Annotated in this window: 49 protein-coding genes (2 of these 49 cut by a window edge); 21 read left to right on the top strand and 28 right to left on the bottom strand. The window is 38.1% G+C overall.

Features of this window, described 5'->3' with window-relative positions:
- From AAGD37_RS01895 to AAGD37_RS01875, 5 genes are all read left to right on the top strand, one after another.
- Positions 1-2,237, top strand: the 3' portion of a protein-coding gene (locus AAGD37_RS01895; RefSeq protein ID WP_341760580.1) for a penicillin-binding protein 1A. It extends 244 nt beyond the left edge of the window; the window shows 2,237 of its 2,481 coding nt (coding positions 245-2,481); the start codon falls outside the window, past its left edge; it ends in the stop codon at positions 2,235-2,237.
- Between the two features lie 267 nt (positions 2,238-2,504).
- Positions 2,505-3,596, top strand: a complete 1,092-nt coding sequence (locus AAGD37_RS01890) for a polyamine ABC transporter substrate-binding protein (RefSeq protein WP_341760579.1) — start codon at positions 2,505-2,507, stop codon at positions 3,594-3,596.
- An 82-nt stretch (positions 3,597-3,678) separates the two neighbouring features.
- Complete coding sequence (locus AAGD37_RS01885) at positions 3,679-4,788, top strand: ABC transporter ATP-binding protein (protein ID WP_341760578.1); 1,110 nt, start codon at positions 3,679-3,681, stop codon at positions 4,786-4,788.
- Between the two features lie 71 nt (positions 4,789-4,859).
- Positions 4,860-5,792: an ABC transporter permease gene (locus AAGD37_RS01880; RefSeq protein ID WP_341760648.1), complete on the top strand. Its 933-nt coding sequence runs from the start codon at positions 4,860-4,862 to the stop codon at positions 5,790-5,792.
- Positions 5,789-6,589: an ABC transporter permease gene (locus AAGD37_RS01875; RefSeq protein ID WP_341760577.1), complete on the top strand. Its 801-nt coding sequence runs from the start codon at positions 5,789-5,791 to the stop codon at positions 6,587-6,589. The genes AAGD37_RS01880 and AAGD37_RS01875 overlap by 4 nt, the downstream gene beginning before the upstream one ends.
- Before the next feature lie 10 nt (positions 6,590-6,599).
- Here AAGD37_RS01875 and AAGD37_RS01870 read toward each other — a convergent pair whose 3' ends face one another.
- From AAGD37_RS01870 to tmk, 5 genes are read right to left on the bottom strand one after another with little or no spacing between them, the layout of a single operon-like run.
- Entirely contained in the window at positions 6,600-7,421 is an 822-nt protein-coding gene (locus AAGD37_RS01870; RefSeq protein WP_341760576.1) for an MBL fold metallo-hydrolase, read from the bottom strand.
- Between the two features lie 39 nt (positions 7,422-7,460).
- Positions 7,461-8,237 carry a TatD family hydrolase gene (locus tag AAGD37_RS01865; protein ID WP_341760647.1) on the bottom strand — a complete coding sequence of 259 codons (777 nt, stop codon included), beginning with the start codon at positions 8,235-8,237 and terminating at the stop codon, positions 7,461-7,463.
- A gap of 1 nt (position 8,238) precedes the next feature.
- Positions 8,239-9,783, bottom strand: coding sequence for a methionine--tRNA ligase (gene metG / locus AAGD37_RS01860; protein ID WP_341760575.1), 1,545 nt, complete (start codon positions 9,781-9,783; stop codon positions 8,239-8,241).
- 18 nt (positions 9,784-9,801) lie between these two features.
- Positions 9,802-10,824 carry a DNA polymerase III subunit delta' gene (locus tag AAGD37_RS01855; protein WP_341760574.1) on the bottom strand — a complete coding sequence of 341 codons (1,023 nt, stop codon included), beginning with the start codon at positions 10,822-10,824 and terminating at the stop codon, positions 9,802-9,804.
- Between the two features lie 3 nt (positions 10,825-10,827).
- Entirely contained in the window at positions 10,828-11,472 is a 645-nt protein-coding gene (gene tmk, locus AAGD37_RS01850; protein WP_341760573.1) for a dTMP kinase, read from the bottom strand.
- A gap of 198 nt (positions 11,473-11,670) precedes the next feature.
- Here tmk and AAGD37_RS01845 point away from each other — a divergent pair, with 198 nt between their 5' ends.
- The gene (locus AAGD37_RS01845; protein WP_341760572.1) at positions 11,671-12,447 is read left to right on the top strand and encodes an NAD kinase; all 777 of its coding nucleotides are present in this window, start codon (positions 11,671-11,673) and stop codon (positions 12,445-12,447) included.
- 66 nt (positions 12,448-12,513) lie between these two features.
- Here AAGD37_RS01845 and AAGD37_RS01840 read toward each other — a convergent pair whose 3' ends face one another.
- The 8 genes from AAGD37_RS01840 to argS form a co-directional block, all read right to left on the bottom strand.
- On the bottom strand, positions 12,514-13,155 hold the full coding sequence (locus AAGD37_RS01840) for an rRNA adenine N-6-methyltransferase family protein (RefSeq protein ID WP_341760571.1): 642 nt from the start codon (positions 13,153-13,155) through the stop codon (positions 12,514-12,516).
- 64 nt (positions 13,156-13,219) lie between these two features.
- Positions 13,220-14,509: a serine--tRNA ligase gene (gene serS / locus AAGD37_RS01835; RefSeq protein ID WP_341760646.1), complete on the bottom strand. Its 1,290-nt coding sequence runs from the start codon at positions 14,507-14,509 to the stop codon at positions 13,220-13,222.
- A gap of 17 nt (positions 14,510-14,526) precedes the next feature.
- Positions 14,527-15,315, bottom strand: a complete 789-nt coding sequence (tatC, locus tag AAGD37_RS01830) for a twin-arginine translocase subunit TatC (RefSeq protein ID WP_341760570.1) — start codon at positions 15,313-15,315, stop codon at positions 14,527-14,529.
- Between the two features lie 99 nt (positions 15,316-15,414).
- Positions 15,415-15,672 carry a Sec-independent protein translocase protein TatB gene (gene tatB, locus AAGD37_RS01825; RefSeq protein WP_341760569.1) on the bottom strand — a complete coding sequence of 86 codons (258 nt, stop codon included), beginning with the start codon at positions 15,670-15,672 and terminating at the stop codon, positions 15,415-15,417.
- A gap of 42 nt (positions 15,673-15,714) precedes the next feature.
- The gene (tatA, locus tag AAGD37_RS01820; RefSeq protein ID WP_341760568.1) at positions 15,715-15,894 is read right to left on the bottom strand and encodes a twin-arginine translocase TatA/TatE family subunit; all 180 of its coding nucleotides are present in this window, start codon (positions 15,892-15,894) and stop codon (positions 15,715-15,717) included.
- 222 nt (positions 15,895-16,116) lie between these two features.
- Positions 16,117-17,235, bottom strand: a complete 1,119-nt coding sequence (locus AAGD37_RS01815) for an ABC transporter ATP-binding protein (RefSeq protein WP_341760567.1) — start codon at positions 17,233-17,235, stop codon at positions 16,117-16,119.
- Positions 17,236-17,590: 355 nt separating this feature from the next.
- A complete protein-coding gene (locus AAGD37_RS01810; protein ID WP_341760566.1) occupies positions 17,591-18,238 on the bottom strand; it encodes a hypothetical protein in 648 nt (215 codons plus the stop codon).
- 266 nt (positions 18,239-18,504) lie between these two features.
- Positions 18,505-20,271, bottom strand: a complete 1,767-nt coding sequence (argS, locus tag AAGD37_RS01805) for an arginine--tRNA ligase (RefSeq protein WP_341760565.1) — start codon at positions 20,269-20,271, stop codon at positions 18,505-18,507.
- Positions 20,272-20,622: 351 nt separating this feature from the next.
- Here argS and erpA point away from each other — a divergent pair, with 351 nt between their 5' ends.
- Entirely contained in the window at positions 20,623-20,961 is a 339-nt protein-coding gene (gene erpA / locus AAGD37_RS01800; protein WP_341760564.1) for an iron-sulfur cluster insertion protein ErpA, read from the top strand.
- A gap of 58 nt (positions 20,962-21,019) precedes the next feature.
- Here the strand turns inward: erpA and purN are convergent, their stop codons facing one another.
- From purN to AAGD37_RS01780, 4 genes are all read right to left on the bottom strand, one after another.
- On the bottom strand, positions 21,020-21,622 hold the full coding sequence (purN, locus tag AAGD37_RS01795; protein ID WP_341760563.1) for a phosphoribosylglycinamide formyltransferase: 603 nt from the start codon (positions 21,620-21,622) through the stop codon (positions 21,020-21,022).
- A 3-nt stretch (positions 21,623-21,625) separates the two neighbouring features.
- Entirely contained in the window at positions 21,626-22,699 is a 1,074-nt protein-coding gene (gene purM, locus AAGD37_RS01790; RefSeq protein ID WP_341760562.1) for a phosphoribosylformylglycinamidine cyclo-ligase, read from the bottom strand.
- A gap of 170 nt (positions 22,700-22,869) precedes the next feature.
- Positions 22,870-24,120 (bottom strand): CCA tRNA nucleotidyltransferase, encoded by a 1,251-nt coding sequence (locus AAGD37_RS01785; RefSeq protein WP_341760561.1) that lies wholly within the window; start codon positions 24,118-24,120, stop codon positions 22,870-22,872.
- Positions 24,121-24,224: 104 nt separating this feature from the next.
- Positions 24,225-24,794 carry an N-acetyltransferase gene (locus AAGD37_RS01780; RefSeq protein ID WP_341760560.1) on the bottom strand — a complete coding sequence of 190 codons (570 nt, stop codon included), beginning with the start codon at positions 24,792-24,794 and terminating at the stop codon, positions 24,225-24,227.
- A gap of 249 nt (positions 24,795-25,043) precedes the next feature.
- Between AAGD37_RS01780 and AAGD37_RS01775 the strand changes: the two genes are divergently transcribed.
- Entirely contained in the window at positions 25,044-25,937 is an 894-nt protein-coding gene (locus AAGD37_RS01775) for a metallophosphoesterase (protein ID WP_341760559.1), read from the top strand.
- A 138-nt stretch (positions 25,938-26,075) separates the two neighbouring features.
- Here the strand turns inward: AAGD37_RS01775 and AAGD37_RS01770 are convergent, their stop codons facing one another.
- From AAGD37_RS01770 to AAGD37_RS01755, 4 genes are all read right to left on the bottom strand, one after another.
- On the bottom strand, positions 26,076-27,062 hold the full coding sequence (locus AAGD37_RS01770) for a porin (RefSeq protein ID WP_341760558.1): 987 nt from the start codon (positions 27,060-27,062) through the stop codon (positions 26,076-26,078).
- Positions 27,063-27,698: 636 nt separating this feature from the next.
- Positions 27,699-28,748: a ferrochelatase gene (gene hemH / locus AAGD37_RS01765; RefSeq protein ID WP_341760557.1), complete on the bottom strand. Its 1,050-nt coding sequence runs from the start codon at positions 28,746-28,748 to the stop codon at positions 27,699-27,701.
- Positions 28,749-29,021: 273 nt separating this feature from the next.
- On the bottom strand, positions 29,022-29,990 hold the full coding sequence (locus tag AAGD37_RS01760) for a KpsF/GutQ family sugar-phosphate isomerase (RefSeq protein WP_341760556.1): 969 nt from the start codon (positions 29,988-29,990) through the stop codon (positions 29,022-29,024).
- A gap of 129 nt (positions 29,991-30,119) precedes the next feature.
- Complete coding sequence (locus AAGD37_RS01755; RefSeq protein WP_341760555.1) at positions 30,120-31,352, bottom strand: lytic murein transglycosylase; 1,233 nt, start codon at positions 31,350-31,352, stop codon at positions 30,120-30,122.
- Between the two features lie 161 nt (positions 31,353-31,513).
- On the opposite strand from AAGD37_RS01755, the gene AAGD37_RS01750 reads away from it, so the two are divergent.
- On the top strand, positions 31,514-32,425 hold the full coding sequence (locus tag AAGD37_RS01750; protein WP_341760554.1) for a UTP--glucose-1-phosphate uridylyltransferase: 912 nt from the start codon (positions 31,514-31,516) through the stop codon (positions 32,423-32,425).
- A gap of 25 nt (positions 32,426-32,450) precedes the next feature.
- Here AAGD37_RS01750 and AAGD37_RS01745 read toward each other — a convergent pair whose 3' ends face one another.
- Both AAGD37_RS01745 and gltB read right to left on the bottom strand, forming a co-directional pair.
- Positions 32,451-33,884, bottom strand: a complete 1,434-nt coding sequence (locus AAGD37_RS01745) for a glutamate synthase subunit beta (protein ID WP_341760553.1) — start codon at positions 33,882-33,884, stop codon at positions 32,451-32,453.
- 67 nt (positions 33,885-33,951) lie between these two features.
- The gene (gltB, locus tag AAGD37_RS01740; RefSeq protein ID WP_424945458.1) at positions 33,952-38,625 is read right to left on the bottom strand and encodes a glutamate synthase large subunit; all 4,674 of its coding nucleotides are present in this window, start codon (positions 38,623-38,625) and stop codon (positions 33,952-33,954) included.
- Between the two features lie 932 nt (positions 38,626-39,557).
- Between gltB and AAGD37_RS01735 the strand changes: the two genes are divergently transcribed.
- Positions 39,558-40,289: a Bax inhibitor-1/YccA family protein gene (locus AAGD37_RS01735; RefSeq protein ID WP_341760552.1), complete on the top strand. Its 732-nt coding sequence runs from the start codon at positions 39,558-39,560 to the stop codon at positions 40,287-40,289.
- A gap of 150 nt (positions 40,290-40,439) precedes the next feature.
- Here the strand turns inward: AAGD37_RS01735 and ruvX are convergent, their stop codons facing one another.
- Positions 40,440-40,922, bottom strand: coding sequence for a Holliday junction resolvase RuvX (gene ruvX, locus AAGD37_RS01730; protein ID WP_341760551.1), 483 nt, complete (start codon positions 40,920-40,922; stop codon positions 40,440-40,442).
- A gap of 526 nt (positions 40,923-41,448) precedes the next feature.
- On the opposite strand from ruvX, the gene AAGD37_RS01725 reads away from it, so the two are divergent.
- The gene (locus tag AAGD37_RS01725) at positions 41,449-42,018 is read left to right on the top strand and encodes a CarD family transcriptional regulator (RefSeq protein WP_341760550.1); all 570 of its coding nucleotides are present in this window, start codon (positions 41,449-41,451) and stop codon (positions 42,016-42,018) included.
- A 76-nt stretch (positions 42,019-42,094) separates the two neighbouring features.
- Here the strand turns inward: AAGD37_RS01725 and secA are convergent, their stop codons facing one another.
- The gene (gene secA, locus AAGD37_RS01720) at positions 42,095-44,749 is read right to left on the bottom strand and encodes a preprotein translocase subunit SecA (RefSeq protein WP_341760549.1); all 2,655 of its coding nucleotides are present in this window, start codon (positions 44,747-44,749) and stop codon (positions 42,095-42,097) included.
- A 436-nt stretch (positions 44,750-45,185) separates the two neighbouring features.
- Between secA and AAGD37_RS01715 the strand changes: the two genes are divergently transcribed.
- Entirely contained in the window at positions 45,186-46,001 is an 816-nt protein-coding gene (locus AAGD37_RS01715) for a peptidylprolyl isomerase (protein ID WP_341760548.1), read from the top strand.
- A 29-nt stretch (positions 46,002-46,030) separates the two neighbouring features.
- Positions 46,031-47,272 carry a bifunctional glutamate N-acetyltransferase/amino-acid acetyltransferase ArgJ gene (gene argJ / locus AAGD37_RS01710; protein WP_341760547.1) on the top strand — a complete coding sequence of 414 codons (1,242 nt, stop codon included), beginning with the start codon at positions 46,031-46,033 and terminating at the stop codon, positions 47,270-47,272.
- A gap of 30 nt (positions 47,273-47,302) precedes the next feature.
- On the opposite strand, the gene gor is transcribed toward argJ, so the two are convergent.
- The 3 genes from gor to rpiA all read right to left on the bottom strand — a co-directional run bounded on the left by gor (position 47,303) and on the right by rpiA (position 50,001).
- Entirely contained in the window at positions 47,303-48,712 is a 1,410-nt protein-coding gene (gor, locus tag AAGD37_RS01705; RefSeq protein WP_424945453.1) for a glutathione-disulfide reductase, read from the bottom strand.
- A gap of 2 nt (positions 48,713-48,714) precedes the next feature.
- Positions 48,715-49,227 carry a DUF2059 domain-containing protein gene (locus AAGD37_RS01700; protein ID WP_341760546.1) on the bottom strand — a complete coding sequence of 171 codons (513 nt, stop codon included), beginning with the start codon at positions 49,225-49,227 and terminating at the stop codon, positions 48,715-48,717.
- Between the two features lie 69 nt (positions 49,228-49,296).
- Complete coding sequence (gene rpiA, locus AAGD37_RS01695) at positions 49,297-50,001, bottom strand: ribose-5-phosphate isomerase RpiA (RefSeq protein WP_341760545.1); 705 nt, start codon at positions 49,999-50,001, stop codon at positions 49,297-49,299.
- Between the two features lie 425 nt (positions 50,002-50,426).
- On the opposite strand from rpiA, the gene efp reads away from it, so the two are divergent.
- The 8 genes from efp to AAGD37_RS01655 all read left to right on the top strand — a co-directional run.
- Positions 50,427-50,993: an elongation factor P gene (efp, locus tag AAGD37_RS01690; RefSeq protein ID WP_341760544.1), complete on the top strand. Its 567-nt coding sequence runs from the start codon at positions 50,427-50,429 to the stop codon at positions 50,991-50,993.
- A 15-nt stretch (positions 50,994-51,008) separates the two neighbouring features.
- Complete coding sequence (locus AAGD37_RS01685; protein WP_341760543.1) at positions 51,009-51,779, top strand: inositol monophosphatase family protein; 771 nt, start codon at positions 51,009-51,011, stop codon at positions 51,777-51,779.
- A gap of 310 nt (positions 51,780-52,089) precedes the next feature.
- Positions 52,090-53,001, top strand: a complete 912-nt coding sequence (gene rsmI, locus AAGD37_RS01680) for a 16S rRNA (cytidine(1402)-2'-O)-methyltransferase (protein WP_341760542.1) — start codon at positions 52,090-52,092, stop codon at positions 52,999-53,001.
- A 500-nt stretch (positions 53,002-53,501) separates the two neighbouring features.
- A complete protein-coding gene (locus AAGD37_RS01675) occupies positions 53,502-54,425 on the top strand; it encodes a sulfite exporter TauE/SafE family protein (RefSeq protein WP_341760541.1) in 924 nt (307 codons plus the stop codon).
- Complete coding sequence (locus tag AAGD37_RS01670; RefSeq protein WP_341760540.1) at positions 54,425-55,192, top strand: TIGR02186 family protein; 768 nt, start codon at positions 54,425-54,427, stop codon at positions 55,190-55,192. The genes AAGD37_RS01675 and AAGD37_RS01670 overlap by 1 nt, the downstream gene beginning before the upstream one ends.
- Positions 55,193-55,356: 164 nt before the next feature.
- Entirely contained in the window at positions 55,357-56,052 is a 696-nt protein-coding gene (locus AAGD37_RS01665; protein ID WP_341760539.1) for a cell division ATP-binding protein FtsE, read from the top strand.
- 4 nt (positions 56,053-56,056) lie between these two features.
- Positions 56,057-56,989: an ABC transporter permease gene (locus AAGD37_RS01660; RefSeq protein ID WP_341760538.1), complete on the top strand. Its 933-nt coding sequence runs from the start codon at positions 56,057-56,059 to the stop codon at positions 56,987-56,989.
- A gap of 182 nt (positions 56,990-57,171) precedes the next feature.
- Positions 57,172-57,671, top strand: the 5' portion of a protein-coding gene (locus tag AAGD37_RS01655; protein WP_341760537.1) for a lysophospholipid acyltransferase family protein. The gene runs 277 nt beyond the window's last position; only the first 500 of its 777 coding nucleotides appear in the window; it begins with the start codon at positions 57,172-57,174; its stop codon lies beyond the right edge, outside the window.

Raw genomic sequence — 57,671 nt, 5'->3', positions numbered from 1 at the left:
AGGCTTTTATTTCTGCAGAAGATAAAAATTTCTATAATCATATAGGCATTGATTTTTTAGCATTGGGCAAGGCCACATTTGATTGGCTGAAAGCAAAAATTTCCAGGCGTGTTGCACGAGCACGCGGCGCATCAACGATCACACAACAGGTAGCAAAAAATTTTTTGCTAACCTCTGATCGTACAGTGGATCGTAAGATAAAAGAAGCTATTTTAGCTTTACGTATTGAAAGTACCTACTCAAAAGAAAAGATTCTGGAACTTTATCTAAATGAGATTCCTTTTGGCTTAGGATCCTACGGGGTTGCAGGGGCTGCACTCCGATATTTTAATAAGTCAGTGCATGAATTAGAGTTACACGAGATTGCTTATCTAGCAGGGCTACCGAAAGGTCCTAATAACTACCATCCTTATAAAAAAACCAACGCCGCATTAAAACGACGGAATTGGGTAATTAATAGAATGTTCGTTAACGGTTATATAACGGTTAAAAAAGCTAAAAAAGCAAAGGCGATGGATCTTTCCGTTCATCTCCGTAAAAGGGGGAATTATCTTACTGCATCAGAATATTTTTCTGAAGAAGTTAGAAGAGATATCATTAATCGCTATGGAAAAAAGCAGCTTTATGAAGGGGGATTATCTATCCGTACTACACTCAATCCTAAACTGCAGACATTAGCAAAAACCGCTTTGAAAGCTGGTTTGATCAATTATGATAGAAAACGAGGATATTATGGTGCTTATCAGAAAATAGGACTTGGTAAAGACTGGGGTATCCAACTAGCTAAGATCAATAAATTATCTGATCTCCCTGAATGGTTATTAGCTGTTGTATTGAAATCTGATGACACCTCTGCAAAAATTGGTATCCAACCCAATCGGTTAACCGATGGTAAGATAGCCAAGAAACGTATTATCTCTACTCTACAATTATCTGATATGGCTTGGGCAAAAAAGAATACACAACGCAAAGGAAAAAAGAAGCGAAGAAGTTGGATAGCAAAACATGTTAGTGATTTTTTATTTCCTGGTGATGTTGTTTGGGTTTCACCTAAGGATAACGGTGGATATAAGCTTGAGCAAATCCCTGAAGTCAGTGGTGCAGTAGTTGCAATGGATCCTCATACAGGTCGCGTTTTAGCTATGGTTGGTGGTTTTTCTTTTTCATTGTCGCAATTTAATCGTGCAACTCAGGCTCAGCGTCAACCTGGTTCATCATTTAAACCATTTGTTTATGCAGTTGCGCTAGATAATGGCTATACGCCATCATCTATCATTCTAGATGCTCCTTTTGTAAGAGATCAGGGAGGGGCCCTTGGGAGCTGGGAACCCAAGAATTATGGTGGAAAATACGCAGGACCTTCCACATTACGGTTAGGTATTGAGAAATCCAGAAATTTGATGACAGTTAGGCTTGCAAATGATATGGGGATGCCTTTGATCTCAGAATATTCTAAGCGTTTTGGTATTTATGACAAAGATATTAGAGGCTTAGCAGCCTCTCTAGGATCCAGAGAAACCACAGTGATACGCATGGTCAGTGCTTACTCTGTCCTCGCTAATGGTGGTAAGAAGATTTATCCTTCTATGATTGACCGTATACAAAACCGATACGGAAAAACTATTTATAGGCACGAAAAACGATCTTGTAAAACTTGCAATTTTGATTCATGGAATCATCAAGATGAGCCGGAGTTAATTGATGAAAGAGATCAAATTCTTGATCCTATGACTGCATACCAAATTACCTCAATGATGGAAGGTGTTGTATTGAGAGGAACCGCTCGAAGGGTTCAGTCTTTAGGAGTACCCATTGCCGGTAAAACAGGGACAACAAATGAGGAGCGTGATGCCTGGTTTGTTGGATATTCACCTGATTTGGTTGTGGGGGTCTATGTAGGTTACGATCAGCCTGAGCCAATGGGGCATGGAAATACAGGTGGGAGATTAGCTACACCTATCTTTGTCGACTTTATGACATCCGCATTGAGTAGAAATGTTGTTATTGATTTTCGTGTTCCTGAAGGCATCAAACTCTATCCGATTAATCCTAAAACAGGTTTACTAGCTGAATTAGGGGCTTCTGATGTGATCATGGAAGCCTTCAAACCTGGTACCGCCCCCCCTCATGAAGGTCATTCAATTATTGGATTGAAAAGTGATCTTCTATATCAAGAATGGATGACAATATCTGATGCTGAAAAGGCTGTCCTTTCTGGGACTGGGGGGCTTTATTAAAGTAAGAGTCTTTGAAATTGACTTTTCTCAAGAGAGTCATCAATCCTCTCATAAGATTGGGCGTATCGGTTTCGCTTAAGCGGATTCAACCGTCCACCAGTTTGCGCTGCGGAATTCATGTCTCCTTTTACTTTTAATCTTATAAGTACAGTAAACAGATAATTTTCATTGCAAAAATCATATCCACTGACTTAGAATTAAGTATCTAATGGTAAAGTTTTTATCGTCAGATTCTAGCTAGAAATTTGGGGAAGTGCAATAATATTCATGAGGATCATTTCACAACTAATAGCTTTTGTTGCAGCAGCTTTGGTAGTTGTAAATTTTTCTTTTTCTGAGCAACGGCTAGTCAATGTATATAACTGGTCTGATTATATAGATGAGACGATTCTTTCTGATTTTACTAAAGAAACTGGAATCAAAGTTGTTTACGATGTTTTTGATTCTAACGAAATCCTAGAAACTAAACTGCTTGCTGGTAAGACTGGTTATGATGTAGTTGTTCCTTCAGCAATATTTTTAGCTCGTCAAATTCAAGCTGGTGTTTTTCAACCTTTGGATCGAAGTAAACTCGGGAATACCGAGAATATGTGGTCAGTAGTTCGTGATCGGACTGCTCAATATGATCCAGGCAACAAATATTCGATCAACTATATGTGGGGCACAACAGGTATTGGCTACAATATTAAAGAAGCCGAAGACCGAATTGGGGGTCCGATTCGGTCATGGGATGTAATCTTTGATCCAGAAAAACTAGAGAAATTCAAAGATTGTGGGGTCCATATCTTAGATGCTCCATTGGAGATTATACCTGCAGCCTTAAACTATTTGGGAAAAAATCCAGATAGCAAGAAAAAAGACGATCTTGCTGATGCTGGCAGATTATTGAAAAATATCCGTTCTGGAATTCAAAAGTTCCACTCATCCGAATACATCAATGCTCTGGCAAATGGTGATATTTGTCTGGCTGTTGGTTGGTCTGGTGATATCTTTCAAGTGCGTAATCGTGCAGCAGAGGCTGATGCTGGTGTGAAGATTGGCTATGCCATTCCTAATCAGGGATCCATGATGTGGTTTGATCAGATCGCTATTCCATCGGATGCTAACAACGTATCTGAAGCGCATGAATTCATTAACTATATCATGCGCCCGGAAGTGATCGCTAAAGCATCAAATTACATTTACTATGCCAACGGTAATAAAAAGTCTCAGACCATGCTTGAAAAGAGAATCACTACAGACTCAGGTATTTATCCAGATCAGTCAACCCTTGCCAAACTTTACACAACAACTCCTTATGATTTAACAATTCAGCGTCTGATAACACGTATCTGGACCAAGGTGAAAGCAAATCAGTAAAAGATGAAAAGGCTTCACCGATGAAGAATACAATTGTGAACCCTTTTATATTTTTGGCAATCTTGGTGAAATCATTGCTCTTATGAATCGACAAATAGATCTTCCGAAAGAGCCCTTTGCTCAGTTTGAGATGGTAACAAAGAAATACGGTGCTGTTACAGCGGTGGACCAAGTCTCTCTTGATATTTTTGAAAAAGAATTTTTTGCCCTTCTAGGGCCATCCGGCTGTGGTAAAACTACCTTGATGAGGATGCTTGCAGGCTTTGAAACAGTAACGGAGGGTCGTATTCTTCTTCAAGGCAAGGATTTAAAAAAAATACCGCCATGGAAAAGACCTATCAATATGATGTTTCAGTCCTATGCTCTTTTTCCACACATGAATGTCGAGTCCAACATAGCATTTGGCCTTAAACAAGAAGATATGCTCAAAGGTGAAATTGAAGACAGAGTAGAAAAAATGCTCCAGCTTGTTAAAATGGAGAATTTTGCTCAGCGAAAACCTAACCAGCTTTCTGGTGGTCAACGACAAAGAGTTGCACTAGCACGCTCTCTAGCGAAACAACCTAAACTGTTGTTATTAGATGAACCTCTAGGCGCCTTGGACCGCAAGCTTAGGGAGGAAACACAATTTGAGCTCATGGAATTGCAAGAAAAGCTGGGTATTACATTTATGATTGTAACACATGATCAGGAAGAGGCAATGACTGTAGCTGATCGTATTGCTATTATGGATAATGGCAAGATTGCCCAGATTGGTCCCCCTTCTAAAATGTATGAAAATCCAAATAGTTCCTATGTTGCGGATTTTTTAGGGGATATTAACCTTCTCAGTGCAAAAGTCATGGCAAATGATAATGGCATCGTTTGTCTTGAAATCGAAGGAGGAGATGTCGCTAGGGTTGAGTGTAGTCAATCATATTTGCAAGGGGATACAGTCTGGTTTGCTAACCGACCAGAAAAATTTTCAATTAGCCGGAAACAACCAAGTATAAATTTTAATAGCTTTGCAGGGGAAGTTTGGGACATTGCTTATCTTGGTTGTTTAACAATTTACAAAGTCAAACTAGACAATGGAAATTTTGCAAAAGTATCGGTTCTAAACCACGACATTTCAAATGAAGATCCAATTATCTGGGAAGATAGAGTCTGGCTTTCTTTTTTGCCTGATGCCGCCTTCGTTTTAAACCAGTGAAATAAGGGCTATGATAGATGTATCATACCATTTACAGATGTAATAGAAAATTGGAAAAAAAATTAAGATTGATTCCGTCGGATTGTAGAGAGACAATTATCTTTATACGCTGGGCTCTTTTTCGATTGACAATATGGCTTCCCTATCTCTGGTTATTACTTTTTTTCCTGACTCCTTTTCTTCTTATAGCAAAACTTTCATTATCCAAGTCTGTTATGGCTCAACCTCCTTATATACCGACTTTTGCATGGGATGATACCATTCAGGGATGGTGGAAAAAAATTCAGGAATTATCCTTTAAGAATTTTATATTTATCATTGAAGATCACTTATACTGGAAAAGTTATCTTTCGAGTTTGAAAATTGCAGCACTATCAACTGTTCTTACATTATTTATTGGTTATCCGCTTGCCTACGGGATGTCGCAGGCCCCTCAGACGATACGAACAATGTTATTGATGCTTGTAATCCTTCCATTTTGGACATCCTTTCTCATTCGTGTTTATGCTTGGATTGCTATTCTGAAAAAGGAAGGATTATTAAATCAATTTCTTATTTGGTTTGGTGTCATCTCAGAACCTTTGATAATTTTAAATACTAATATCGCTGTGTATATTGGTATTGTATACTCTTATCTCCCATTCATGGTTTTGCCACTATATGCAAATCTAGCAAGGCAAGATCAGGTTTTTCTTGAAGCTGCGAGTGATCTTGGCTGTACACCCTTTAGAGCTTTTTGGAAGATTACCTGGCCACTATCATTGCCAGGAATTATCGCTGGTAGCTTATTAGTTTTCATTCCCACTGTTGGGGAATTTGTAATTCCTTCATTACTAGGTGGATCTGAGACCTTGATGATTGGTCAGATACTTTATGATGAGTTCTTTCAGAATCGGGACTGGCCAATTTCTTGTGCAGTAGCAGTTATTCTTCTCTTAATATTGATCATTCCTATTAGGTTCCTTCAGCGTATTGAAGCAATAGATCGAAAGAAGAGTTCATGAATCGATCGTGGTCATGGTTCGGACTAACCTCAGTTATTTCTGGTTTTTTTTTCCTATACATTCCTATTATTTTTCTGATTATTTATTCCTTCAATGCTTCACGATTGGTGACTGTTTGGGGAGGATTTTCAACCCAATGGTATACTGCTGCCTTAGCTAATAAGGGCCTCATTGATGCAGCTTGGGTTACTTTCAGGGTTGCTCTTGTTTCAGCATCGGCTTCAACTGTTTTAGGAACTATGGCTGCCCTAGCCTTGAATCGCTATACTCACTTCAGAGGACGTTGTCTCTTTTTTGGAATGATCTATGCTCCGTTAGGCATGCCAGAAGTTATTACAGGTCTATCTTTGTTGTTGTTATTTGTTACAACAGGTTTCAATCGAGGCATCATCACGATTATACTCTCTCATATAACGTTTTCAATGTGTTTTGTCGCTGTTGTAGTACAATCAAGGCTTACTGGTTTTGATCATGCCTTGGAGGAAGCCGCTCAAGATCTTGGAGCAACACCAACTGTTACCTTCTTTTCAATCACATTGCCAATAATATTACCGTCCATAGCTGTTAGTTGGGTATTAGCTTTTACACTATCTTTGGATGATCTTATCATTGCCCAATTTAATTCGGGTCCTGGCGCAACAACTCTACCGATGAAGATATTTAGTCAGGTCAGATTAGGTGTTACTCCTGAGATCAATGCGGTTTGCACCATATTAGTTGTTATCGTTGCAATAGGAGTAACCATAGCAATGGTGACATCGGGATCAAAAAAACAAAAGGAAATCAAAACGAATTAAAAAAGAACCATCAACTCTCCGGGATTTCAATCACCATACCATCATACCCAGGATTAACATGGCTAGGAGTACCGGCTTTGACTGTTTCATAATCCAAAGCAATATGCATATGTGTCAGTATAGCGCATTTGGTTTTACATTCATCAATACATGAAAGGGCTTGCTTTAAACTGAAGTGACTATGGTGCTCTTTGTATTGCAAGGCATCGAGAATTAAAATGTCGAGATTTTTTAGATAATGAAATGCACCTTGATCAAAAGCACTGACATCACTTGAATAAGCCAAACTACCAATACGAAATCCAAGAGAGTAAATATCACCATGAATTTGGTGGTAAGGCATGATGGCAATGGGCCCTCCCTGACCGCTTACTTTGAATTCTTGACCCGCTACAATACGGTTTTCTTCAAGAATAGGGGGATATCTGGAACCTTTTGGAGTTTCAAAACAATAACCAAAAGCTTCGTGAAGCTTTATTGATGTGCGATCATCTGCCCAGATTTGAACACGCTCACGACGATTAATAACAAAACTACGCAGATCATCGATTCCATGAATATGATCAGCATGAGGATGAGTATAAATAACTCCATCTGCAAAGGCTACATTAGCGCTAATCATCTGTTCACGAAAATCAGGTCCTGTATCCACAACAATGATTGTTTTACCATATTCACCATAGCGTTCAATTAAAAGAGATGATCGCCTACGTCGATTCTTTGGATTTCTCGAGTCACAATCACCCCAGTCTAAACCTATACGTGGTACGCCAGGAGATGAACCACACCCTAGTATTGTAAAATGATAGCCACGAAATCCCCTATCTATCATCTCATAAACTCACTTTCTGACCTGCGATAGGTTGATTTATTATCTGGGTACTTTTGAAAAGAGATTGAAAAAATTATCTGTTGTCATCCTCCAGACATCTTCAGACTCTACCTTCCAGATCTTAGCTAAGACTTTTGCAGTGTAAATGGTAAAACTAGGTTCATTCCGTTCACCTCTTTTGGGTACGGGAGTCAGGTAGGGAGAATCCGTTTCCAGAATGACACGGTTCTTAGGAAGATTAGAGGCAATATCACAGATATTTTGGCTATTTTTAAAGGTTAAAATCCCTGAAAAAGAGATATAAAGACCGAGATCAATAACACATTCAGCCAGTCTCAAACTGGAAGAAAAGCAATGCAAAACAGCCGAAAAAGATTGATCTGCGTTTTCATCGTCCAAAATGCGGATCATATCACTGTCGGCGTTCCGTGAATGAATTACAAGAGGCAACCCTGTTTGACGGGCTGCATCAATATGTAACAGAAAACTCCTTCTTTGACTCGCTCTTAATGATTTTTCATAGTGGAAATCAAGACCACTTTCTCCAATTGCAACGACCTTTGGATGATCAGATAAACTCATCAATTGGTGAGAAGTAACATCTGGTTCTTCATCAACGTTGTGAGGATGAGTTCCAACAGAACAAAAGACATCATCATAGCGTTGTGCTAACATCCGTACCTTATTAAATCGGTTCACACGAGTACAGATAGTTACGATACGATTAATACCCGCAGCGCGAGCTCGTCTAACAACATTATCAATATCTTCCGAAAAATCTGGAAAATCTAAATGGCAATGGCTATCAACTAACATATCAGTCATACACTGTTGCTAAAAAACGTGGAAACAATCCTTTTGGCTTTTCGATAATAGTATCACGGGAAAGGCGACTTTTGATTCCTAAGTGTGCAAATGATCGCTCATTTCTAGGTATGTTTAGTTGATCAAGACATCGTGTTGCACTGTCAGGAAGAAACGCCTGAGATAAGATAGCCACCTGACGGACCACCTCAGATGTCACATAAAGGACGGTTCCCATTCGTTCTTTATCTTTTTTTTTAAGGTTCCACGGGGCTTGTTCATTAAAATATCTATTGGTTTCATCTAAGACAGACCAAATGACATCTAGGGCTACGTTGGGTTGATACAGATCTACCTGCTCGCGGCACTTGCTAAGCATAGTATCAGAAAGTTCGAGAAGAATAGTATCTTGGAGATTAGGAAGGCCAGATTCGCTGAATTTACCATCAAGGCTTTTAAAAACCATAGATAAAGACCGTTGTGCAAGATTACCAAAATTATTCGATAGACCGGCATTCGTTTGATTCACTATCTCTTCATGAGTATAGTTACCATCTGATCCAAAGCGAATGTTGCGCAGAAGAAAGTATCTTAATGGATCAACACCATATAAGTCAATCATCTCAATGGGATCAACACCGTTTCTACTTGATTTTGATATTTTCTGACTGTTTTTTAGAAGATGCCCGTGAGCATATATCTTTTTGGGCAGTTCAATACCAGCAGACATCAAAAAGGCTGGCCAATAAACAGCATGAAAGCGGATAATATCTTTACCGATAATGTGAACATCCGCTGGCCAGTACGACCATAATGGACTATCAGAATATGGGTATCCTACACCAGTAATATAATTTGTCAAAGCATCTAGCCATACATACATAATATGAGCTTGATCGCCAGGAACCTTGATGCCCCAATCAAACGTAGTGCGTGAAATAGAAAGATCCTTTAACCCACCTTTAACAAAAGATATAATCTCATTACGCCGAATTTTAGGGGCAATAAAATCTGGATTCTCTTCATAAAACCTGAGTAATTTATCGCCATACGAGGACAAACGAAAAAAATAGCTTTCTTCTTCAATCCATTCTACTGGTGTATCCTGCAACCCAAAACGAATACCGTTATTATCACGGTACGTTTCATGCTCTTCATAATAAGATTCGTCAAGAACAGAATACCAACCTGAATAGACATTTTTGTAGATATCACCATTCTTCATCAATGTATTCCAGATTGATTGCGATGCAGTGTGATGATCGAGATCAGAGGTTCGAATAAACCGATCGTAAGAAATACTAAAAATATCTGCCATCTTTTGAAAAACATCAGAGTTCTGATCACTCAGTTGACGGACTGATATGCCAAGATGTCGTGCAGTTTGCCACATTTTTTGACCATGAACATCGGTACCAATCTGAAAGCGAACATCAAAGCCGTCAAGTCGCTTGAACCGAGCAATAGCATCGGCGCAAACAAACTCATAAGCGTGACCTATATGGGGTGCACCATTGGGATAGGAAATAGCACTTGTAATGTAAAACTTTTTGTTCACGAGGAGAAATAACCAAATCTAGATTTTATTAAGGGCAAACAAACGTTGAAAAAGCGTTAAAATGATCTGTTTTCTATCAAGATTATACTCGTCTAAAACGGTTAAAGATTCGTTCAATTTCTCCCATACCTTGGCAATAGGTGCAAGAGAAGAAGAAGATAAAGGCCAACCATCTAACTGCAAACGCACCTGATTTTCGAGCCAATTTGATACTAGTTCAATAAATAACTGGAAGGCCCCTTCATTCTCACGTGAAGCTAAATTGTTAGCGATTGAAATAGCTGATAGCCATTCCTTTGCAGATCCCATCGCTCGATCTTCCATCAACTTAACAAAGATGCGATACTCTGCTATTATATTCCCTTCTAGTAAGTGCAAAGCTTTACTAACTGAACCATTAGATAACTGGACACAGTATGAAAGATCGTATTCATCAACCTCTAGCTTGAACTGATTCAGTATTGAAAGAATCTCTTCATCTGACAGATGAGAAAGTCGTAAAATTTGGCAACGTGATCGAAACGTTCGTATTATCATGCCTGCAGAATGTACTAATATAAAAAACAATGATTGTTTTGGAGGTTCTTCAACAATCTTTAACAGAGCCCTTGCTGCGTTAGAAGTCATCTCGTCTGCAGAATCAATAATTGCAATACGCCAGCTATTAGATCCAGAAGACATATCAAAAAGTGTCCGAATTTTTCTGATCTCATTAATAGATAATCGTGATTTCATTCTTTTTTTCTCCTCATCCCATCGTGGGGTGAGATGAATCAAACCGGGATGAGACTCTTCAGCAATTTGTCGATGAACCTTATCATCCCAATTCAGAAAAGGAGATCCATCGTGAGGGGCTGTTCTGAGAAGATATTTCGAAAACGCAAAGGCAAGGCTAGCTTTACCGATACCACGCAAACCAGTAATCATCCAAGCATGATGTAGACGACCAGAAGCATGAGATGCTATAAACTGCTGGATAGCAGTTTCATGACCGACCAAACAAGATATTTTCGCTGGACCTGGACATCTTTCAATATGCATTCTTCATTGCCTCTCTCTTCTCATAAGAAATGTATCAATCACTGTATCGATAGTATCACTCACTTTATCAAAACTATCAGAAGCATTGATCACAATGCAGCGATCAGGTTCAGATCGAGCTATTTCTAAAAAACCGTTACGGCGTTTGATTTGCTCTTCTATGTTTTCACTTTCAAAACGATCTCTTCCCTTTTTAGACAAGAGCGGAGCAGAACGCTTTAACCCTTCTTCAGGTGGTAAATCTAGTATCAGCGTCAGATCTGGCTTCACACCTTCCGTAACAACTTTTTCCATTCCTAAAAGAAACTCTTGATCAACTTCTCCTGATACACCCTGATAGACACGGCTAGAATCAAGAAATCTATCGCACAAGACTATCTTACCTTTCAATAGTGCTGGTTTTATAATGTTTTGGACATTATCATCGCGAGCGGCTGCAAATAGAACAGCTTCTATTTCACTACCAAATTTTTTGGCTGCACCAGATAAAACAGCATAACGTATTGCTTTCGCCCGAGGTGTTCCACCAGGATCATTTGTAATAAGAGTTTTATAACTCATGTCATTCAATCGTAAAGCAAGACGTTTGATTTGAGTTGATTTACCGGCTCCTTCCCCTCCTTCAAATGTAATAAATAGTCCGCTCACAAGACAAAACTCTAATCTTAACAAAAGTTGTTAGTTCTAGCTAATATAAGATAATAATTGATGGAACACGTTAAGGATTAACGATATAGAGATCAAGACTTTCACAGTATATAATTTTTTCTAAAGGATCATAGTCCTAGATTGTTAGCTGCATTATGAGTCTGTCCTTATCAGAAAATTTATTAAAATTGAATTATAATGCATACATCATATCCAAAAATCGCTTTTGTTTCTAGTAAAACAGAAATCGCGCAATCCGCTTTATGTGATCTAGTCAAACGCTATGGAAATTACACTCCTGATAATTGTGATCTCCTAGTTGCTCTAGGCGGTGATGGGTTCATGTTGAAAATACAACTGACTTATATGAGTTCTGGTATCCCCGTTTACGGCATGAATAAGGGAACGATCGGATTTTTGATGAACCGATATCGGAAAAAGAATCTCCTCTCCAGATTAGATCAAGCGTCAAGGGCGATTATTCATCCTCTTCGTATGGTAGCTCACGATATCTTTGGAAAAAAACATGAATCCGTTGCTTTCAATGAAGTTTCATTATTTCGTCAGTCTCATCAAGCAGCACGACTGAGGATCCATATCGATAAAAAGGAACGAATGAAGGCATTGATCTGTGATGGAGTGATTGTATCAACACCTCAAGGTTCAACAGCTTATAATCTTTCAGTACATGGCCCAATTTTGCCAATGAAGGCTCCTTTGCTTGCTTTAACTCCAGTCAGTCCATTTCGTCCTCGTAACTGGAATGGGGCCTTGTTGCCGAATACAGTTAATATACGCATTACTATTTTGGAACCTAAAAAAAGATTAGTCAATGCCGTCGCAGATAACACTGAAATTAAATCTGCCTTAACGGTCGATATTCAGGAGGACAGAGAAGCTTATGGTATAATTCTATTTGATCCTGAGCATAGCTGGGAAGAGCGGATTCTCGCCGAACAATTTCGATATAAGTAATTCTCTTCATATCCTCTTATATCAGTTTTTATATATGGAGAGTTGAGAGTTTTGACTATGCTCAGTCTATAATATTTGAGGCATTCCAGTTTCGAATTGGCTAAATCGGACAGGAAAAAGATCCTGTTTCTCAAAATGATTTCCTATTTTTTTTATTTTAACAACCATTTGTTCTTCATTCTTAAGTCCAATTGCTGTAATCATAACACCATTAGACGCTAATAAATTAAAAAGGGAGATAGGAATCTCATCAAATGCCAGATCGGTTATTATACGATCATAAAGCTTATGGTCAGACTCTAAATTAAGTGCATTAGCATGAAAAATTTGAACGGTTTGAATATTAAGACGACAGAATCGACCACGAGCTTCTTCAACAAGTGTACGATACCTCTCCACTGAATATACTTTCTTAGCCAACCGAGATAGTAAGGCGGTTTGAAATCCTGTTCCTGTTCCTACCTCTAATACTGAGTGCGTAGACTGAACTTCCAGCGCATCAAGAAGTCTCATACATATAACAGCTGGAATAATTGTTTGACCACAAGGAATGGGTATCGTAATTTCCTTCCAGGCCAGATTATAAAACTGAGATGGAATAAATTGTTCTTTAGGTGTAGACTCTATAGCCTTTAAAAAAATAGGATCAGATATTCCATATCCACGTAACGTAAGAAAAAGATTTACAATATCTTCGGACTTTGACATTTTATAAGATTAAGAAAATTGTGCTAAACTCTTTTTTCCAAATGATGGAATCGCCTAAAATTCTTTAGAGAACCTTTTCAATTTTTGAAATCCCCCCCATATAGGAACTCAATGCATGAGGAATGGTGATCGAACCATCCTCATTTTGATAGTTTTCTATGATAGCAATCAAAGCACGCCCTACAGCAATACCAGAACCATTCAATGTATGAACAAAGCGAATCTTTTGACTATCGAACTCACGATCACGATAACGGGCATTCATACGCCTAGCCTGAAAATCTCCACAATTCGAACAACTTGAGATTTCACGATATACTCCCTGTCCAGGCAACCAGACCTCAATATCATAGGTTTTACGGGCAGAGAACCCCATATCACCAGAACACAAAACCATAACCCGATAATGTAAATCTAGCCTTTTCAAAACTTCCTCAGCACAGGAAAGAATGTACTCATGCTCATCGTCAGATCTTTCTGCCTCTGTAATTGAAACCAGTTCAACCTTAGAGAATTGGTGTTGTCGTAACATACCTCTTGTATCATATCCAGCAGAACCAGCTTCTGAACGAAAACAGTGCGTTAACGCAGTATAACGAAGTGGCAAACTTTTTTGTGTCAAGATTTGATCCTTAACAAGATTCGTCAAAGGAACTTCAGCTGTAGGTATGAGCCATTTTCCATCTGTTGTCCCAAATAGATCTTCTGAAAATTTTGGTAACTGCCCCGTACAATACAAAGCCTCACCCTTTACAAGAACCGGAGGCTGAATTTCAGTGTATCCGTGTTTTTCAGTGTGTATGTCAAGCATGAATTGCCCTAGTGCACGCTCGAGTCGCGCTAGACCACCATGCAGAATAACAAAACGGCTACCAGATAATCGGGAAGCGACATCAAAATCCATCATACCTAAAGATTCACCAAGATCATAATGTTCACGAGCCTGAAACCCGAATTGGGATTGAGATCCATGCTTATGATACAGTATATTGTTTTCTTTATTTTTACCAACTGGGACATCAGAAGCCGGTAAATTGTCAATAGAAGCTAGCGCTCTATTGAGAGATTCTGTTCTTATTTTTAGTTCCTCCTCAGCAGATTGTAAAAACCGCTTCAGGTTAGCAATTTCTTTGATAGCTACTTCTGCTTCTACTTCATCACCATCTGCTTTTGCAGCACCAATTTTTTTAGAAGCTTTGTTACGCGCTTCTTGTGCTTTCTGTAAGACCAAGATATGAGAACGTCGGTCTTCATCCAGTCCAAGAAGATATTTAGCCATTGGTTTTTTTCTACGCTTAGCAAGTCCTCTATCAAACTCTTCAGGGTTTTCACGGATCCATTTAATATCAAACATGACTGAACCCGTCATGATCACGGATCTGTGTTGATGGACTCACGCTCAACCTTTTTCCTTTCAATAAAACGAGTTGCATATATCGATAATTCGTAGAGAATGAGGATAGGAACAGCAAGGCATATTTGACTGATAGGATCTGGAGGGGTCAAAATCGCAGCTGCAATAAAGGACATAACTATAGCATACTTACGATTGATTGCAAGCGCTTCAGAAGAAACAATACCTGCTCTTGCTAGAAGAGAAATCACAACTGGCATCTGAAAAACCAACCCAAAGGCAAACGTAAGGACCATAATTAACCCTAAATATTCACTCACACGTGGTAATAGTTCAATAGTCGCAAGTGATATCTGACCTTTTTGTTGCATAGAAAGAAAAAAAGACATTGCTAAGGGCATCACAACAAAAAAAACAAGAAACGAACCTAAAATAAACAAGATCGGCGTCGCAAATAAAAACGGAATAAAAGCGCGCCGCTCATTCTTGTAAAGACCAGGTGCCATAAATTTGTAAATCTGAGTCGCTATGAATGGAAATGAAAAAAATAGCGCGGTGAAGAAAGCAATCCTCAATTGAACTAAAAAGAATTCCTGAGGGGCAGTAAAAATTAGCTTCAAGTTTCGATCGTAACCGGCTGCTTTTTCATAAGGAATGACCAGAATATTAAAAATCTTTTTAGAAAAATAAAAAGAAACGAAAAACAGAATAGAAAAAGCAATAAAAATCCGAAAAAGACGCTGGCGTAATTCGGTTAAGTGCTCAATAAACGGAACCGTTTTACTCTCTATATCTTGATCGTTCATGCATTTGGATTCTACTTTTAAAGCATCTTTGACGATTGAGAAAAAGCCTTATAAGTCAATGAAATTAAATTAGTTATCATGAAAGCACTCACTGGAATTTCAATCCTTTGATTTAGATGGTGTTCTGGGAGATTCTATCAAAAAAGAAGAGCTAAAATCTAAATCAGATTTTACTTCATCAAGACAAGTCCCCTTCAAAGATTCATCAAATCGCTTCTGAAAATCCAAAACTAAGAAACGAAGTCTTCGGACTACATGCCCAAAGCAGTTCAAGACACGAGGAAGATCTTTCGGACCGACAACAACAAAGGTAACAGCTGATACTAACAACATTTCTGGCCATCCAATATCAAACAAAGAACGATCCCTCTATAAAACTCTTTTGCCTCATTTAGCTTCCTATTTTTCTGCCTTTTTAATATTCGTTTCATCATCGATGTGCGATTCATGCAATCCCTTTTTGAAAGAATTGATCCCCTTTGCTAAATCTTCCATCAACTCGGAAATTTTACCACGTCCAAAGAGAAGAAGAACAATAACAGAGACGATGACAAGCTGCCAAATGCCAATATTCCCCATAATCTTAAACTCCTAAAATGTTTCTTGCCTCTCTAGCAAGAGTGAATATTACTATTCACATCAGCCACTCTACTCTTAACTAAAAGAAAACCATGAATCGTCAGTCATCTTGAATCTTGATCGAAAAAGTATGCATAAGGGAATAACGATATCGTATCTATTAACAGTGAATTTACATCTATTGCTTAAAGATGCCTTCGTCAAGGCATCTTAATCCATTCTTTATTTCAAAGTCGAAAAAGCAAAGCATCCGTCCAAGCTAAGATTCAGAGAGATTCTTCCAGTTCCATTTAATACAGACTCTGGTAGTGTTCCTTCTTTAACTCGTACTGAAAGTGGTTGTTCATAGCCAGGAATTCCTATGCGAAGATATAAATGATCCCCTGTAAAATCAGCATTGAGTACGCGCCCTTCAATCTCATATTTTTCTCCTGGCTTCAGTGAAGAAAAAGGCTCTATATTAATGCTACTAATGCGGACGACGACCATTGCCATATCGCCATTTTTTAGGCCATGGCCATGAACAGGGACAGGTCCTAGCGGCGTCATAATCTGTCCATATTTAACGATACCTTGAAAATAGTTTAATTCAGAAAAGAATCTTGCAGCAAAAAGGCTCCTAGGATGATAGTAAAGATCATGACCAGAACCGGATTGCTCTAATCGACCTTTTTGCAAGAGAATAATCTTATCACCCATTCTCAAAGCCTCTTCAGAATCATGAGTCACAATGATCGATGTTGCGCGTGTCTCTCGTAGTATAGCAAGAGTTTCTTCACGCATAGTATCTCGTAGTCGGCTATCAAGACTCGAAAATGGTTCGTCCATTAAAAGTACACCAGGGCGAGGGGCCAGTGCACGGGCTAGTGCAATCCGTTGCTGTTCACCGCCTGAGAGCTGGTGAGGATAATCATCTTTTCGGTTCAGAAGACCGACCCTTTCTAGCATTCGCATAGCTTGCAGTTTTCGTTCGGAATGACCAAGGTGCTTCAATCCAAAGATAACATTCTTGAAAACAGATAAGTGAGGGAAAAGGGCATAATTCTGAAAAACAAAACCAATGCCCCGTTTTTCTGGAGGTATACATATCGAGGCACTACTCATCTCACGTCCATCCTGTAAAATTCTGCCTAAAAAGAGTCGTTCCATACCTGCAGCCAATCGTAACAACGTTGTTTTTCCTGACCCGGAGGGTCCAAGTAAACAGGTTACAGTTCCTGAACGTGCTACAAACGAGACGTCAGTGAGAATATTTTTTTTGGCTATACAGTGGCTTACTTGATTAAAAACTAACTCAGCAGGAATGGATACGCCAGACGTATTGCGAACTCCCCAATTCATGTGTATGTCGATCTTTGAGATAATTGTTGATAGTTCTAAACAGTTCTTCTTTAAAGAATTTTCTTTAAAGAATGAAGAATAAAAATAACTTATCCCTTGATAAGGACTTAATATTTCTTGAATTCTAATGATCTGTTAAAGACCTAGTTTGAGGGGGTTAGTATGCTAATATGTAGAATCCCTTAAGCCGTTTTTCTTGGCCTCTATACTCATAGTCTGTACAGCAAAGCAAAGCGATCGAGCAATCTCGTCACGTCAATATGAACAAGTCTCCTAATAACCTTCTAACGATCATAACAGTCAAGAACTAATGTTATGTCTTCAGATATCATCATAGATTCTGTTATCATCTTTGTTAATTGAACAGAACAGTATGATCTTCTAGTTTCGTCTGCCTAGGCGTCTCTGAAGCCGTACCATCGACATCTCTATATACCCTTTGATCTTGATTCAGAATCAATAGGCCACCTACTTCTTTGGGTTTCACTTTTACCGGTGCGGAAGAAGCAATAATAGTCTGCACTTCTAAAGGTTCATTAAGAGAAAAAGAGTTATAGAAAAGAAGAAGAGCAGAAATAGAAAAAAATAAGCTGGAAAAAATATGAAGAATTCGTTTTGTAGACACCCACCTGAATCGCGAAAAATTAAGATAACGCTTTTTATTTTCTGATTCTATTTCCCTTAAAGTAGAAATAGTAAACTCATTATTAGCGAATACATTGTCATCATCATCTTTATTATTCTTGTTTAGGGGATAACTATATCCTAAACTGGTTCGGTTTTGTGGAATACAGTCTTGAAACTCAGCAACATAATCGATCATTAAAGATGAATGCCAGTCCACATCATCTTTTCTGGGAACAGAATGATCTAAAACAGGTAGTTCAAATAGAGGCATCGATATGAGCTCGGGCTCATCATAAGCTGAAGACGATTCAGTAAGAGGATGAACACTTAGTTTCATAATTCTGTGGTCGATGATAGGATCCAGTTCCTCTGTCAAAACAGTCCTCTTCTTTTGATTAAGCAGGAAGTATCGATTCCTTAATCATATATTTAACAAAAAATAGAATGACTTACCTACTCAATTAACTCGGTTTTGAGAAATACTATTTCTAATGAACAATCCCATACAGCAAAGGATATATGAAGAAATGGGATTTTTTTCAATTAATAAAGAAAATTTATCTAATATATAAAAGAAAACTAACTATCATCCATACGTTCGCACCGAGAACAAAAGAGATGTATCCTAATTAAAGAAAAATGCTAATGCATTTCTTGAGGTTGACTTACTCCTATGATTCTCAATCCAGAAGCAATGACATTTCTAATTCCCTGAACCAAGCTCAGTCTTGCAACTGTGAGATCAAGACTTTTTGTGTTAATATATCTGAGCTTTGGTTCTGATATCCCCTTACTCCAATGGCCGTGGAATAATGCTGCCAGCTCATATAAATAAAAAGCAACCCTATGAGGTTCGTGTGTGCGTGATGAAACATCAATGACTTTAGGAAATTCTGCAAGCTTCCGGATCAGCGCTAATTCATCTTTTGCCTTAAGAAGTTCAACTTTAGCAGTCTGCAAAGATTTTGTATCAAGGTTTATGCCTAGCTCCTGAGAAGCTTGGCGAAAGATCGAACAACATCGTGCATAGGCATATTGAACGTAGAATACTGGATTGTCCTTATTTTGTTCGTTCACCCTAGAAAAATCAAAATCCAGCGGTGCATCGTTCTTACGGTAAAGCATCATGAACCTTACAGCATCAGAACCAACTTCATCAACTACCTCACGCAGTGTGATAAAATTACCAGAACGTTTCGACATTTTCACAGGCTCACCATCACGATACAACTTGACCAGTTGGCACAAACAAATACTCAACCTAGCCTTACCACCAGATATAGCCTTACTTAAAGCGTTCATGCGCTTGACATAACCATTATGATCAGCACCAAGGATCAATATCATCTCTTTGAAGCCACGATCAAACTTATCTTTAAAATAGCCTACATCTGCCGCGAAATAAGTATAATCTCCATTTGATTTTATAAGAGCTCTATCTATATCATCCCCCATGTTAGTAGACCGGAATAAGAGTTGTTGACGGTCTTCCCAGTTCTCTGATGACTTCTTCTTCGGAGGAGGTAATGTACCTTCATAAATCAAATCAGCTTCAGATAAAACTTTGATCGCTTCAGCGATCGGTGTTGTTTTAGATGGACTCACTAAGTGAAGACTGCTTTCAGAAAAAAATATATCGTGTCTAACCCCTAAAGCATCAAGGTCAGAACGTATCATTCCCATCATTGCATTGATAGAAAATTCCTTAACAATAGAATACCAGTCTTTTTCCGACATTTTAAGAAGGCTATTTCCATACCTTCTACGGAGATCTTCAGCAACAGGAAGAAGATAACTGCCACTATAATAAAAATCCCCTGAAAGTTCGCTAATTACATCACAACAGGCATCGCGATAACGCATAAAGACTGAACGAGCAAGAACTTCAATTTGACCCCCTGCATCATTAATATAATATTCACGGGTCACATCAAAACCAGAAAACTCTAGCAAATTTGCTAATGCATCACCAACAACTGCCCCTCGGCAATGACCGACGTGCATTGGACCTGTAGGATTTGCAGAAACATACTCGATATTAACTTTTGTTCCATGACCAACACTTCTCGATCCATAGAGAAAAGACGGATCCAAAATGGTAACAAGATGATTTGACCAATAGATATCTGAAAAACAAATGTTGATAAATCCAGGACCGGCGACATCTACTGAAATAATATGATCTTCAGTTAACAAATCAGAGGCAATCTCTTCCGCTATTTCTTTAGTACTTCTTCTTAATTGTTTAGCCAAGACCATAGCCGCATTAGTTGAAAAATGGCCATGCTTAGAATGACGAGGAGTCTCTACATTGATGGCATCCACATCCAAATCATCTACTTCTCTAAAGAGAGAGAATTTCAATTTTTTTTTAAGAGACGACTCTAAATCTTTATAAAGATTGCTCATTGATTCTATCTTAGATCTTTATCCAAAGTTCTTGCTAATTGAAAGGTTCCATTATCGTGGGATTTCTAATTAGAAAGTTCTAAAGAACTTTACCTCTCTTACGTTAAGAATCTAATCACGTTAGGAAAGAGATAACTTTCAGAAGAATAACTCTAACTTAACTGATCATATCTTCTTCGAATTTCAGTCATTTTATTATAGCAATGATTCTAATCATCAGAAAGGAAGGGGTTCAAATTACTAATTTTACTTAAGCAGATTCATGAGTTATATCAAGTAAATGTTTGACGATTCATGGATCTTAAAATAAAAGATCTTTCACTGTTACTTTCCTTTATTGAAGAACGTTCAATGAAAAATTTAAAAAATAGAGTTACTCTTTCCAATTCTGCTGCGAAACGAATTTCTGAGATTTTATCCTCACAAAATGAAAAAACTGCTTTGCGGATTTCTGTTGAAGGGGGGGGGTGTTCCGGTTTTTCTTATAAATTTAACCTAGTAGAAAATCCTGCCGATGATGATTTCATCATCGACCAAAGTGATTCAATTATAGTAATTGATTCCATATCATTGATGTATATGGATGGTTCTGAAATTGATTTCATAGATAATCTAATGGGTCAGAGGTTCCAGATTAACAATCCTAAGGCAACAAAGAATTGTGGATGCGGAACGAGCTTTTCTCTCTAAAAATAGAAAAGGAAAAGGATTTGTTTTTGTGATTTCTAATCGTTCTTTATTTTTCATGTTAACGTCTTGTTTTACTCAGATAAGACAATTTTCTTGTTGCGACAAGCGCAAGTGTTTTCGGATAGAGTATGTGTTCCATCTCAAGTACTCGGTAAGCGAGTGTCCTTATGTCGTCGTCTGGCAACACAGGAACTGTGCTTTGAGTCAGAATGAGACCTCCATCCAATTGACTATTGACAAAATGAACCGTGCACCCATGTACTTGAATACCTGAATCAAGAGCACGTTTATGGGTATTAAGACCAGGAAATAAAGGTAAGAGACTGGGATGAATATTTAGTATTCTACCCAGCCAAGCAGAGACTAAAAACTGTGTCAATACTCTCATGTATCCAGCCAAGCAAATGATATCTATATCATAAGCTATTAAAAGCTCATGGATAGCTTGTTCATGTTCCTCACGAGACTCATAAAATTTATTGTCAACAATATGTGTAGGAATCCCTCTTTTTTGAGCTGATTTTACGCCGTCTGCATTAGGATTATTACTGATAATAAGAGAAATATCTGCTGGATACGAAGTATCTTTTGCTGACTCTACAAGTGAAATCATGTTCGATCCACGCCCTGAAATTAAAACGGCAACTCGAACTTTTTTCATAACTTATTTCCAATCGAGTGAGCCCGAATAAGAAACGTTCTTACCATCTCCACTTTTAAGGATTCCGATCTCTGTAACGTGTTCTCCAGATCTTTGAAGATTTTGACTAATAGAAATTGCGCTAGCAGAATCACATACTATCAACATCCCGATTCCACAATTAAATGTCCGTAACATCTCATCATCATCTATATTTCCCATTTCACGAAGCCATGAAAAAATTTGCGAGGGCTTCCAAGATAACAAGTCAATTGATGCAACAAGACCTTCTGGCAAAACGCGAGACAAATTCTCTGTCAAACCTCCACCAGTAATATGAGCTATAGCATGGATAGAAGTCGTTTTTTTTAAAATGCTAAGAATGGATTTCACATAAATGCGTGTTGGTTCTAAAACGGATTGAGCTATCGTTTTGTTTCGTTCAAAAGGTGAGAAGGAAGACCAGCTTAATCCACTTCTGTCTATAATCTTTCTTATTAATGAATATCCATTAGAATGAGGTCCGCTAGAGCTCAGTCCTAGCAATAGATCACCTTCCTTGATCCTCTTGGGAAGGAGATTTCCCCTTTCGACAGCACCAACAGAGAAACCTGCTAGATCATAGTCACCTTGCTGATACATACCCGGCATTTCAGCTGTCTCACCTCCTATCAAAGCGCAACCTGAAAGTCTGCATCCTTCTGCTATACCGGCTATCACCGACACTGCTACAGCATTATCAAGTTTTCCGGTCGCAAAATAATCAAGAAAAAAAAGTGGCTCTGCACCTTGTACGATTAGATCGTTTACACACATAGCAACTAGATCCTGTCCGACTGTGCCATGTTGTGCGGTTTCTATAGCTATCTTTAATTTGGTCCCGACACCGTCACTTGCAGCCACTAACAATGGATCCTTATACCCGATTTCAGCTATATCAAATAGACCACCAAATCCTCCAATTGAACCGTCAGTGCCAGGACGTTGTGTTACAGAGATAAACGGCTTGATTGCGCTTATGAGCGCCTTTCCCGTATCGATATCTACACCTGCACTAGCATAAGAGAGGGAAGGGATATTCATCATTTTTTCATTCATCAGACAGTTATTTTTATACTAAACTAAAATATTATTATCTTATCTAAGATTTTCAGAAATTATAAAGAATAAACCCTATAGTATTAAACGAATGATAATTTCTATCTCATAATATATAAATTCTATTCAATACAAGGAAGATGTTAATATTCAGAGTTTCTTTGACTCTTTTAAGAAGTAGATTTCAATGATAAAATTCCTAGTAACTCTTTCTTTTTCTGAGAAAAACCGCTATCTACCCATTGCTTTTCCATCTGGGTTAAAACTATTGAGATAGCCGATCCTGGTTCATATCCCAGTGTCAAAAGATCACGACCAGAAACAGGGAATTTTGGTTTTTTCCACGTTTTTCCATGTTTGAGTAACCTGTACAATTGTTGACCTACTATCTGTGCGGATTGATCATTTTTCTTACTCAATTCTCTGGCAGTTGCTAACGATAGTCTATCGATAATTCCTAAAATTTCTCCACAATAGAGAAATTGCTCAAATTCTGTAAAGCTCATATGAGCATCAGGCTCAACAGACCGGGCCCAGGTAATCAGTCTACTAGCTAAAATCTTAGGCAGTTTTAGACTACGATTAAGAGCATTTATTCCCTCTTCATTTGGTGAGATGATAGACATCAAACGCAAAATAGGATCGGAAGGCCATTTTTCTTGTTGTTGAATTTTCACTAATCTCGATAAAGTGTCAATGCCACCGGATTCGATTTGAGGTAAAATTAATGATAAGATCCCTATCTGATCCATCCAAAAAAGAGCTCTTCCTGGGTCCGGGGCAGACAGTAACTTTGAAAATTCCGTCCAGATTCTCTCAGCAGAGAGCTGATTAAGAAGATATTTTAAATGATTACATGCTTTTAGTGCCGGAGGATCAGGGAAAAAAGAATTACCGTACCAAGCGAAAAAACGAAAAAAGCGGAGTATACGGAGAGGATCTTGAAGAATTCTCTCTTCAGGGTTACCAATGAATCTTATTCGGCGAGCTTCAAGATCATCATGACCATTTAAAGGATCGAATAATTCACCTCTCATACTGACAGAAAGCGCGTTCATAGTAAAATCGCGTCTGCGTGCATCTTTCTTCCAGTCTCGTCCAAAAGAAACCTTGGGATGCCGTCCTTGAGTTCCTAACTCTTCTCGTAGAGTTGTCACGTCATAAGTGGTGCCATTGATGATAACTGTAACCGTACCATAAGTAATCCCTGTAAGGAGAAACCGATATCCTTTCTCCTTCAGACGAGAAACAACATATATAGGCATCAAGGTTGTTGAAATATCGATGTCATTAATTGATTCACCCATCAATCCATTTCGCACAGCCCCGCCCATAACACGAGCCTCCTCCCCTCCTTCACTCAAAAGGCATAACAGGGTTTGCAACGAAGGATTACTGAGCCATTTAAATTCTACAAACAACTGAATCCACAATTATAGATTATATTGAATAATAAAGAGTTAGATATACTAGGCTCATCAGAGTTAAGGAATATTGTATTCCTTCGATTCTAGAATCATCTTTTTTAAAGATTTAAAAACTTTGATTGAGAGTATAGGCATCTTGTAGCAGGTCCAGACATTTCTGATAGAGCTCCTTCTCTCAATTCATATGCTAATATCCGTTCAGGATCAGTCGGACGAGGTAATGTTATCTTACCAGGAATAATCTTTTTAAAGCCAAATAACTCATAGTAAGATGGATTACCTACCAATATAATGACTTTGCACTGGTGATCCAGACAAGTATCACTTGCCTTGCTAACAGCAGCACGCATCAAAGCCTTACCTGCACTATGACCTGAATAGCGCTGAAGAACTGCCAATGGCCCTAGCATCAAAGTTTCATTTTTACCCCACATAATTTTGGTCAATCTGACAGAACCAATAATTTGACTCTGATGCTCTGCGACGAAAGATAATGATACTTCATGAGAAACACCTTCACGCAATGGCTGAACAGCACGAACGTGTATGCCAGGACCAAAAACCTTAGCAGTGAGTCTCTCAATTTCAGATTGATCTGATTCCGACTCAGGTCGGACTTTAAAATCCAAGAATTTCATAAGCAAAGCTGGAATGACATCAAACGTCACACTGTTAGGATCTGTGCGGTTAGAAGTAGAAATATCAAATAAGTATCAGTGGGTCTAGTTCATTATTTTAACCCTTAGATTCTGTTTGTATCTTTCTACTGTAAGTTCTTGCCAGCGATCTGGATGGAAGACATTATAAAGATACAAATTAATATGAAATTGATCTCATCATGAGAATAAATATAGAAGATTATCCGTTCACAGTTCCTTGCTTATGATTCATATTTAAAGACACGATAGCTATTAACTATGTTTAGACTAGCTCATATTTCAGATATTCACCTACTCCCTCTACCCTCAATATCACTCAAACAGCTGATATCAAAGCGTATCATGGGTTACCTGAACTGGCAATTTGATCGCAAAAATATACACAATCAGGATATGCTGAGAACTTTGTTACAAGATATAAAACAAAAAAATACAAACCATTTGGCGATCACCGGTGATCTAGTCAATCTAGCTCTCCCTTCTGAATTTGAGGCTGCAACTAAATGGCTAAAACAATTAGGTGAAGCGAATGAGATCAGCATCGTTTTCGGTAATCATGATTGCTATGTAGAATCGGGATATCGACGAGCCTGTGAAAGCTGGAAAAATTACATTGGTGATGATCGATCAGACGAGATATTCCCTTTTGTTCGCTATCGTAAAAATAGCGCTCTAATTGGTGTGAATAGTGGGGTTAGTACACCACCTTTTATGGCAACAGGAGTCTTTGACAAACGTCAAGCAGAACATCTCAAAAAAATATTAGAGACCGCGAAACAAAACCATAAATTCAGAATTATAATGATTCATCATCCTCCAGTGGAAGGAGTAACAAGCTTAACAAAAAAACTGCATGGCCAGAATATTTTTAGATCTGTTATTGAGATTCTAGGAGCTGAACTTATTTTACATGGACATACTCATGTTAACAGTCTAAACTGGATTGAAGGTCCGGAACGGACTGTTCCGGTTATTGGCGTTGCCTCTGCAAGCCAACGCCCCATTAGGGAGCATAATCTTCGGGCTGCAACCTATAATTTATTTGATATTGATAGACAATCAGAAGAATGGCACTGTCGTTATCAGACATTCGGGTACCATCACTCTTTTTCGTCTGTACGTAAGATCAGCGATCAGTTGTTATTGCCATAAAATAGAATTATCAGATTTTCTAATTCTGGTATCAATGCTCAAGAAAAACCTCAAATTAATTTTCTTAGTCTTTAGGTAAAAGAAGAGGCCCATGAATTAGGCCTCTTCATAAATCAGTTTATCAGTTGGTAAGGATAATTAAAAAGAACGCGAAATTCGGAAGAGATATCCATCTGAATCTCCTCGATCAGAAGGAAGACTCTGATTATGATAATCGACTTCAACACTCACATTCGTGATCGGTTGCCACTCAAACCCAATTGTATACTGGTTTCCGCTAGTGTCTGAATCAGAATAGCCACCACCTACAGAGAAGTTATCAACAACTTTATAGCGAGCACCTATGCCCCACTGCCATTCACCTCCATCAACGTAGTTGTTCGCTTCATCACCAGCAGATTGATACCAACCATCAACACGTAGATTTTCAATTCCTTGAAGGCTTGCAAACAGTGAATAAGCAACATCACCATCAAAAGTAGATTCACGGCCATCATTGATGATCGTAGCGGCTACACGGCCCCAAGAACCAGAATAACTGGCACCGACGTAAGAATCAAATAACACGTCATCCGAATCTCCGTCATCACCCTGGATACCAGCAGTAGCTGAGAATCCATTAACAGCATATGTATACTGCATATAGGCAGTCTGGTTGTATTCATATAGACCATCCACCATGTTTCCAGGATAACCAAATTCTGTATTCGTCGTGAAAAAATCATCACCATAACCAGCAGATAAAGAACCACTACCATTACTTAGAGTCATAATTGCAGAATCAACTAGGATGTTGTTATGAGACTCCCCCTCTAAACGAATAGAAGAGTGAAGTGTACCATAATCTGTTTCGTTACGTGCATCAAACTTAACGCGAGTGCGATAACCGAAACTACCTACGCTACTAGTATCAAGACGAGCATGTTCATACTGTACTCGCATTGAGCCAGAGATTTCTAGACATGTCTCAGTACCCGGAATGTAAAAAAAGCCTGATCCATACATATCGCAGACTTTAACATAATCGATGGGCTCTGGCTCTGCAACAACAGAATCAGCAGCAGGCGCTCCAGATACTGCGATCATCGCAGCAACGGAACCCAGAAGAAGGGTTTTCAATTTCATTGTATTTGATCTCCAGTAAGAAAAAGTTGAGATAGAGGCAACGACCAAATGGGTCAGACAGACATGCGCTCTAATCCCTTTAACTAACCCTAACCACTAGCTATTGGAACGCAATGGGAAAGACGTCTATTAGGTGAGAGATCATGATTTCAAACAACAAGTGTTGTATAAAAATCACAGTTTTTAATCATCCAGTCCAGACTGACTTGTCAATAGAATATAAATCTTAGGGTTCTGTAAGAAGAGAATGATGATTCTTTAGCTATAAGATTTCCCATTAACCAATAAATAAATCTCTATTTGATTCGTTTCTTGATCTTTTGAGAAAAAAGAAGCATCCATCGTCTGATGCAGAATCTTTTTTATAGAGATGATATTAGAAAATATCTCTAAAAAAGAGCAGAATTATTTCCATATTTTATAGCATTTGACAACGCACAGAGAAGAACACTTATCAAATTAAGTATCCATCTCTTCCTTCCAGTCCACAACTAATATTGTATCCTAATCATTTTCTAATTCAAATTTTAAAACATTGAACTCATTCAAAAAATGAAAACCTGGTAGAGGAGATAGAAGTCTAAGTAAGAAGTCTTTATGAATCCGACTGTCTAATAAACAGTGACATTCTTCAATCTATATCCAACCCTGAGTTTCCCTTTTTATAATTTTTTTAATTAGCATAATCCCTTCATGACTATCATTTAGACAAGGGATATGGCTAAAATTCTCTCCACCGTATTTGATGAACTGATTACACACTTCTACAGCAATTTCTTCAAGGGTTTCTAGACAATCAGATGAAAAGCCTGGGTTGATAACACAAATGCGTTTCACTCCTTCATATGCCAATTTCTCAACAGTTTTATCCGTGTAAGGTTTGAGCCATTCTTCAGGACCAAAGCGTGACTGAAATGTAGAAATGAGGAATCCATCATCCCATCCCATCTTCTCACGTAACAAACGTGATGTTTTTAGACAATGGCAAGGATAAGGATCGCCCTTATCGAAATAAGTTTTGGGTATTCCGTGGTAAGAGGCAATCATATGATCTGGCTGGAAATCTAAGTTCTTTAAGTGGCTTTCAATAGAATTCGCTAAAGCCTGAATATAGTGTGGATCATCATGATATGGTGGCACTGTTCTTATAGCAGGCATCCAGCGCATTTTCATAAATGCATTAAAGGCTTTATCATTAACGGTTGCAGTCGTTGTTGCACTATACTGTGGGTAAAGTGGAAATATCAAAATCCGTTCGCATCCCTGTTTTTTTAAAATCTTTAAGCGACCCTCAATGGAGGGATCGCCATATCGCATTCCCCAATCAATGATAAGATTGGAAATATAAGAAAAGTACTTACTCAGTTGGGCAGATTGAGAGCGAGTAAAAGTCATAAGCGGAGATTCATCTTGCTCTTTATTCCAAATAGACTTATATAATTCGGAGGATCTTTTGGGTCGGACATTAAGGATGATCCCATTCAGCAATGGCCACCAAATAAGCCTTGGAATCTCTATCACTCGCCTGTCAGATAAAAATTCCTTTAAATACCTCCGAACGCTCTTTTTATCATAACCATTTGGCGTTCCCAAATTAACAAGAAGAACCCCTACCTTTCCCCAAATAATGTCCGAGTGCTCATTAAGATTTTTTTTTGAAATATCACTTTGAGTAGAAAGAGACATTTTTAAATTCCATTATATATTGGCAAAAGTAAAAGAGATTGATGACCAAAACTAACTATTAGAATTGTTCCAATTGAATAGCAAGCCACAATGTTAATCTTAATTTTTAATGTTAATCCACTAAAATTATGATGTGTGATCATATAATTAAAGAGATAATTCAGACTGAACTGATCCATAAGAACATAAGAACTGTTCGTTTTTAATTGGATGGACTTTTCTATTCTTGATCTTGATCGTATAAGAACACTATTTTTAATAGAATACTTCTGGCTAGCATATACCAAGACGTAACAAATCATGGGAATGTATGATTCCCACTGGTTTACTTTGTTCAGTTACCATCAGTGTTGTAATGGCATGTTGGTTCAGTATAGAGAAAGCTTCTATAGCTAGCATGTCAGGTGAGATCGTCTGAGGACTTTCTGTCATGATGTCATCAACTGTTTCTGTCAAGAGAGATGGATTGATATGACGACGTAAATCCTCATCAGTGATGATACCGATCAAGGTATCATCATTTATGATCCCTACGCAGCCGAATCCTTTCCCAGAAATTTGGAGAATGGCCTCTGTCATCTGAGTTCCTTTTTTGACAAGAGGAATAGCCTTCCCTTTATGCATGATCTCATTAACGAGAATCAGTTTTGTACCTATTTGTCCTCCAGGGTGAAGAAGACGGAAGTCTCTAGGTGTAAATGAACGGCTTTCTAGAATTGATATAGCAAGAGCATCACCGATAGCTAGCTGCATAAGAGACGAAGTAGTTGGTGCCAAATTATGTGGACACGCTTCTTTTTCACGTGGCAGAGCAAGAATAATATCGGCATGCATGGCTAATGTAGAATCTCTATTAGCAGTGAGAGCAATTAACGGAATTGAAAAACGCTTTGAAAAAGAAAAAAGACCTTGCAATTCTTTTGTTTCTCCCGACCAAGATATGGCGAGTATCGCATCATCTCTTCCGATCATTCCTAGATCACCATGATTCGCTTCTGTTGCATGTATGAAAAAAGCAGAAGTTCCTGTAGATGCGAGAGTTGAAGCGATCTTTGCGGCGATGTGGCCACTCTTTCCTACTCCAGTAACAACAAGATGACCTTTAATATTAAAAATAGTCTTAACAGCTCGAAAAAAATCCTCTTCCAAACCGTTAGAAAACGCCTTGATAAGTGCGTTCAGTCCAGCCTGTTCAACTTTTAAGGTTTTCAGAGCAGATTGAATAAAAGAATTTTTCAACATGGGTATTTTCTAGACTTTCAATCAATATTCAAGCGTTTTGATAGGCAAACCTAATTCGAATCTTCTTTTCAAAGATTATCATATCAGTTTCTATACGCATATGAGGCCTTCTCTCAAGAAGCTCAAGAATCATCTTTGATCACGAAGCTGTTTCAAGATCGCAAAAGACTGCAATCCATCCGGATTGATTCCGAGGCTTTCTTGAGCCTTTCGAATAGCGCGGCGCGTTCTAATACCAAATTTTCCATCAATTTCTCCATTATAAAAACCTTTAACGGAAAGTAGAGTTTGAAATTCTCTCCTCTCCTCAAAAGTGAACTGATTCAATGGCCGTGGAAATGGATTTTTGAATTCTCCTGAGCCAGCAATTTGATCAGCAAGATAACCTACAGCCAAAGCATATTTGTCAGCATTATTATAACGCTTAATCACAAAAAAATTTCTGGTCATCACAAATGCAGGCCCCCCCTTTCCTGTAGGAACACTTAATACACCCCTATCATTCAATGTAGGAAATGGTTTTCCATTAACTCTCTTCACACCCAATTTAACCCAAGAAGCAATACTTCGTTCTTTTCCTTTTTGATTCATCAGTTGATCCGGAATCGAAATTTCATAGCCCCATGGTTTTCCAGATTTCCAACCATTACAATGCAAAAGGTTCGCAGCTGTTGCCAAGGCGTCAGGTACAGAAGTCCAAATATTTTGCTTTCCATCTCCATTAGCATCTTGTGCATAAGCAAGATAGCTCGTGGGAATGAACTGAGTGTGTCCCATGGCGCCCGCCCATGATCCTCTTAACTGTTTAGGTGATATGATGCCTCGCTGCACAATTTTCATCGCTGCGATCAGTTGTCTATAAGCAAATTTTCTTCTTTTCTCATCGAAATAGGCAAGCGTGGCCAGAGAGCGTATAACGCTACGCAAAGACTCATCTTTTTTCAGTGCTTCTCCATAATCCGTTTCCATCGACCAAATAGCTAATAAAATATATCGGCTGACACCATACTGTTTTTCAAGACGATGCAACCATGAATTCCATTTACGTTCCATTTCCTGACCACGAGAAATAGATTTCTGATTCACACGGTTATCAAAGTACATCCATAAGTTCTGGTCGAACTCTGGTTGAGATCGAACGAGAGAGATGATTTCTGGATCAGGCGAAATTATACCGATAAACGATTTTTTATAAGTCGATCGAGATATACCATTTTGAAGAGCAACCGTTTCAAAATCTTTTATCCATTTGCCAAAATCTGTGTTTGCTTGAGCATCAGAAAAGATAGAATAACCTATAGAGATTGAAACAAAAGCGAGAATTCGAAGTTTCAAAAAAGAGATTTTATAAATATGATTCATTATGTTGTCATCTTTTTTTCAATAATTAGGAAAAATAAAAATTGAATCAAAAAGACTGTGTTAATTAAAAGAAATGATATTAAAATCTATATTTGATCAATCTAAACTCTGCTAAGAGAAAATGTTAAGGCAAAAAGAAGAAAGAGTGAAGTTAATATAGGATGAATATAGCTGATAACAATCTAAAACGGCGCATAGATAAAGTCGTTATTCCTGTAGCAGGGCTAGGAACAAGGTTTTTGCCTGCTTCAAAAGCAGTACCAAAAGAAATGTTCACCATCGTTGACATGCCTATAATCCAGTATGCAATCAATGAAGCGAGGGAAGCCGGCATAGAAAATTTTGTTTTCGTGACTGGTCGTAATAAAGCTGTCATTGAGGATTATTTTGATCTTCAACCTCAACTGAAAAAAAATTTAATAAAGCATAAAAAGGAGAATGTCCTTTCTATTTTAGAAGAAAATCATCTCCAGGCAGGTAGAATAAGCTTTACTCCTCAAAGGAATCCTTTAGGGTTAGGACATGCTGTGTGGTGTGCTCGCAATATTATTGGGAATGAACCTTTTGCTCTTTTACTTCCTGATATGCTTATGCAAGCCCAAGAAGGGTGTCTCTTCTCAATGATGAAAATGTACAATAAAGTAGGTGGTAATATTATTGCCGCGGGAGAGTGCAGTCAAGAAGATATCAGAAAATATGGAATTATCACCAGAGGCAACCCGATTGGTGATGGTTTCAAAATTGCTAAAATGAGAGAAAAACCATCAGTCAAAGAAACCTCCTCACAGTTTTTTATTAATGGCCGTTACATCTTGCAACCAGAGATTTTTAGAGTTCTGGAAAACCAAGAAATGGGGATCAACGGAGAGTTTCAGATCACTGATGCAATATTAAGTCTAGCACAACAACAACCTCTTTATGGATACCAGTTTGAGGGAAAGATCTTTGATTGTGGATCAAAAGAAGGTTTTATTGCTGCGAATATAGCCTTTGCTTTATCAAGGGAAGACACCAGGCCTTTTCTCCAAACAATTATCAAAGATCTATTAAAAAAGGATCCCTTGTCCTTGTAATCACGTGCTTTTCTTACAATCTCCATTAAAAGGGAAGATTTGTTGTTCCCATCAAAGTTAGATCAATGTCACGGGCACATCGACGCCCTTCACGAATGGCCCAGACAACAAGGGACTGACCTCTACGCATATCACCAGCACTCCAAATTTTATCCTGATTTGTCTTATAATGATCAACCTTTTCTAAAAGATTATCTTTCTCATCATGTTCAATTCCTAAATCGACCAACCCACCTTCCTTTTTAGGAGATATAAATCCCATTGCTAGCAAAACTAGATCTGCTTCTATATCGAATTCAGAATCTTCAATAGACTTGAGATCATTATCGACTAGAGCACAACGCAATCTCTTCACTTTACCTTTTGTGCCTTCAAAACTCTTTGTCAGAACAGAAAAATCACGTTGAACCCCTTCTTCATGACTAGAGGATCTTCTCATCTTCAGTGGCCAATTGGGCCATGTCAATAATTTATCTTCTTTATCTGGTGGCATTGGCATAATTTCCAACTGTGTGACTGACAGAGCTCCTTGTCTAATAGATGTACCAATACAGTCTGATCCTGTATCGCCTCCCCCAATAACAACCACATGCTTACCATGAGCTAATATAGATTCCGTATCATCTATTCCTTCATTACTGATTCGACGATTTTGCTGAGATAAAAAATCCATTGCAAAATGAATACCTTTCAACTCTCGTCCCCTAATGAGAAGATCATTTGGTTTTTCTGCACCTCCTGACAAAACAATTGCATCGTTTTGCTTAATTAATTGATGAATATCAACATCAATACCTACATGAACTCCAGTATGAATAATAACACCTTCCGTTACGATCTGTTCTGTTCGTCTATCGATTAGATATTTCTCCATCTTGAAGTCAGGAATGCCGTAGCGCAACAAACCGCCAATCTTTTTATTCTTTTCATAAAGGTATACCATGTGACCAGCACGCACTAATTGCTGAGCACAGGCCATGCCTGCTGGTCCAGCACCGATAATTGCAATAGATTTTCCTGTTTTAGATTGACTCGGCTCGGGCTTTATCCATCCATTGACCCATGCCTTGTCAACAATTGCACATTCAAGAGATTTAATCGTAACAGGATTGTCTATCATATTTAATGTACACGAGGCTTCACATGGGGCAGGACAAATTCTTCCAGTAAATTCAGGAAAATTATTCGTTGAGTGTAGATTCTCTGAAGCTTGTTGCCATTCTCCTCTGTAGACGAGATGATTCCAATCGGGAATTTGGTTGTTGACCGGACACCCCTTGTTCCCCCTTCCATCATGACAAAAAGGTATACCACAATCCATACATCGTGATGCTTGGTCTTTGAGCTCATCTTCTGCTAGCGGAATGACAAATTCTCTAAAGTTTTTAATTCGCTCTGATACAGGATGATACTTACAATCCAGGCGATCAATTTCTAGAAATCCAGTTGGTTTACCCATCAAAAATCACTTGACTCCTATTATAGTTATACGTTTTCTATTTCTATTGGGGAGTGATGAAGGAATTTCAATGAGAATGTTCAATTTTTTGCAAGGCATTTCGGTATTCAATGGGCATCACTTTAATGAATTTTTTACGATAATAATCCCAATTGGAGACGATCTTTTTTGCTTTTCCTGATCCAGTATAATGGTGATGGGTTTCAATAAGCTTATGTAATCTTTCATTATCGTATCGGATTAAGTCATTAAATACATCAAAAGATCTGTTCTGTTGGCCAGTCAAGCTTTCACACTGTTCTGATTTGATCGACTCATATTCTCCCAAGACATGTTCCAAATCTACCATTTTTAAATTACAACGACTCTGGAATGTACCGTCCTCATCTAGAACATAAGCAATGCCACCAGTCATACCTGCAGCAAAATTTCTACCAGTGGATCCCAGAATAGCCACAATGCCACCAGTCATGTATTCACAACCATGATCACCGACACCCTCCACGACTGCAATGGCACCGGAATTTCGAACTGCGAAGCGCTCTCCTGCAACGCCGCAAAAATAACACTGGCCCTCTATGGCCCCATAAAGAACCGTATTACCAACAATAATTGATTGTTCTGGAATGATCTGACTCGCCTCTTTTGAGGGGTAAATAATCAATTTTGCACCTGAAAGACCTTTTCCAACATAATCATTGCCTTCTCCTTCCACTTCCATCGTGACGCCCCTTGTACCCCATGCACCAAATGATTGCCCTGTAGTTCCATTGAATTTAATACGAATTGTATCTTCAGGAAGTCCACAATGTCCATAACGTTTCGCAATTTCACCACAAAGCATAGCACCAGTGGCTCTGTTTATGTTCCTAATTAATGATTTGATTTGAACTTGCTCTTTATTTTCAAGGGCTGGTCTTGCTTCTTCAATTAATTTCCGATCCAAAATATTCTCAATATCATGATTCTGTTGCTTGCAATGATAAAGAGGCAGATCAATTCCTATTTTTGGATTGTAGAAAAGCTTAAAAAAATCTAGACCTTCCGTTTTCCTATTATTAATTGCTTTTTTATGATCTAAAACATCAATTTGGCCTATCATTTCATTGATAGAACGAAATCCAAGTTCAGCCATGATTTCACGAACTTCATCTGCTATAAAGAAGAAATAGTTTATGATATGTTCTGGTTGACCAATAAAGCGTTTACGCAACACCGGATTTTGTGTTGCAATTCCAACAGGACATGTATTAAGATGGCACTTCCGCATCATGACACATCCAGCAGCAATCAACGGTGCTGTTGCGAATCCAAACTCATCCGCACCAAGAAGAGTCGCAATCACGACATCCCGACCTGTACGTAACCCACCGTCAACCTGAACTTTTATTCGAGACCTGAGTTTGTTTTGAATAAGTGTTTGATTGGTTTCAGCTAGACCAATTTCCCAAGGTAATCCTGCATGTTTAATAGATGTCAATAAACTAGCACCTGTCCCGCCTTCCATACCAGAAATTGTTACATGATCAGCACGGGCCTTTGCGACACCAGCAGCAACCGTTCCGACCCCAACTTCTGACACAAGCTTAACCGAAATATCGGCATCTGGATTTACGTTCTTTAGATCAAAAATGAGCTGAGATAGATCTTCGATTGAATAGATATCATGGTGTGGTGGTGGAGAAATAAGTCCTACACCAGGTGTAGAGTGTCTCATTTTGGCAATGATTTTATCCACTTTATGGCCCGGTAATTGGCCGCCTTCACCTGGCTTTGCACCTTGCGCTATTTTGATCTGAATCATATCTGAATTCACTAAATATTCGGTAGTAACCCCAAATCGTCCAGAGGCAACTTGCTTGATAGCAGAGCGCATGGAATCTCCATTCTTTTTGGGTGTAAACCTTTCAACTCTCTCTCCTCCTTCACCTGTATTTGATTTACCTCCTATTCTGTTCATCGCAATTGCTAGCGTAGTATGTGCTTCTTCTGATATAGAGCCATATGACATTGCACCCGTCACAAAACGCTTTACTATATCCTCTGCTTTTTCAACTTCCTCTAAAGATAGAGGAATTCTACCGGTTTCTGAAGCCGGTTTTAGTCTAAAAAGACTCCGAATCGTCAGTAGACGTTCAGAATCTGTATTTACTGATTGAGAAAACGCTTTGTAATTATCTAAGTTTTTACCACGAACAGCGTGCTGAAGATTGGTAACCTCATTTGAGGTCCATATATGTTCTTCACCGCGTTGTCTTAGTGTATATTCTCCTCCAACATCGAGAGATCTCCGCAAGATTGTTAAGTTGCTGTAAGCAGAACGATGGCGTTTATAGGTTTCAAAGGCAATTTCATCAAGACCAATGCCTTCGATTGTTGTTGCCGTTCCTGAAAAATATCTATTGATGAAGTCTGTAGAGAGACCAATCGCATCAAAAATCTGAGCGCCACAATAAGATTGGTACGTAGATATACCCATTTTCGACATCACTTTTAATAACCCTTTATCGATAGATTGTATATATCGGTTCACAATCTCAAATGCATCCCATTCTCCAGGAAAGAAGCCTTTGGAGTGCATATCAATCAAAGTTTCAAATGCCAGATAGGGATTGATAGCTTCTGCTCCATAACCTGCAAGAACGGCGAAATGATGCACTTCTCTTGGCTCAGCTGATTCGATGACCAGTCCAACGGATGTCCGCAACCCCTTTCGTATTAGATGATGATGCACCGCAGCAGTCGCCAAAAGAGCAGGAATAGCAACTCGATTGGGTCCGAAATACCGATCTGATAAAACAATTATATTCCCTTCACCTAATACTGTCCTTTCAGCTTTCCGGCAGAGCGTTTCTAAGCATGACTTCATACCCTTAGGGCCCTTGGAAACGTGATAAGTTGTATCCAAAATATGCGAGACAAAAGGATGATTGTCTATATTCTGAATATTTCGTATTTTCTGAAGATCTTTATTTGTGAGAATCGGTTGGCGAACTTCAAGTTGTTTTTCCTGGGATGTGCCCTTTAAATCAAATAAGTTACGGCGAGGTCCAATAAATGATACCAAAGACATCACCGATTCCTCGCGTATGGAATCAATGGGTGGGTTGGTGACCTGGGCGAAGTTTTGTTTAAAATATGTATACAGGAGCTTCTCCTTCGAGGACATAACAGAAATAGGAGTATCTGTCCCCATAGATCCAAGTGCTTCTTGAGCGAATGCCCCCATGGGCAGCAGTAAAAGATTGATGTCTTCTTGTGTGTAACCAAAGGCCTGTTGGGCATCCAGTAATTCCTTACCAGAGTATTGCTTCTCTGAAGAGGAGAATCCCTTTCCCTTCAACTCTTCCAAAACAATCCGTGTATCCTTTAGCCAACTTTTATATGGATGAGCACCGCACAGATGATCTTTAATTTCCTGATCAGAAATCATTTTACCTTTATCAAGATCAATAAGAAGCATTTTACCCGGCTGAAGACGCCATTTTTTAACCACTTTAGATTCATCAAATGGTAGGGTTCCCGCCTCAGATGCAAGAACAACAGTATCATCATCGAGCACAAAATAGCGGGCAGGTCTTAATCCATTGCGATCCAGTGTTGCACCAATCTGACGGCCATCAGTAAAGGCAACAGCAGCAGGACCATCCCATGGTTCCATGAAGGAGGCATGATATTCATAGAATGAGCGACGATTTTCATCAATGAGTGGATTATCGGACCAAGCTTCAGGAATGAGAAACATCATAGCATGAGCTAATGAATAACCACCCTGATATAAAAGTTCGAAAGCGTTGTCAAAGTAGGCAGTATCAGATTGTCCTTCACAAGATAAAGGCCATATTTTCGATATTTGATCACCAAAAAGCCGAGAAGAAAGAGCCGCCTGGCGTGCTAACATCCAATTGATGTTGCCACGTAAAGTATTGATTTCACCATTATGAGCAAGCATACGATAAGGATGGGCCATTTTCCACGATGGAAACGTATTGGTTGAAAAACGCTGATGGACAAGAGCGATTGCAGAAATAAACCGTTCATCAGTAAGATCAGAATAATACAGTCCTAGCTGTTTAGCTAAAAAGAGACCTTTATAAACAACTGTTCTTGAGGAAAAAGAAACAGGGTAAAGATCATCTCGACAACCAAACAATTCAATAAGACGATTGGCAATGATTCGACGCAATAAATAAAGACTACGCTCAAAAGAATCTTCATCAGTAACTTGGGAGGTCCGTTTAACAAAAAATTGCCAGTGTGAAGGTTCAGAGACAACAATCTCAGGATCTTTTGAAAGATTTTGATTATTCGTTGGGACTAAGCGCCATCCTATTGGTTCAAAATCTTGCTGTTTTGTAACAGCATTGATTTGATCCTTTATACTTTCATGAAGTTCTTTTGGGAGGAAAAAATAGCCCAAACCATAGTGTCCAGGCGGAGGTATTTCTAAGCCAACTTTAGCACATTCCTCGGCAAAGAAACTATGCGGAATTTGGACCAAGATACCAGCACCATCTCCTATCAATGGGTCTGCACCTGTTGCGCCACGATGTTCAAGATTTTCCAGAATCTTTAGTCCACTTTTAATAATTTTATGTGATTTAAGGCCTTTTATATTGGCGATAAACCCCAGTCCACATGCATCGTGTTCGTATTCTGGATTATACAAACCGGCTGCAATGTGATCGGTCTTTGTTTTTGCCATAGAAAAATCAAGATCCTTTGTACCGCCTGATTGCATTTTTATCATTTTACCTTTTCTGCCACACTACGCTGTTGACCATCAGGCAATATGTAAATGCATGCCTTTCATACGCGCCTTCTCCTAACTTTTATCAATATGAGGAACAAGTGAGAAAAGTATGAAGACTGTTGCAATGCTCCGGCTATTTATTTTAACGCACTTCTATTATTGTTCGATCGATTCCGATCTTCTCGAAAAGGCTCCATAATTCATGATTACCGAGGCCTCGCTCTTTACACTCAACAAGAGCTTTTTCACAAAGGAGAAGTTACAGGAGAAGTTAATTTAACGCAAGACTAGGACAGAAAAGTGAACTCATTGTTCATGACGCTCGTCTCGGGTAAGATAGAATCCTTCATTATTAGAAAATAAATGATAATTATGCAGAATTATGCAAGCTGAATTCTTATATGATCTGCTTAACTTTAATATCAAAAGGTTGATGTTTTGATCTTCATTGCATTAGAAATGCTAAAGAATTTATTATACTTCATTCATTACATGAATAATCTTGTCTCTATCTATTTAAAGGTTGACATTTACTCATTTCATAAATCAACACTTAGCTCGTATGATTGTAAAATCGCATGTTTCAAGGCTTCATCATCATTGGATAGAGATTTAAAAAACTCATTTTCTCCCTCTTTTAAAAAGGCGGGTTTCATAATTGGTTTTGTGTTTGAGAGTGATCTAGACCTTCATAATTATAGCACTAATCTTTACATTCACTATTAGTTTGATTAAAGTTTTGAATATTTTTCTCGAAAATAGCACCAGTTTTAAAGGGAAGAGGATACAATCAATTTATGTTAGAAATTTTTATCAAGAGATAATAACTCTTGTTATGCAAGATCTGAAGCCTCATAATCATAGGATCAGCGGTTGCTCGTCATCCGCATCTTTGTTAACTACTATTCCAAGAGGGTTTTATGGCTGACTACAAGGAATACGAACGAGGCGCTACCCGCGCCAATATCCACACTGACATTGATGAGGGTCTTCGCTCATATATGCTCAGTATCTATAACTATATGGCAACTGCAATAGGCGTTACAGGTGTTGCTGCCTTTAGCATGGCAACCTGGTCAACCAATAATCCAACCGTTGCAAATGCCCTTTATAATAGCCCACTAAAATGGGTGATCATGCTCGCACCACTATGTTTCATAATGGTTATTTCCTTTGGCATTGATAAGTTATCGCGTCCAGCAGCGACAATGGCATTTTACGCTTTTTCAGCTGTCATGGGGATTTCAATGTCATGGATTTTTATGGTCTTTAACATCCCAAGCATTGTTCAGACCTTTTTTATCACGGCTGCATCTTTTGCATCTTTAAGCCTTTATGGATACACAACAGAGCGCAGCCTCTCCGGTATAGGCTCATTCCTAATAATGGGGTTATTGGGTTTAATAATCGCCTCATTAATCAACCTTTTAATGCCTTCTGGCGCATTAGGATTTGCTATTAATGTTATTGGTGTACTTATTTTTGCTGGTCTCACGGCCTATGATACACAGCGTCTCAAATACATGTATAACTCTATTGCTGGCAACAGCGAATTGATAGCTAAATCATCTATTTTGGGTGCACTGAGCCTTTATCTAAGCTTTGTAAACATGTTCATGTTTCTTCTTCAGTTGATAGGTAACCGTGATTAGTATTTCAAAAAATTCAGTGATCAAAGGGCGTTTAATGAACGCCCTTTAATTATTTTTCTGCATTGATTATCGGAATAATTGAATTCAACAAGCAAAGGAGAGAATTGATTTTCAACCAATTGTCTATCCCGAAAAATGTGAACTTATCGATCAAGATTTTTGAATCGCTGATAGGCAGTTTATGGCACTTTGCAAAATTATAGATGCAGCAATTTTATCTATCTTATGTGCTCTTTTTATTCGTGAAAGATTTCCCTCTAGCATTGCCTTATCAGCTGAAAGGCTCGATAAACGCTCATCCCAAAATAACGTCGGTAGATGGACGAAATTTTTGAGATTCCGTTCAAATGCATAGGTCGATTGAGTTCTTGGCCCTTCAGATCCATTCATATTAAGAGGCCATCCAAGAACTAAGCCTTGGATGTTTTCAGTTTCTATCAATCCTATTAGTTGTTGAACATCTTGACGAAATTTCCTTCTTTTAATTCGCAACAAGGGGGACGCAATTTTCCAGTTACTATCGCTAATTGCGATTCCAATACTCTTCCTTCCTAAATCAAGACCTAGCAATCGGCCACGTTCTTGAAGAGTAGCAGAAAAAAGTTCAACATTCAGAATATCAAAAACGGTCATCAACTATTATCAATGAATGAGATTAACGCGATTAGCTTGAGATCAAATATATCATTCGTCTCTATAAAATAGAAAGATGAAAACTGATGGCATAATCTTAATCAGATCTCACCACGATAACATTCCTTCCTAAATTATCTAAAGGTCATCGCATTATGATGATTAAGATCATCTACTATAAAAACATTGAAATTCTTTAATTTTTCCTATACTTATATAATAGCACTTAAATTTCGGAATCTTTGACATTGATCTAAAGAGTATTCCTCAATAAAAGAAATGTTCTTATCATATTTTGTTAATCATTGTTGATAATGCCGTTTTTATGACTATGGCTCTGTTATTGACGGATACCATCCCGTTTTAGGATTTCATTTTGGAGAAGAGTGATTCTGAACAGAATTCTCTGAAATGAAACAGTCCTCTTAGATCGATTCTCCGATAGCTTGAATAAGGTCTTTTACCTCATAGTTATGTAGAAGCCTGCGTCATCTTTAAGATTGTGCTATTATTAAGGAGCAAAAAAGTGGCAGCGAAAAGGTTAATTCAGCGTCAAGGTTTTAAAACCGGTGAGTTTATTGTTTATCCGGCTCACGGAGTAGGCCAAATTATCGATATTGAGTATCAAGAGATAGCCGGTTTTTCTCTTGAAGTGTTTCTAATTGATTTTGCAAAAGACAAAATGAAATTGCGCGTTCCTACTTCGAAAATTGAATCTGTTGGTATGCGTAAATTATCAGAAGCATCAATTGTTGAAGAATCCTTGAAGATTGTACAGGCACGCGCACGTATCAAGAGGGCGATGTGGAGTCGACGTGCTCAAGAATATGATACGAAGATTAATTCAGGAGATATCATTCAGATTGCTGAAGTTGTACGTGATTTGTTTCGATCAGAAAATCAGCCGGAGCAATCTTATTCTGAACGGCAGCTTTATGAATCTGCCCTAGAGAGGATGTCTCGTGAAGTAGCTGCTGTGCAGAAGATATCTGAACAGGAAGCAACCAACCTCATCGAATGTAATTTGTCTAAAGGATCTCCTCCCCGAGGCCCGGAAGATGAAGAAGATAACGGACGAAAGGAAGTGGCCGCTTAGAACTGAGCTGTATAACTCATCTTACTGGTAATGTGTCGCTTCAATACTATTGGTGTCTACTTTTTTTTCACGAGAGTTATTTAATCTTTCCATGGCAGTGCTTATATTTCAAGCCTGTCCCGCAAGGGCATGGTTGATTCCGTCCAACAGAGTGCCAATCTTTTGAATCATTCATTTTGTATTTTTCGGTCTCTTGTCTCTTTTTGTTTGTGATGATTGCTTTACGATATACATCTTTTATTGTCGTTTTTTGAAACATTTCAAGATTCATCATCTTGGATGTGACAATTCGACGAAGATCAGAAAGCAAGGAATTAAATAATTGAAACGCTTCAGACTTATATTCATTCAGGGGATCCCGTTGACCGTATCCTCTAAGCCCTATAACGAATCTCAGATGTTCAAGGTTTTCAAGATGCTCGCGCCATAAATCATCTAGTGTTTGTAACAATACTGACTTTTCTATATGAGCCAGAATTTCCTTGCCAACCATCTGATACCGTTTCTTATTAATCTCATTGGCAGCATTGATAATTCGTTCTAATATTCTCTGTTCGTCGATTCCGTCTTCATTTGCCCAGTCCTTTATAGGTAAATCCAGATTTAAATAATGCTGTACACTGTCTTTGAGTTTCTCAATAGACCACTGATCTGAATAACTTTTTTCAGGTACAGCAGAATTGATCAGTTCTTCAATAGTATCTTCACGCATATCCTTGATGTATTCTGAAAGATTATCTGAGCTCATTATATCAATACGCTGTTCAAAAATCACCTTTCGCTGCTCATTCATAACATCATCAAATTTCAACAAGTTTTTACGTGTATCAAGGTTATGTGTTTCAACCTTCTGTTGAGCCTTTTCTAATGCCTTGCTAATCCAAGGATGAGTAATTGCCTCATCCTCTTTTAAACCAAGCTTAATCAACATTGAATCCATGCGATGGGATCCAAAAATGCGCATCAAATCATCTTCTAAAGATAAGAAAAAAATTGAATTACCAGGATCACCCTGGCGTCCTGAACGACCCCGCAATTGATTATCAATCCGTCGACTTTCGTGGCGTTCTGTTGCAAGAACAAATAACCCCCCTGCTGATATTGCTTTTTCTTTGAGACTACTAACTTCTTCTGTTATCTTTCTTCTAAACTTTTCATCTCCTTTTTTTGACTGACTTTCTAATTCTCGTTCGATTCGCATATCGAGATTGCCGCCTAACTGAATATCAGTCCCACGACCTGCCATATTAGTTGCAATCGTTACAGCACCAGGAATACCAGCTTGACCAATAATATAAGCCTCTTGCTCATGATAAAGAGCATTCAGAACTTTTAGATTTTTAACACCAGCCGTTTCCATCAGATCCGAAAGGCGCTCGGATTTCTCAATCGATGTCGTTCCAACAAGGACCGGTTGCCCGCGTTCTTGACACTGTTTCACAATCTTGATTATAGCACGGTGCTTCTCTTTCGAAGTGATATATATTTGATCATCATTATCAATACGTGCTACTGGCTTATTGGTTGGAACTTCAACAACATTTAATTTATAAATATCAAAAAATTCATCTGATTCTGTCATAGCTGTACCGGTCATACCAGCAAGCTTATTATACATCCGGAAGTAGTTTTGGAAAGTTACTGATGCGAGTGTTTTATTCTCGGGTTGAATATTGACTTTTTCCTTGGCCTCTAGTGCTTGGTGTTGGCCATCTGAGTAGCGCCTTCCAGGCGTCATACGACCAGTAAATTCGTCAATAATAACGACTTCATTATTTCTTACGATATAATCTTTATCGCGTGCAAAGATTGTGTGTGCTTTTAAGGCGTTGTTAACGTGGTGAACAATTGCAATATTGTCTATGTCGTAAAGCGAGTTTTCATTTAACAGTCCAGCGTCTCCAAGCATCTTTTCAATCTTTTCGCTACCATCTTCGGTAAAAATCACAGAACGCTCTTTTTCATCAATTATGTAGTCTTCGCAATCCAACCTCGGTATAAACTGATCTATTGTAGTGTAAAGATCTGATTTATCATCAACTGGGCCAGAAATAATAAGCGGAGTCCTAGCTTCATCAATTAAAATGGAATCAACCTCATCGATAATTGCATAGTGATGACCCCTCTGTACCATTGATTCGATATCAAATTTCATGTTGTCGCGGAGATAATCAAAACCAAACTCATTGTTAGTTCCATAGGTTATATCACAGTTATAAGCTTTTTTTCGTTCATCATCATCTAATTCGTTGATAATGACACCAGTTGTCATTCCAAGAAAAGAATAGACCTTTTTCATCCATTCTGAATCTCGTTTAGCGAGATAATCGTTCACTGTCACAACATGAACCCCTTTTCCAGAAAGGGCATTTAGATAAACAGGTAGTGTAGCAACAAGAGTTTTTCCTTCCCCTGTCCTCATCTCAGAAATATTACCTTCATGAAGAATCATGCCACCTATAAGCTGAACATCAAAATGTCTCATACCAAGCGCTCGTTTAGACGCCTCACGAACAACTGCAAAAGCTGGAATGAGGAGGTCATCAACAGATTTTCCTAATTTGATATCGGTTCGGAATTGATCGGTTTTTGCTTTAAGTTCATCATCGGAAATTATCTCGATTTCAGCTTCTAAAGCATTGATTGAATGAAGATAAGGTTGATACTTTTTGATTTTTCGATCATTTCGTGATCGAAAAAATCTGCTTGTAATACGACGAAGAAGAGCCATGATGAAATATCACCTTGTTGGAGATTAGGAATGTTGTTATAGTAGGTTTCTTTGCCTAAAAATGGCCACAGAATTTCTTATTCATGGCGTAGACATATAAAAATTTTGAACAAGTCTTGATTATATAAAAATCATAGAATTTTACTGGTTATCAGTTATATTCTATTCTAGTATTCTTATCAAACTAACGGTTCACGGGGTTCAAACCAACGGTTTACAGTAAACGTCAAGTCTTTAAACGGATAAAAGGAAGATGAAACCTTGTCAACGAAAATAAAAAAATCAAAAAGAAGACTATAGTATTAAGATATAAAAGATCATGTCTTAATAATAAAATGTTTCAATCAAGCATTCATTATTAACTCTTAACAAATTTATTCTATAAAGTCATATGAAATCCTTATCAACTTCAATTCTTAGAATTTTTATGTTTACTATGGGCCTTAAGATAATCTTATTTTCACAGGTATGGGCCTCCCCTTCAACTCAAGAGGATAAATTAGTAGCAAAGGTTGGAGAGACTTATATAACACTGTCTCAGTTAGAACAAGCCACCCAGGATATGGAACAACAATTCTCTTTTTTTCCTGAAAAAGAAAGATTAGCACGTGTTCTAGACAGACTTATCGATATAAATGTTTTAGCTAAGCGAGCGGAAGAACAGAATTTATTAAACGATGAAACAATCAAGATAAAGATCGATTTTCTGAAAAAAAGAATATTGCATAATAGTTTCTTCAATCGGCATATTCAAACTATGGTCAATGATGAAGATATCAAAATAAGATATCAAAGAGAACGGCTCATGATAAAACCGAAACAAGAAATCAATGCTCGTCACATACTTGTCAAAACTAAAGATCAAGCTCGTGCGATCATCAAAGAATTAGAAGAAGGTAAGGATTTTTTTGAGCTAGCAAAGGCGAAGTCTATAGGATCAACCGGTTCTAAGGGTGGAGATCTCGGTTTTTTTGGTAAAGGTCATATGGTTCCTGAATTTGAAAGGGCCGCATTTTCATTAAAGCCAGGAGAATTTACAAAATCACCTGTGAAATCTCAGTTTGGATATCATATAATCAAAGTTGAGGAATTAAGGGATGTGGCTCCACCAACTTTTGAGGAGTCCAAAGACAAATTGCGTCAATTGCTTTTAGCGGAAGCTTATAAGAAAATTGTTAGAGAATCTCGAGAGGCTTACAAGGTTCAAGTTCTTGATGAAACCCTCAAACTTTTGACTTTCAATCAAGGTTAACTGAGTCATTTGAATTACTGCTATTCATTATGAACCGCTCACCCTCCCCTCTTGCCCCTGTATCTTATCCTGTGCTTCCACCTATTAAAGGCGTGAGAATTGCGACGATGGAAGCGGGAATTAAATATTCAGGCCGTCATGATCTGATGTTGATGGTCTTTGATAAACCAGCTAATGTAGCAGGTGTCTTTACGAAATCCCGTTGTCCATCAGCCCCAGTGACTTGGTGTCGATTTCACTTAGCGGGGAGTATCAACCCAAAGGCTAAAGCATTAGTTATTAATTCTGGTAATGCCAATGCTTTTACAGGAAGGAAAGGCAACGAGTCCGTTTTATCAACCGCATCTGCTGCCGCAGAAGTCTGTAATTGCTCTCCGTCTGAGGTTTATTTAGCATCAACTGGAGTGATTGGCGAACCTCTAGATACTTCTAGTTTTCCTGAATATTTAAAAATTCTAGAAAAACAGGCTATTGAAGACAACTGGTATAGTGCATCTAAAACGATCATGACAACGGATACCTATCCAAAGCTCGCGTCTATTTTCTTTGATATTGATCATATACCTGTTTATATAAACGGAATTGCTAAAGGGTCTGGCATGATTGAGCCAAATATGGCGACTATGCTTGCTTTTATAGTAACTGATCTTCCTGTTACCTCTAGCGTTTTGCAAAAATTACTTCAAGACCTAACACATAAAACTTTTAATGCAGTGACTGTCGATGGCGATACTTCTACGAGCGATACCTTGATGCTCTTTTCGATCGAAAAAAGAAATCATTCTTGTATTAAAGATTTATCAGATTCTCGCCTTTCTATTTTTCAAATGATGCTTCATTCTGTTTTACATGATCTCGCAATGCAAATTGTGCGAGATGGCGAGGGAGCAACCAAGCATGTTGAAGTTCATGTAAGGGGAGCCAAAAGTAGTTTATCCGCTAAGAAAATTGCAAAAACGATTGCCAATTCACCGCTGGTCAAGACAGCAATTGCTGGAGAGGATGCCAATTGGGGGCGCGTTGTTATGGCTGTCGGAAAGTCTGGCGAGTTCGTTGAGCGTGATCGCCTTAATATTTGGTTTGGTGATATACAAGTGACTCTTAATGGGGCACGTCATCCAGACTATAGTGAAGAGGCTGCTGGTACAGTTATGAAGGAAGAGTATATTAGGCTCACGGTTGATTTAGGGATTGGCAATGGAAAGTCCACGGTCTGGACATGTGATTTCACACAAGAATATATTCAGATTAACAGCAATTACCGTAGCTAGTGATTGGACTCTTTATCGATGTTTCATGATTCAGTTTTTATGAAGACGTTTACCAAATTTTATCCGGTAAGTTGGTTCATACATAGTAACCAGCTCCTCTCCAGCGGTTGGATGAACTGCCATTGTTCGGTCTAAATGAGACTTGGTCACTCCCATTTTCATAGAGATAGCAAGCATTTGTACTATTTCACCAGCATTAGGTCCAAGAATATGAGCTCCCACGATCTTATCTGAATCACCATCAACAATAAGTTTCATGAGCATTTTGCTATCACGTCCACTGAGGGTACTTTTCATCGTTCGAAAGCACGTTTTAAATACATTGACACTATCAAAATTCTTTGCTGCTTCCATTTCAGTCAACCCAATTGTTCCTATTTCTGGATGAGAAAAAACAACTCTTGCAATCATGTCATAATCAGGTTTCTGAGGAGAATTCATATATTCTGTGGCAATAAAACACATAGCTTCATGTATAGCAACCGAAGTTAGCGGTACACGGTTAGTCACATCACCCAAAGCCCATATATTTCGAATATTCGTTCTAGAATATTCGTTGACCTGAATATAGCCCTGATTATCCGTTTTAACCCCTACTCCTTCAAGACCTAAACTATCAGTATTAGGAATACGACCAATTGCCATCATTACTACATCAGCTTGAATAATATCCCCACCTGAAAGATGGACCCTCCAGGGACCGGTACTCTGAAAAGAAGAATGACAACTTTCGATCCGAGTCAAAGACTGTTCGGTTATAACCTTGATTCCTCGCTTTTCATATTCTTTTTGTAGTGTGAACCGCAAATCATCGTCGAATCCGCGTAAAATGGTGATCCCGTGATAAAGAATAGTTGTATCTACACCCAATCCCTTGAATATTGAAGCCAGTTCAATCGCAATATATCCGGCACCATTAATAATAATGGTTTTTGGTAACTTTTCTAAATCAAAAACTTCATCTGAGGTAATAGCATATTCATACCCTACTAAGTCTTTATTACAATTTGGCTTTCCTCCGACGGCGATAACTATACGCTCAGCAGTGACTATTTGATCAAGTGATTGAATCCAGATTTCATGTGGACCTTTCAGCTCAGCACGAGAATCAAACACTTCAACTCCACTAGATTGGAGTCCTTCTCTATACAATCTTTCGAGTCGTGTAATCTCATGTTCTTTATTCATAACAAGTTTAGACCAGTCAAAGGACCAATTACTCAGTTTCCATCCAAAACCCTCGGAATCTTGGAAAGATTCAGAAAATCTCGCAGCATATAAATAAAGTTTTTTAGGAACGCAGCCACGGATAACACAAGTTCCACCATATCGATGTTCTTCTGCAATACCGACACGTTGTCCCAAATGAGATGTTTTACGGGCGGCCCTAACTCCACCAGAACCGCCGCCAATTACGAAGAGATCATAATCATAGTTCAAAACTAGTATCCCTCCATTCTATTATCATGATCACGCATACGGTTTCGGACATTTGTAATCAGATCCTGCTGAACTCCTGAAGCCCAAATTTTGCTAGCTTTTTTTAATCTGCTGATAATAATTGGCGTTTTTCTAAGATACTTTTGTCCAATTCCTGAAGAAAAAAAAGCGTTAATCAACTCTAATTCTTCAATCGTAAAGGAACTCGCGAAGATCCGAGCCGCTTCCTGTTCAAGATTACCGCGCCGAACCGCGATCTCAATCGTCTCTTCATCAACGATGTTCGAAATTTTATCAGCTTTATCAGGATAATTTGCTGTCAGTTCATTCTTCAAAATAAATGAAGCTTGCGGGAGAATATTATCAAATCCGCGCGTTGCTTGAGTTAAAGACAAAGTTTGCCTAGCAGAAGAAAGATGCTCAGGAAAAGGGGGTTGAGCGACTGCAATCCCTCCAATGAAATAGGATACAAGAATTGTTATAATTATCGTAATTGGCTCAATTACTAAAATCATTAATTTCTATCTCCATTAGTTAACAATGATCGTAAAGCAACAAGATTAACTTGTATACTTTCTGTCCTTCTATAAACTTGAATTCGGTTTAATGATATCTATCCCACTATTTGTGGCGACAATAGCCCTACTCGCTATTCCGATGAACAGTCCATGCTCCACAACACCCGGTATTTGAGGTAATTGTTCAGTCAATGTCTTGAAATCAGAGATATTAGAAAATGATACATCAATAATATTATGTCCACTATCTGTAATAAAAACAGTAGAATCAGAATTTTTTCTTAATGTATATTTTGCTGATAACCCTAAACAATCAGCTAACTTCTTTATCGCTATCTGGGTTGCCTTTAATCCAAATAGATTTACCTCTATTGGTAAAGGAAATCGACCGAGTTTATCAACCATTTTTGTCTCATCTGCAATCACAATCATTGTACGGGAAGCATAGGCAACAATTTTCTCACGTAAAAGAGCGCCCCCTCCCCCTTTTATTAAATTGAGTGCTGGATCAATTTCATCTGCACCGTCAATCGTCACATCTAGTTCAGGAATTTTATCAAGATCTGTTATCGGAATATTTAATACTTGACATAGTTTTTGGGTTCTTAAAGAGGTTGGAACGCCAATAATTTGGAATCCTTTGGCTATTTTTTTATTCAGAACATGAATAAAAGCTTCTGCAGTCGATCCAGAACCAATACCAACTCGCATTCCAGATTCTATAAATCTAAGAGCAGCTTCGCCCGCGCGTATTTTTTTTGTATCAAACATCAAATGCTCATGGAAATACTGTAACGATTCATCTCCCTTGATCCCTTGATCATAGTCTTCAAGTAACTATTGTTATTAGTGATTATTTATTCAATGTTGATAGAGACGGATCAGCGTAATTAGAATTAGAATTAGTATTAGCAATTATCTTCCTTGATTGTTTTTAGCGAAGATAGAATCATTTCTTATATGCTCCTTTACCATGCGAAGTGTTTTTATCGAGAAACGAGAATTTACTCCTATTTCAGAAATCACTTTATTTTCTCTCCTTTCATGTTGAAGTAGATATTCTAGAAAACTTTAATTTTGACTTTAGAGAGATGTGCGTGAACAATTACCTAATGATCTTGAATAAAAGAGAAAAGTATGATGATTGGAAATGTAGAATCTTAAGTTAAACTAATATGGAAGAGGTTTCCAGTTCCATGAGAGTTAATGGTAATGAAATTAAAACCGGAAACGTCGTTGATCACAAAAACCGTCTTTGGGTTGTTATGAAGACCAATGCAGTAAAACCAGGTAAAGGCGGTGCTTTCAATCAAGTTGAATTAAAAAACTTGATTGATGGTACCAAATTAAATGAACGCTTCCGCGCATCAGAGACCGTTAAGAAGATTAGACTTGAGCAAACTGATTTCCAGTATCTGTACGAAAAAGAAAATGTATTTGTGTTTATGGATCTTCAAACCTATGAACATTTGGAATTAAAACAAGAATTCATTGGAGAACGTTCAGCTTTCTTACAAGATGGCATACAGGTGACCGTTGAGTTTTATGAAAAAAAACCAATAGGTATGAGGTTTCCGGATTATGTAACCCTTAGAGTTATTGAAACCGAACCGGTGATCAAAGGACAAACAATCTCTTCATCCTATAAACCTGCAGTCATAGATAATGGGTTTAAAATTATGGTGCCTCCCTTTGTCCAGGTCGGAGAGAAGATTGTTGTAGATATTAACAATATTACCTATATTCGTCGCACAGAAGGTTGATCTGGAGATTACGATATGGCCCGCTCGGCCTTAATAAATGTCATGGTACAGGCAGCTTCAAAAGCTGGTCGTTCCCTTATTCATGATTTTAATGAAGTCGAAAATCTTCAGATTTCTGTAAAAGGTCCTAGTTTTTTTGCCTTACAAGCTGATCTGAAAGCTGCTAAAATCCTCCGTAATGTGTTAAACAAGGCACGTCCAGACTATTCCTTTTTAATGGAAAAAAACAAATCAACGACTCAGTCCAATGACCGTTGGATCGTAGATCCACTAAATGGGACGATGAATTTTCTCCATTCTGTACCCCTTTTTTCAGTATCAATTGCTCTAGAACGTCAAGGCCAATTGATAGCCGGAGTCATCTACAATCCGATTACGGAAGAACTATTTACAGCTGAAAAGGGAACTGGTGCATATATGAATGACCGTCGAATACGTGTTGGTGCGCGTAATAATTTAGATACGAGTCTGATTGTGATTGATATCCCTAATCACCCTTCCACTTCTTTAAGCCAGCAAAAAGTATTAATGGCACAAGTTTCCGGTATACGTGCAACAGGTTCATCAACTCTTAATTTAGCATGGCTTGCTGCAGGGCGCTTCGATGGATATTGGGAAAATAACTTGAATGCTTGGGAGATTGCTGCCGGGATGCTAATGGTTCGCGAAGCTGGAGGATTCGTGACTGCACCAACTTCCAATGAATCAATTTATAAGTCAGGAAGATTAGTTGCAGGAAACGAATATATCCATGCACAACTAGTTAATATCGTCAATAAAGGTTGAGATGATATCAGCCCCCTCTAAAGGAATACAATGATCTTCATACTTGATTGAAGTGGTGTCGTTTTTAAGTTTCTTAAACTGGCTCTCCTGGGGAAGAGGGCGAGGTACAATGAACAACAATCAGATTTGTCAACCCCTTCACTTCAGGAACTAAGGCTTCCTATCAGAAAAGCATTATGGATTCTGCTTAAAGTAGATTTGATGTCAAAAAAGATCAAAATCATAATTAACATTATGGCTTATTCTAGTTATCTATACAGTTAGCTCTCAAATAGACTATACTAATTTCCTCAAGATAATAATATTGACCATGGATCTTAAAAGAAGTTTTCAATATACAATAAGAGCAAATACATATGTTGTTCCTCATCTCAAAGTTGGACTCTACATCGTTTCAACGCCTATTGGTAATATGGATGATATCAGTTTAAGAGCACTAGAAACATTGGCAGGGTCTACTGTTATTGCCTGCGAAGATACCCGTACCAGTGGAATCTTACTGAATTATTATGGAATAAACCGACCCAAAATATCATATAATGAACACAATGCTCATATCCGTGGTCCTCATCTTATTCGTCATATCCTTGAAGGTCATTCGGTAGCCCTAATTAGTGATGCTGGAACACCGCTTATCAGCGATCCTGGAAATCGACTAGTGAATGAAGCAATCAGTGCTAACCTGAAGGTGATTCCGATTCCTGGCGCGGCCTCACCGATAGCGGCCTTAATTGCTAGTGGCCTAGAAAACCGATCGTTTCGTTTTCTTGGATTTCTACCTAATAAAAAATCAAAGATGATGATCAAGTTAACAAGTCTAGTCAATGAACCGGATACACTGATCTTTTTTGAAAGCCCCAAAAGACTTGTAAAAACATTAGAAAGGCTTTCTCAAATCATGGGGGGACGACGCACAGCAGTTGTAGCTCGTGAATTGACAAAGGTGCATGAAACCTTCCATCGGGGATCACTTTCAAAATTGATTCAAGAATTTGACGATATGGAAAGGATTCGAGGCGAAATTATAATCCTCGTTGAGGGTTATAAAAGACTCATGACCAAAGAAAGCAATGATAAAAAAAACATAGACATCGAGTCTTTGATAAGAGAGTCCTTAAAAATAATGAAACCAAGCCAAGCTGCTAGTGACATTGCTCGAAAAACTGGACTGAACCGATCAGAACTCTACGCTATAGCGATGACTGTAAAAACGGTTAAGTGAGGTTTTCAGGTTTATAGTAAAGGATCTTGAATCTCTAAACATACTAGTCATAGATCATAGATGATCATACGTGCACAATCCATAAGCTTTTATAATATACAATGCTGAATTCTCAAATTTCATACCGATTGCCTGGATCTAGAATATTGGATCAGGTGATAAGTACAATCCTAACCGAGAGGCCCATGCCCAGCAAAAAAAGCCATTTGACTCATCGTATCCAAATTCATCTTCAGAACGTGCTCTTGAAAGACAATTTTTTCTTTTATTGTTTAACATTTCAACAATCTAGGATTATGCTGTTGATTGTGACATCTTTTCCTTCTGTCTTTCTGTCTTGAGACTCGAAATAGTTGTGAACTCCTTTTTCTAGAAAAATGGGGATCACCTTTTGGATTACTTCAGACAATAAATGAAATTTGACAGAGTGATATTGTAAGCGACTCTAGAAGGAAGTGAATATCAATAAGTAATACAATTCATTAATCTGTTGTTGTAACGTGAGCATATATCTTCCCATCGCTGAAAGATCAGTTAACATATTTGTACTCTTGGAGATGGGAGCAATTGTTGGGTTTCTCTCAGGTCTATTTGGTATTGGCGGTGGATTTTTGATGACTCCCCTGCTTATTTTTTATCAAATTCCGCCCGCGGTCGCCGTCGCTACTGAATCTAATCAGATTATTGCCTCTTCTTTTTCTGGTGCCCTTGTGCATTATCGGCGTGGTTTGGTCGATGTGAAACTAGGTTTTATTCTGTTTGTTGGAGGTATTATTGGCTCAGCGTTTGGTGTGATGATCTTCTCATCACTGCGATCTGCTGGGCAATTAGATTTAATAATCTCGATGTTGTACTTTTTATTTCTTGGCACGATTGGCAGTTTAATGACTGTTGAAAGTTTCAATGCTATACGTAAACACGACAAAGATAATGATATTCCTAACTCAAGATTTCTCGAAAAAAGTCAGATTAGTACTCTTCCCTTGAAAATTCATTTTCAGCGATCACAGCTATCTCTAAGTCTAATACCAATTTTGATTTTAGGAATTTTCGTCGGGATTTTAGCTTCTATCATGGGAGTGGGAGGTGGATTTATTATGGTTCCTGCGATGATATACTTATTGCGGATTCCGACCAATGTTGTGATTGGAACATCTTTACTTCAAATCATGTTTGTTACAATGTTTACGACAATTGCTCAATCAGGAATGAATCAGACTGTAGATATCGTTTTATCATTCTTCTTGATGGTTGGTGGTGTTTTTGGTGCTCAGCTTGGCGCTCAGATAGGGCAAAACCTGAAGGGTGAGCACTTGCGTGCCCTATTGGGCATAATTATCTTGATCGTTTGTGTCCGATTTGGTTGGGATTTTGTTGCTAAACCTGTTGAATTATTCTCGATTGGATTAGTAGGCACTCATTGATGTTGCAGTTAATATCAATAATGCTTATATCTTTTATTGTACAACAAAATGCTCATGCTATTGAAGATGTTCAAATTGGTCTTTCGAGCGAATCAATATCTATTACATCGAGTTTTTCAGGTACCACAATTTCCGTTTTTGGATTAATTGAAAATGGTAATTTGTATTTACTCAACAACAAAGGCTACGATGTCATTGTGGCTTTGGTTGGTCCGATTGAAACAATCGTAGTCCGACGAAAACAAAAAAAAGGTGGTATTTGGATTAATGGAGATTCTCAAATATTTACCCAAGTTCCTGCCTCTTATTCAGTCGCAACAACAAGACCGTTGGAACTAGCTATTAGTGCTGAGGAAATGAAAAGTTTGCAGATAGGATTTAAAAAACTGAGTTTTCAGAAAGAAAAAAATCATGAATCTAAGGAAAATGTACTTGAATTTAAGGAATCTCTTATAAGGTTGAAGGCACGTCAAAATCTTTATCTAGAGAATATTGGTAGCGTGGACTTTTTAAGTCCTAGTTTTTTTCGAGCAAAACTCATCCTTCCTAAAACTGTTCCTATGGGCTTTCATCGAGCGAAAGCCTATCTTTTTCGGAACGGTGAATTGGTAACAAGTCGTTCAACATTTTTGCATGTAAAAAAAATAGGGTTCGAACAAGTTATTTACGATTTAGCTCATCAAAACAGCTGGCTTTATGGAATATTGTGCATTGGTGTCGCGATAACAACAGGTTGGTTGGCGAGCATAGTTTTTCGTAAAGATTGATATTAAAGACCATTTAAAATAAAATCGTGGTTTTTTTGAACGCTATTTTACTGATATATAAGATCATTTATCAAGGATAGTGATCCATAATGCTATAGACTAAAATTAAAATGAAATCGAAAAATTCAAGAGAAGATAGAATAGAGTTGAAGACTTGAAATGACATGATCGAGTTTAACAATGTTAGTCTGCGCTACAACTTAGAGGAAGAAATACTTGCAGACCTCAATTTTAAAATTAAGCCAGGCTCCTTTCAATTTTTAATTGGGCCATCTGGAGCAGGTAAAACAAGCTTGTTACGCTTAATTTTTCTTTCTCTACCTCTAACCCGTGGCACAATAACTGTGTTTGGAAAGGATTCTACATCCCTTAACCCAAAGGAGTTATCCTATTTTAGGCGTCGTATGGGTGTTGTTTTTCAAGATTTTTACCTTTTGCCGCATCTTACATTATATGAAAATGCAGGGCTCCCCCTACGAGTTCGCGGATATAAGGAAATGAGTTATCGCGATAATCTCATCGATTTGCTGAAATGGATTGGTCTGTCAGAACGCATTGATTCTTATCCTAAAATCTTATCTGGTGATGAACATCAAAGAGCTATCATTGCCCGTGCGCTGATCCACCAACCAGAAATACTTCTTTTAGATGAACTAAAGAGAAGTCTTGATCCTTCATTTAACAGACGTTTGTTACATTTATTTACTGAGCTCAATCGGAGAGGAACATCAATTGTTATTGCAACTCATGATTGGGATCTCATGGATCAATATAGAGAATATAAAGCCAGATGCCTTATTCTCAATCAGAAACGTTTGTGTGTTTATGAATTAATTCAACACTTAAGTAAAATAAAATGAAGATATGTTGCTTCAAGAATACAAACTAAACCCAATTGTACCGAAGGAATCAATTGGCCATTTATTGCTCATGATCACAATTGCGATAATGACTTTTCTAGCAAGCTTAACTCTTACTGCTCTTATCTTCGTTAATGATAGTGCACAATCATGGAAATCAAGCATGACGAGGGAAATGACCATACAAATCAAACCGATAGATGGTGTTGATATGCATATGGCACTTAAACAAGCACAAGCAATTGCAACCAGTGTTCCAGGGATTCAATCAGCTAGAATCATTGAAGATAAAACATCAAAAAATTTACTGAAACGATGGTTAGGTGAAGATTTGAGTTTTGATAACGTTCCTATTCCTAGATTAATTGCACTGACTATATCAGAAAGTTCTATTCTGAATCTAAAAGAGATGAAGAAAAAGCTTATTTTAGATGTCCCAGGGGCTTCTTTGAAGAGTCACAAAGTATGGATCGATCGGTTGGATTCTACGAAAAAAATCACAGTGTTAACTGGATCCGTTATTTTTATATTAATATTTTTAGCAACAGTGTTAACGACAACATTTGCAACACAAGCATCTATGATTAGAAATCAAAAAGTCATTCAAGCCTTGTGTTTTGTTGGAGCAGAGCCTGCTTATGTTGCGAACCTCTTTCAGAGAAGATTTCTGTTCTTGGGGTTCAAAGGGGCAATATTGGGTTCGATTCTAGCTTCAATTCTTCCTATAACGCTCAATCTGTTCTTTTCTGATGTTGCTATTCAGATCTTCTATAATTTTTGGAATTTTGGGGACCTTTTCAATCTTGATTTAATAAGATGCATGAGCGAGTTGATGCTAATTGTTGTCATTGTTCTATTAACATCGATGACATCACGCCTCACTGTGATTAAGGATATAAATTTAAGACCAATCAAAAAGAATAGATATGGCCGTTAAAAGTTTTGAGGATCTGTTGAGAAAAACTGATACTTTTGATGATCAACTTGAAGGAGAGCTTAACCATAAAAGCAGAAGTTCGAGATTTGACCTATACTCCCCTAAGAATATTATTGTGCTCAAGCCTATAGGAGAGTTAAATAGGAGTTATTTTGTTCGATTAGTATTAGAGACATCATCGATTGCTATTTCTTCGTTCCCTTATTTTTAATATCGCTTGGTATCTTAACCTTGTCCTGCAAATGGTTTTTCAAACTCCGTACTATTTTTTTCTTAGCCATAAATCGGCCGTCAAGGTTTCTCGACGATGGGCAAATTCAGCACATTGGCTCCACAGGACTATCGTTGGGGCATATTTTGAGGTTCTAGAGATAGAAAACATACCGGATGGTAGCTGTATTATTGCCTCTAAACATCAATCAATCTGGGAATGTTATGCCCTTTATGCTCTTTTGCCAGATGCGGCCTTTGTTTTAAAATCGGACCTTATGAAGATTCCACTCTTTGGATGGTATGTTAAAAAGGTTCATCAAATACCAATCTATCGTAATAAGAAGTTATCATCATTAAGAACGATGATAACTCATGCTAAAGAAAAAATAGCGACTAATCGTCAAATTGTTATCTTTCCTGAAGGAACACGTAAATCACCTGGTGATGTTCCTCATTACCGTCATGGCAT

The organism is Candidatus Endowatersipora endosymbiont of Watersipora subatra, from assembly GCF_964026585.1.
Classification (GTDB): Bacteria; Pseudomonadota; Alphaproteobacteria; order Rhizobiales; family Rhizobiaceae; genus Pseudahrensia.
This window is presented reverse-complemented; position numbering and strand designations above follow the sequence as displayed.

Bases quoted from the DNA above. Each gene is read 5' to 3' on its own strand.
- AAGD37_RS01890 (WP_341760579.1), top strand. From the start codon at position 2,505: ATGAGGATCATTTCACAACTAATAGCTTTTGTTGCAGCAGCTTTGGTA.
- AAGD37_RS01885 (WP_341760578.1), top strand. From the start codon at position 3,679: ATGAATCGACAAATAGATCTTCCGAAAGAGCCCTTTGCTCAGTTTGAG.
- AAGD37_RS01875 (WP_341760577.1), top strand. From the start codon at position 5,789: ATGAATCGATCGTGGTCATGGTTCGGACTAACCTCAGTTATTTCTGGT.
- AAGD37_RS01870 (WP_341760576.1), bottom strand. From the start codon at position 7,421: ATGATAGATAGGGGATTTCGTGGCTATCATTTTACAATACTAGGGTGT.
- AAGD37_RS01865 (WP_341760647.1), bottom strand. From the start codon at position 8,237: ATGTTAGTTGATAGCCATTGCCATTTAGATTTTCCAGATTTTTCGGAA.
- AAGD37_RS01855 (WP_341760574.1), bottom strand. From the start codon at position 10,824: ATGCATATTGAAAGATGTCCAGGTCCAGCGAAAATATCTTGTTTGGTC.
- AAGD37_RS01845 (WP_341760572.1), top strand. From the start codon at position 11,671: ATGCATACATCATATCCAAAAATCGCTTTTGTTTCTAGTAAAACAGAA.
- AAGD37_RS01840 (WP_341760571.1), bottom strand. From the start codon at position 13,155: ATGTCAAAGTCCGAAGATATTGTAAATCTTTTTCTTACGTTACGTGGA.
- serS (WP_341760646.1), bottom strand. From the start codon at position 14,509: ATGTTTGATATTAAATGGATCCGTGAAAACCCTGAAGAGTTTGATAGA.
- tatC (WP_341760570.1), bottom strand. From the start codon at position 15,315: ATGAACGATCAAGATATAGAGAGTAAAACGGTTCCGTTTATTGAGCAC.
- tatA (WP_341760568.1), bottom strand. From the start codon at position 15,894: ATGGGGAATATTGGCATTTGGCAGCTTGTCATCGTCTCTGTTATTGTT.
- AAGD37_RS01815 (WP_341760567.1), bottom strand. From the start codon at position 17,235: ATGAATTGGGGAGTTCGCAATACGTCTGGCGTATCCATTCCTGCTGAG.
- argS (WP_341760565.1), bottom strand. From the start codon at position 20,271: ATGAGCAATCTTTATAAAGATTTAGAGTCGTCTCTTAAAAAAAAATTG.
- erpA (WP_341760564.1), top strand. From the start codon at position 20,623: ATGAAAAATTTAAAAAATAGAGTTACTCTTTCCAATTCTGCTGCGAAA.
- purN (WP_341760563.1), bottom strand. From the start codon at position 21,622: ATGAAAAAAGTTCGAGTTGCCGTTTTAATTTCAGGGCGTGGATCGAAC.
- purM (WP_341760562.1), bottom strand. From the start codon at position 22,699: ATGAATGAAAAAATGATGAATATCCCTTCCCTCTCTTATGCTAGTGCA.
- AAGD37_RS01775 (WP_341760559.1), top strand. From the start codon at position 25,044: ATGTTTAGACTAGCTCATATTTCAGATATTCACCTACTCCCTCTACCC.
- AAGD37_RS01770 (WP_341760558.1), bottom strand. From the start codon at position 27,062: ATGAAATTGAAAACCCTTCTTCTGGGTTCCGTTGCTGCGATGATCGCA.
- hemH (WP_341760557.1), bottom strand. From the start codon at position 28,748: ATGTCTCTTTCTACTCAAAGTGATATTTCAAAAAAAAATCTTAATGAG.
- AAGD37_RS01760 (WP_341760556.1), bottom strand. From the start codon at position 29,990: ATGTTGAAAAATTCTTTTATTCAATCTGCTCTGAAAACCTTAAAAGTT.
- AAGD37_RS01755 (WP_341760555.1), bottom strand. From the start codon at position 31,352: ATGAATCATATTTATAAAATCTCTTTTTTGAAACTTCGAATTCTCGCT.
- AAGD37_RS01750 (WP_341760554.1), top strand. From the start codon at position 31,514: ATGAATATAGCTGATAACAATCTAAAACGGCGCATAGATAAAGTCGTT.
- AAGD37_RS01745 (WP_341760553.1), bottom strand. From the start codon at position 33,884: ATGGGTAAACCAACTGGATTTCTAGAAATTGATCGCCTGGATTGTAAG.
- gltB (WP_424945458.1), bottom strand. From the start codon at position 38,625: ATGCAATCAGGCGGTACAAAGGATCTTGATTTTTCTATGGCAAAAACA.
- AAGD37_RS01735 (WP_341760552.1), top strand. From the start codon at position 39,558: ATGGCTGACTACAAGGAATACGAACGAGGCGCTACCCGCGCCAATATC.
- ruvX (WP_341760551.1), bottom strand. From the start codon at position 40,922: ATGACCGTTTTTGATATTCTGAATGTTGAACTTTTTTCTGCTACTCTT.
- secA (WP_341760549.1), bottom strand. From the start codon at position 44,749: ATGGCTCTTCTTCGTCGTATTACAAGCAGATTTTTTCGATCACGAAAT.
- AAGD37_RS01715 (WP_341760548.1), top strand. From the start codon at position 45,186: ATGGGCCTTAAGATAATCTTATTTTCACAGGTATGGGCCTCCCCTTCA.
- argJ (WP_341760547.1), top strand. From the start codon at position 46,031: ATGAACCGCTCACCCTCCCCTCTTGCCCCTGTATCTTATCCTGTGCTT.
- AAGD37_RS01700 (WP_341760546.1), bottom strand. From the start codon at position 49,227: ATGATTTTAGTAATTGAGCCAATTACGATAATTATAACAATTCTTGTA.
- rpiA (WP_341760545.1), bottom strand. From the start codon at position 50,001: ATGTTTGATACAAAAAAAATACGCGCGGGCGAAGCTGCTCTTAGATTT.
- efp (WP_341760544.1), top strand. From the start codon at position 50,427: ATGAGAGTTAATGGTAATGAAATTAAAACCGGAAACGTCGTTGATCAC.
- AAGD37_RS01685 (WP_341760543.1), top strand. From the start codon at position 51,009: ATGGCCCGCTCGGCCTTAATAAATGTCATGGTACAGGCAGCTTCAAAA.
- rsmI (WP_341760542.1), top strand. From the start codon at position 52,090: ATGGATCTTAAAAGAAGTTTTCAATATACAATAAGAGCAAATACATAT.
- AAGD37_RS01670 (WP_341760540.1), top strand. From the start codon at position 54,425: ATGTTGCAGTTAATATCAATAATGCTTATATCTTTTATTGTACAACAA.
- AAGD37_RS01665 (WP_341760539.1), top strand. From the start codon at position 55,357: ATGATCGAGTTTAACAATGTTAGTCTGCGCTACAACTTAGAGGAAGAA.
- AAGD37_RS01660 (WP_341760538.1), top strand. From the start codon at position 56,057: ATGTTGCTTCAAGAATACAAACTAAACCCAATTGTACCGAAGGAATCA.